The organism is Rhizobium sp. Root1204, assembly GCF_001424965.1.
Taxonomy (GTDB): domain Bacteria; phylum Pseudomonadota; class Alphaproteobacteria; order Rhizobiales; family Rhizobiaceae; genus Pararhizobium.
The window spans coordinates 1-57671 of record NZ_LMCZ01000018.1; the positions used below are offsets into that span (position 1 = coordinate 1).

The following is a 57671-nucleotide window of genomic DNA, read 5'->3' on the forward strand; positions in this document are numbered from 1 at the left end:
CGCCGGTCTACGCCTCCCTCGTCCAGGGCGACAAGGGCGAGCACAAGCTCATCTGGTCACGCTGACCAGCACCACGGCGCTCCGCTCAAAGCGGGGCGCTTATCTCCTCCCCCGGAATTATGCGGAGAGAAATCCGCAGAAATCACCGGCAAATCCGGCCTTCAGCGACCGACACTCTGCATAATCACGTTCTCAGCATAATCGACATTTTGCGGTGCACCGCAAAATGTCGAATTCGGGGCAGGCTGGCAGAAACAGGCACGCGAAACCGAGCGCGACTACATCTCCGTCAAGCTCGACGATCCGAGCTTCCCGGCTCCGATTTACGCGACACTGACCGAAGTTCAGGGCCAGGAAAGTCTGCAGTTGATCTGGTCGCGCAACACGCGCCGCTGACGCTAAACTAAGAGCCCCGCTCGACCCGAGCGGGGCTCTTCTCGTGTCACCTGTTGAGGGCATCCTTCAGCGCCTTCGCAGGCGTGAAGGTCACCTTCTTTGCAGCGGCGACCTTGATGGTAGCGCCGGTCGCCGGATTGCGCGCATCGCGCTCCGGCGTGTCTTTGACCTTGAATTTGCCAAACCCGGGCAAGTTCGTTTCGTTGCCGGCAAGGGCAGCTTCGGTAATCGAGGCGATGACCGTCTCAACAACGGCCTTGCCTTGGGCTCTGGTGAGGCCGTGCTCAGTGGCCACCTTTTCCGCGATTTCGTTCGTAGTCGTCATGTGCTGTGCTCCTCATCGTCATAGATGCCGGAATCCGTGACAGCCAATTGTGTCGCTGTCATTGAGGCACTGCACAAACCGTGGTCGAATTTTCCGACTTTCCACAGGTTGCGCGGGCTCGGTAGCCTCGTTTGCGCTTCTGCAGGGCAAGTTCGAGAAATAGGCTGACGGCCTGGTGCTCGTCTTGGAACAGGTGAATTTTCTGCTGGCCGCGGCACCCGATGCGACCCCAGCTGCGCAAAAGCCATGCCTCACCGAACAATGTCGGCTGGATCGACAATGCATAATAGCGCGCCATGTTCTTGGTGGCATCGATCCGCTCGATTTAGAGATGATAGGGTTGGGCAATCATCGTGGCAGGATCGCCGTTCGTTCATCCTGCGTCCAATGACGGTTTTGAATCTGTGTGCCATGACCGATTCACGATCGTGATGGTTGCCGGGTGCTGAACTCCGACAGAACCGGCAAAACGGGCATCTCCCCTTCGGCCACGCGCCAGATCCATGGCTCGACATCGGGACGCGCGGCAATCATCTCCGCGAGCGCTACCTTGAAACCCCCATCCGCATCGGGCGGCACGATATAGAGCGCTACCGGCGACGGCCGATGATGCGGGAATGTGGCCGCTGCCATCGGCTGCGCCGATGGCAGATTGAAACGTAAACCCTTCACGCTTTTCAGACTGAGCCGCGCTAAACTTTCGACCAGCCGCTGCTCATAGGCGTTTTCAATCGGGAGCCACTGTTCGGTCACGCACATCAATGCGATCTCGTCGATACCCGCAATACCGGACGGCGTCATGCCAAAGGTCGCGATAACGATGAGATGGAACGCTTCGTTTGCCTGCCAGAGTTCCAGCGCCGCCGCATATCGCGATTGCAGTCGCCGCCAAGCGCCATCCTCGAGCATCAGCGGAAAGCCCGGCATATGCTTGATGACGATCTTCTGGCCGCTACGCGCCGATGCGAATTCCTTCACCTCGCCGACCAGCAGCATCAGTTTACGTGACCCGGATGCCGGTGCGCGGATGTCTTCCAGCGCCAAAGCCCGCCTTTGCACGATAACCGCCTTGTCTTCCAGCCTGAAGGTCTCCGGTACGAACAGGCGCTCGACCAATGCCCCACCTTTGACCGTCATGGTCGCGGCTGCGTCCATCAGATGGCTTCGCACCTGAAACCAATGCCGCTTGCCAGCCCAATGCGCCGTCCATTCGGTCAAGCCGCCCTGATGCCAGAGATAATGCAGGAGCGCACGCAGCGACAATTTTCTAATCTCGTTCTTAACCGGACCTTCATATTGGGTTGGCGCCCCGGTCACCTTTTTAGCGCCCCGTTTCGACAGTGAAAAATCCAGTTTGAGCGCCGCCAACCCGTTTGCCGGATCAAGCTGGATAGCGCCACCGATCAACGGTCCGAGGCCTGACAGCTCGTAGGGCGGCTCATAGGACGGGCATTGCGGATCGTGTTCGCCACCTGACAGCGGCATGCGCTTGATGACAAGCTGCTCGCCAATCTTCGCAACGTACATCGAGGCGCCTTTGTCACAGCAGAGGCAAATCGGTCGATCTCGCAGGCGATAGGCCTCGCCCAAGGTGGCGTTGAACTCCGGGTCGTCATCCTCGACGATCACTTGGCCGATCATATAGCGTCTGGTCACCGTTCACGTCTCTCCAATAAACTGCCGATCTGCCGCAACGCCTTTGGGGGCACACGAGACAAGCCCCTGTCTGCTGAGATGGGCCACTGTGGCCCCAAGGAAGATGCCGCCTCAAGGTCGCACGGCCCCTCCAATTTTGCCTGCGCAGCGCTCCGACAAAATCGGTTCCTCCGCACGCCGGCTCTGCCGGTCGCTGGCGCGAACCTTGACCCGTCATTCTCCTTAGAGCCGCGCCGATTTCATCTTTCACAAACGTCAAGGAGAAGAAGATGACGATCGAACAGCATATCGAAGAACTGTACGCGGAACTCCGCAATGCACCTAATCTCGAAGAACGTCGCCAGATTGAGACGGAACTGAGCGCCGCAATCGAAGAACTCGCCGCCCGCCTTGAGCACCAGTCTCCTACCTAGGAGGCACCCTTTGCCACCTTTCAATAACGCCGCCGGTTCGACCGGCGGCGTTATCGTCTGCCCCCCAATGGCTACCGAATAGCTCATCGATCCTGTCCCGACGAGACTGGGGACTAAAGTTGGCAGTAATGGCTATCCTACCTCAACCTCGGATCAGGGCGTCGAATTGATCCGGCATCGAGCCTGCAAAGCACTTAAAATGAGTTTCTTCAGCGACGCAAAAAGTGGTATCGCCGCGTTGAATTGGTAACGCATCGCCGAGATTAAGATGCCGGCGCGCAGATCAATGGCCGTAGCTCTTGCACGATCACCCCGACCCGTGGCGAAACCATCGCGCCCCTCCAATTGTCGGAGAATGTCCCACCGCCATCGGCGGCTGAAAGCCAGATTACCTCGTTTGTCGTCAGTTCAATTTTTACCTCGCTGCCAATCGGACTGCCGGTTACCGTCTGGACATAGTGACGTTTGATAGGGTGACTTCGTCCTGCAAGGTCGATCAAATTGTTTTCCCGGTAATCGAGTTTAATCGTACCGTTATCTGGATGGGAGGAGCAGTCGGTTGACCGCTCACAGCGGATGACAGACGAGAACGCGCATGTCCACTCCAGGCCGCTGCGCCACATGGGATTATCAGCGGCGTTTGCCGTGGTTGTCGCCAGTAGCAAAACGGCGATAAGCGGGTGCTTCGAGATCACGGTCACTCCATCGTGGGCCGGATAAACCGCATCCGAAGCCAGCAGATGAATGAAGTAATTATAATTTACTGAATCCGCAAGGCAGAATTATCGATCAGTCCGCTTTATTCGGCCCTTTGTCCCATCATCAGCACTTGCAAAGGGATCTTCAGGTTCGTGCTGATCCGCGTGATGACCTGGAGCGACGGGTTTGCGGACCCGTCGAGAATCTGCAGGTAATACGGCGATGTGATCTCGCACAGGCTCGCCATTTCCTTCTTGTTTAGGCCGCGCTTTTCCCGCTCGCGCTCCATGGTCATCGCCATGTTTCGCAGGATCATCGTGCCCAGGTCGGTATCGGTCTTCTTACGCTTGCTCGTTGCCATAGGATTAATTATATTTAAATATCCATTGTCTCGTGTGAGGGGTGCCCATGTCGGTCAAAATCAAAAGAATGAACGCGGTCATTGGAGTTCTTCTTTCTGTATCCGCATCCGTGTTTGCTTTTCCCGCAACCGCGAGCGAATGGGGCTGTGAAGTATTGTTGTGCGCAGCATCGTCCAATCCCTCGTGGCGCGGTGTCGCTTACTGCCATCCGCCGATGAAGCGCTTGATTACGGAGATGAAGAAGCCAGACTGTGATTGGCCAACCTGCCCGGCAGCCGGCACAGGCTCCCCCGGTTTTGAACGTTATGCTGCGTGCCCAAAGGGATATCAGGTTGGAAGGCGCCAGGACAGGAACGGTTTTGGCAGAGAGCAGAACCTCTGCATAAGGACAGTGAATATGTGTCAGGGCAGGACGCACGGTCTTTATAACTCTGATCGACAGCAAGGCTGCATACAAACGGTCTCCATATCCCGACCGCTCAAGTCAGAGCCCTATTTCTTTGACATCAAGAATGAAACCTCGAAGGTTTAAATGAATGGGGCATTTTAATCGTCATATACCCTCGGCCACGTTCGAAAACCTACGACTGGGTACAGGTCACCATTCTCGACAGGAAGCAGGTTGAATGGATCACGAAAAATGTCGCTTCGGGTGATCTGGCCTATGTCGAGACTCGGATATCGAATTCGAGCTATCATCGCGATACAAGACAGTTCAGCCTAATTGCCAAAGAGCGCATGAGCGGAAGCGCGTTTATTTGGCGACCGTCCGAAACACGGGTCGGCTAAGCCGGCCCAGTCGCCGTTTTCCCGATGGCGGTGAAGATCGGCTGTCCACTCGGTCGCTTCGGACCCGCGATCGAAGCCAGTGACGGGTGAGAGTGTCGTACGCCCATCACATCGTTGCGCAGGCCAGTCAAGCGAAGGCCGGCGTGGACTGCATGGTGATTTTTATCACCTTCGATGCCGTGCCGGTCGGCAAATCGCGTGAAAACCGATCGCCAGGATGCGCAAACGCTCGCCTGGTGCTGCGAGGCTGGAATTCGTTCCGGTGGGGTAACGGACGAAGCACATGAAGTAAATCGCGATGTCGTTCGGGCTCGGCAGCTAGTAGCACGACGTCAGATCGGCCAAATCCGCCCTAACTGACGGTTCTCTGGGAAGGCCATCTGGAGCAAGGCTCCAGTGGGACGGCTTTCGCCTCAGAATTCGCCTGTCCGCACTGTCAATTGGTCCATATAAAATACAAGCGTGAGTCTATGATTTCGAGGATTGGCGCAGCCGACTGGACTGGGTTTTGACAGGATGTCTCTGGCTGACTGTTGGGTCCGATAAAGCGGGGCGAGTTCGGTCTCGGGCCTGTGCTTATGGCGGCGATCAGCGACCGCCGGGGATGAGAAGCGGAGCGCATGATGGGCCCCGCGTCCAAATGCTCAGGAAATGTCGGGGATCCGATCCGCGATCTTTTCGAGATAGTCATCGATCGCTTCTTCGATATAGGCGTTGAACTTGCGGCGCTCTATCGCGGCAAGGATCTTCAGCGTCTTGTGAACGTCGGCGCGGATATGAATACCGGTGGTCACTTTTTCTGTGTCTCGGAAGCGTTTTCCGGCAATCGGATCGCGGCTTTCACCCTTGGCGACCATCTCCCGAAGTTGGGCACGGTCTACCGGTGGCTTCGACGTCGAGGCTCGATGGTCGCCCTCGGTTTGCAGAAGAGGGGAGGCGGTGTGCTTTTCACGCACGGACGGTTTTTCGCGGTTGGTGGAAATCAGCCCGAGAACCAAGTTCTTGCTGTTTGCTCCGTCGCTCATGATTGAACTCCCTCAGCGGTCGATCTGTAAAGGGCGAGAACCTCGCCAAGAAGCGTTTCCATCTCGGCGATGGCTTTCGTGTCGGGCGTTGCCACTGTCTGGAGCGTGCCGGCGGCGCCGATCGATTGATAGCAAGCGCGCCGGGCGATGGGCTTCGAGGCGAGCGCAACGCCGCTTTCCCGCAAGATTTCGCGAAGCGGTGCATGCGCCTTAGCGCGTCCGGTGACGAGATCGTGTTGGTTGATGACGATCAGAGCGGGAAGTTTGCGCTTTTGATCGTCTTCGACGACGGGGATGTGATTGAGTGCGAGTTGCATTCCGGCGACCACGTCGTCCTGGGTGGTCTGAAGGGGAATGAGGACGACGTCGGCACAATAGAGACCCGCGAAGAGATTTTCATTTGTCGTTCCCTCAATGTCGACAAAGACGATCCTGCCGTCGCGCTGCCGATCCAACGCCATTTTGTAGAGCCGACTTGGATCCAAGCAACTTTCTGCCTCCAGCCTGTCAGGCCAGACCTCCATCTGCTTCGACATCGTCACCCATCGCATTGTGTTGGCACGGCTGTCGGCGTCGATGAGAAATACATCGTTTCCGGCATGGGCGGCGGTTCCCGATAGAGCCCGCACGAGCGTAGTTTTTCCTGTCCCGCCTTTTGGGTTCGCGATGGTGACGATCATGAAAGCTCCGTTCATCTCAAGAAAAACTATAATTAACAGTTAGCAGCTTTTCTTGCAACGCTTCAGTACCCCGTTACTCATTGACCGCTGATGATTGATTATCGACAATTGCTGGCTGTTCATCATCAACGGGGAACGACCCATTGCTGATTGGCAAGGAGCAGTTGATGACGCATTTCTTGATGATTAACAACGGATATCGGACATTATCCATGCTTTGACGGCCACTCTTCACGTAACAATGGGCAATTGCCCGCGTTTCAATTACCCATTGTCGGTCGCCGTCCAAAGACGGCTCGTGCGTCACACCTGCGAGTGCGAGTTGACAGTGCGAAGTGGAAAATATAATTTATTTTCGGTGGCAGGATAGTCAAGTCTGTGGTACAAACTCGACGCCGACCGGCACCGGCGGTGCTGGTGTTCGCGCCGATGGCGCTCTGGGGCGCCTCCGGCACCAGTGGCAAGGAAGAGGAAGCGATGCGAAGCGAGGTGGTCAGGGTCCGCATGAAGCCGGAAGAGCGGCAAACGCTCGCGGCGCTGTGCGGAGAAAAGCGCACTGCAAGCGATGTTATCCGGTTGCTTTTCCGCAATCAGGCCGGTCTACCATTGCCTGTCGGACCCATTGAAGCCGACCATCTGCGGGGCACGAATGAGGAATTGCGTCGGGTCGGCATCAATCTCAACCAGGCTGTGCGGGCCATGAACGAAGGCCGCGTCGGCTATGAACCGCATCTTGATGCAGCGCTGCGGAAGCTTCTCGACGCTGTGTTCCGGCTGAGGGCCGATGTCGATTTGATGCTTCGGATCAGCCGGCGTGACCGGAGAGGAGGCGTCCATCGCTTATGAGTGGGCAAGTCTCCTCGGCGAAGTCGATGGCTACTCCGCGCGGCGGGGGGCATCTCTTCTTGACGATGATGAGGAGCGGCGCCGCGGATGGGGGAGTGGTCCTCACGTGACCAGTGATCGCGCTGGGAAGCGGTATCTGCCAACAGGGATTGCAGCCAGGGCCGCGACGATCTCCGTCCCGTCGGGGGAGCAGACTATCGCCTCCATCCTGCAGCCAGCGCGCTCCTCTCCGCAGGACGTCATCGCGCTCGTCGGTGCTTTAGCTTCACGCACGGGGCCCGAAGAGGACGATGAATTGCGCAGGGGCGGGGGCGGCGGCGGTAGCGCCGCACGTCAGGCCAACACGCAGATCGCCACGCGGCGTTCGTTGAAAGACAAGGCGTGGTCAGCGGTTGCCAGCCGGGGAGCGCTTGCTGCCGGTGCCCAGCCGGTTGTGATCAAAGTCACATCAACGGTTTGCAGCCGAACTTCGGCCGCTGGCCTGCTCACCTATCTTGGAACGCGCGAGGTCGAAAGCGAAAATGGCAGCAACGCAAAGCTTGACACTCCTGTCATTGATCAAAACGGGATCACTATCGCAAGCAGGGAGGCGCGCGCGGCCGTTCTCTCAGACTGGATCGCTGAATTCCGCGAGCCTTATGCCGTTAACGCGGTGGCGAGCATCTCGATTACGTTTGCCGAACCTGCGGGAGACGACGATCTTCATGAGGCGCTGAACGCTGCCTTCGGCTCAAAGCCATTCCTTTATTCTCATCGTCCGGATGGGAAGATTTCTGTCTATGCGGTCACGGACCTGCCGGCGCGGAAACTGGCTGGCGCTTTGAAAGCCCGTGAGAAGGGCGATGGTTCGGTGCGGTTCGCAGGATCTGCCGAAGATGACCTTGCGGCTCGGTTGGCGGACGCCGGCAGACGGGCGGAGGTTCGCGTTCTTGGGGCTACCACTTCGGAAAAGTCGAGCCGCTATTTCCTCGAAAAGTTTCTTCGTGCTGAAAAGCGGGTTATCACGAGCGCCGGCGACGCGGTAAAACGCGGCGCTTCAATCCAGAAAGCAGCCGACGGAATTTGGCAGGAGTGGTCCGGTCATATTCGCACCGTTGAACCACGCAATGCTTTCCATGTCATTTTCTCAGCCCGCGCCGGTACAGATGCGGAGGCGATGAACAGCGCGGTGCGCGATTTTCTGAGCGACCAGGTCGCAGGGCACCGGTGGGTCACGGCGCATCATCCGGAAACCGGTCATGTGCACGTCCATGCGATGATTTCCGCCCGCGATGATGTTGGCAAAGCGCTGCGGTTGACCAAGCCCGAACTTCATCAATGGCGAGAGCGGTTCGCGNCATGTGCACGTCCATGCGATGATTTCCGCCCGCGATGATGTTGGCAAAGCGCTGCGGTTGACCAAGCCCGAACTTCATCAATGGCGAGAGCGGTTCGCGGCAAGGGCGCGTGAGCATGGGATCGCAATGGTGGCGACCCGCCGCGCCGACGTCGCGGCAACGCGGCCGTACAGTCAGGCGCAGGCCGGCGCGTACCAACGTGGTCTTTCCGATCCGCGTTATCTGAAGAACCGCGATCTTAACAATCGCGTCGAGCGAAAGCGGTCCGGTGTCGCCGATCGCTTCTCACTCGCAAACAGCAGTCTTGCACTGGCCCCACTATGGCGGGCGACCGTGGACGCGCTGAAAAAGGTAGGGGCGAAATCCACAGTGATTGATGCTGCCGATCGGTTTGCCGCTGCCGCCGCGGAGAAATCGCCAAAGCTTCCACCACAAAATGAAACTGGCATCGTGCTTGTGCGGCTGGAAATCAAAACTGTCAACGACCCTGCTTCCGTGTCGAAAACTGTCGAGCGCGCCCTGAATATCGATTCTCGGTTCGTTTCTGTGAAAGCCGGAACAGTGTTGCTGTTGGCGCCAACCGCAGCGAGCGTCAGCATGCTCGAGCGGGAGCTGAAGAGACAGGAGGAGATTGGCCCGGGCGCGGTGACCCTTGCGGTTATGAAGAATATCGAGCGACGGTTGTTCGAACAGGGGCTACATGCCGCCGTTTCGGTTGAGGTGGCCGGCGCTGGCAAGAATGGTCATCCGACGCCGTGGCTGCAGAATCGCTTCGACAAATTCGCTCACCCGGCGGCGTCGGAAGCCACGCCTTTGGCGAAATTCGTGACTTTCGTTTCAGGCATCAAACATCGAAAGGAAAATACCATGCCACTATCGCTGGAACAGTTCGATGAGCGCGTCGCACGCGCCAACAAATCCATGGACCGCCTAGAAACCATGGTCGACAGTAGTGGTGAGCGCCAGGCGGTCGAGGAAATGCGGCGCGAAATTTCCACACTCTTTGCCGAGCAGCGTCGTGACATCGAGTTGCAGCAGATACCGTCGGCGATGCAAACTTCCGGGGGAGGGGGAACGTTGGCAGCTGGAAGAGCGAGCGACAGCGATCATCAGAACCGGAAGCCGCCGGCAACTCTCGATCCCGCAATCGCGGTCCAGCAAGACGCTATTGCTACAGGTCGAGCGGCCCGGGCAGCACGCGAGCAGGCGGTGGGTTCGAAAGGTGTGCAGGACGAACAGCGTCATGAGCGCATTCGCCAGACCGAGCAAGAGCGTCACCGCGACAATGGACGCGATGTGGTGGAGCGCTAAGCGAATGCTAAGTGGAGCAAGCCAGGATATTTCTGTCACTTACCCAAGCGACTTTAATCGGTCAAGGCTGTGAGTTCACCTGCATTTTCCACATTTCAGACTTGAGCACGAGTGGTCTCAAGATGATTGCCGCTAGATGCGGCAGCTTTGCGCCGTCCATTCAGCCGTTTAGGGTACCTGCATCGCGCGCTGGAAGCGGTAGGTCTGCTCAAATGATCACGCCCGGAAGGCTGGAATCGACGTGTGTGTTCTGTGGTAGGGCGAGCGATGTCCCTAGCTCGTACTGCGGTGGGATTAAATAGTAGCCATTGTCAATGAGCGCGTCGGCCAGCGCCATGGGGTCAGGGGTTCCTCATCGACGACAGGGGCTTCTGTTCGGTCCCGACCAGTTCGTAACTCCGGATTACTCTCGATGCGCGACCGGAGAGTGCCGCAGGTGATGTTGACTTACACGACTTGTCTCATATCTCTCGAACTTGAGTAACGGGGTCACCAGCGACAAGAGCCGCTGGGGTCTCATTGATTGCCTAACAAGGGCGGGTGCCGATGAAGGGAAACGACCAGTATACGGACGCGCGGGACGCTGGCGACAGGCTCCTTGCTCGGCATACTTCCGAAGACCCGTTCGCCGCCGCTTTCAAGGCGACGCGAATGCCGATGATTATCACGGATCCGCGCCAGCACGACAATCCAATCATCTTTTCTAATGCTGCTTTCTCAGAACTAACGGGATATTCGGCCGACGAACTGATCGGAAAGAACTGCCGCTTGTTGCAAGGTCCCGATACTGATCCCGCTGCCGTTGCGCGAATTCGTGACGCGATTGCGGCGGGCAAGGATATCGCAACCGACATCCTTAACTATCGCAAGGACGGCTGCACGTTCTGGAACGCCCTGTTCGTCAGCCCGGTCCGCAACAGTGACGGCGAGATCATTTACTTCTTTGCCTCCCAGCTAGATTTCACCAATATCAAGAGCAAGGAAGCGGACCTCGCCGCGGCGCGGCATATCGCCGAGGAGGAAGTGCAGAGGCGAACAGCCGATCTCCGGGAGGCTCTTGGGACGAAAACCGTGCTTGTTCACGAAGTCGATCATCGCGTGAAGAACAACCTCTTGACCATCGCCTCCATCGTCAAGCTCCAAGCACGGATGTCCCAAGACGAAACCGTCAGGAAGACCCTGCGCTCGGTCCTCAATCGCGTTGAGGCGCTGAGCACTGTCCAGCGCAAACTGTTCAATGATGACGATGTGGGTCATTTCGACGTCGCAGACTTCGCCAGGGAATTGGTTTTCGACATCGTCGACGCCCTGAAGAGAGACGACATAAAGGTCACGACCGATTTGAACGAGGTCATTGTTCCGGCCGCAAAGGCGTCGCCGATCGCCCTCGTCGTCAATGAGCTTGTAGGAGATGCTGTGCGTCGGGGTCTGAGCGATGGTGGCGGCGAAATCCATGTCGAAGTGCGACGATTGAACGGGCACTTTCTTATTCGTGTTGCCGACACGGTCACCCCGGTGGAGGTCGACTGTGAGGAGCACATTTTTAGCAATCTGATGCTGAACACCTCGCTCAGGCAACTTGGCGCGACGATCGAGCGGACGCTGGCGGGTCATCGCACCGACGTCAGCGTCACGCTGCTTGTCGATGACACGAAGGAGTAAAAATGCGCGTACTAATCGTCGAGGATGAGGCCCTTTTGGCCCTCGAACTCGAAAGCGAGATTGAAACCGCTGGACACCAGGTGGTGGGACAGGCTGCGGCAAGCGAAGTGGCTTTCGAACTCATCGAGGCGAAAGACCCGGAGTTTGCTTTTGTGGATGTTCAGCTTACCGACGGTCCAACAGGGCTAGACGTCGGTCGACGGCTCGCCGAGAAGGGCATCCCCTACATCTTCGTCTCGGGCAATCTCAAACGTATCCCCGAAGACCTCGCCGGAGCCATCGGGGCACTCGAGAAGCCGTACACAATGAACGGCCTTCAGAACACGCTGAAGTATGTAGAATCGGTCGTGGGAGGGGGTACTCCGAACCGAGCGCCGCCGAGCCTCGTGCTTCCGAAGCAGGCTACCGCCAACGCGCACCTCTCTCATCAGACGCGTTGATTCTTGAATCCGCGGCGCTTGTTGTTTGACGTCAATTTATCATGATGCAGTCCGAAACCTGCCGACTATACGCGCAAATTGGAACGAAGCGCTGGTCATAAGGTTTAGGCGTTTTACCTCCGAGGCTGCGGTTTTCCGTTATCGGCCGATGGGAGCGGAAGTGAGGGGACGGAGTTGATCGATACGATGCCTGACTGATCGCTTGCGTCCCAAGGGGTGTTTTTAACGCACAGCGGCCGCCTCATCCGACAACTGGAGTATGTTGGCCTCGATGACACACATGACACCACTTTTGTTGTAGGAGAGCTGGACGTCACCTTTCAGCTCCGCGGCCAGTAGGCGCTCAACAAGCGTTGAACCAAAGCCTTTGCTGTTGGGTGCAACCACCTCTGGGCCTCCCGCCTCTTTCCAAGTCAGACGCAGGAACGGGCTCATCGCGGAATCGTACTGCCACGAAACCGATATCCGCCCGCCTGGAGCCGAAAGCGCCCCGTATTTTGCGGCATTGGTTGCAAGCTCGTGAAGCGCCAGTGAAAGCGATATGACCGCCTTGGGCGGCAGATGCACGGGCGGCCCGTCGATATGGAAGGCGTCGACCGGATAAGGAGAGGTTGCCTGTGTGACTATCGCCCTTAAATCGGCCTTCTGCCAGTCACCGTGGACGAGGAGATCCTGTGCGCGACTAAGCGATCCGATCCGACTGGTGAACGCCTCGACGTCATCGCGGTTGGGTTTGTCTCGGCCTATCGTCTGTCGTGCTATTGCAATCACAATCGCAAGCGAGTTTTTCACCCGATGGTTCATCTCGTTTACGAGAACGGACTGGAGGCGCTCCGCTTCCTTTCGAACCGTGATGTCATGTGCGAGCTTCGAAGCACCGACGACTCTGCCGCTCGCATCGTGGATCGGTGAAACGCTTAGCAGCACCTCTACGGAACGGCGGTCTTTGCGTAGGCGGATGGTTTCGTAGGGTTCGACGACGCGACCGGCCCTGATCTGCCGAAGGATCGTCGGCTCCTCATCGCTGCGGTCGCCCGGAACCAACATCAGCACCGACTTCCCTAAGGCTTCGGCCTCCGAATAGCCGTACAGCCGTTCAGCAGCAGCGTTCCAACTGGTGATCTTCATGTCAAGATCGATGCCGAGGATCGCGTCGTTTGACGAAGCAATCATTGATGCGAGATGCTTCTCGACCCCCTGCACATGCTTCCGCTCTCCGATGTCTATCGAAATGGCAACTGCCTGCGAGATCCTACCTCGTTCATCACGAATCGCAGACACGGAGTTCGAGACCCAGACCACACTACCGTCGTCACGTACATACCGCTTTTCGATCTCGAAGCTTTCGCCGGTTTCCACTAACCGCATGAAAAGACGCTTGTTCTCGGGAACATCGTCGGCGAACGTGATATCTTGCATCCGCGTCCCGATCAAATCTTCCCTGGCCCGGCCGACAATAGCGCAATATTGGTCGTTCACGGTGATGAGCTTGCCCGTCAAATCGCTGAGGGCAATGCCCGCGGCCGACTGCGAGAAAATCGCCCTGAGGCGTTCCTCACTTTCGCGAAGCGCCCTGTCAGCCCGTACGCGTTCGGTGGTCTCGTTCACGATACAGAAGACACCGTGAACGACGCCGTCGGAGTCAGATACCGGAGAATACGAGATGTCGAAGTAGACTGTCTCCGGGTATCCGTGCCGCTCGATGTAAAAGGGCCGGTCTTTCGCGGCAACGGTTTCGCCATTGTCGAGGACGCGTCTCAGAAGCGGCTCCAAATCGTCCCAGAGTTCGGTCCAATGTTCCTGGGCAGGTCTCCCGAATGCATGCGGATGCTTGTTGCCGATAGTCGGCGCATAGACGTCATTATATAAAGCGACGAACTCTCGCCCCCAGAACATCACGATCTGAGCCTGCGACGGGACCATGATATCGATCGCGGCGTGAAGACAGGCGGGCCATTCCGATTTCGGGCCAATCGGTCCCGATGCCCAGTCCACGGAATCGAGGAGCTTGGCAACGGGATAAGCGGCGGATGGAAGCCGTGGATCGGTCAGACTATGTCCCCCAATTCGAGTTTGCGGCGCAGATACGCCTCTCGAGCGAGAACAATATCGCAGTCGGCTCCGACGACAAGAGCGCGCGTCGCAACGAAGAAAAAAAATCGGTAAAATCATCGCCCCAGCAGCCGGTTAACCACCAGCCGCTACTATAGGAACTTCGCCAATTCGATTGCCTGCTCGGACGAGATCGTGCCGCGACGGCTGCGACCGGCAGCAGATCTTGCCGCTCGCGGTCGATGAGTTCATCCGCCGCTTCCTACTCCATGTCTTGCCGCGCGGCTTCCACCGCATCCGGCATTAGGGTCTGCGCACCGGCACTTCCCGAAAGATCAGCATCGCTCGTGCCCGCGAACTCCTGAACACTGCCATGCCGCTCGCTGAAGACTCAGCCGATGAGCCGATCGAGATCCGCCCGCCATGCCCGTGCTGCGGCGCTAGGCGGGCGTCATAGATGACAGCTGTTCGATGTGCCTTCCATTCTCACTGGACAGCGCTATGTCTCGTGCAGATCGGCAGGCGTCTATTAAGACGATGGAAGTCGAAGCTGGCTGAGGGGAACAGGGATGGTGCTTGAAGACCTATATCGACTGCTTAGAAGCAGCCACGTTCAAGCGCAAGGCGTTGTGGATACGATGACTCAGCCGGTGGTCGTCCTGGATAAGAACTTCAACGTCACGACTGCCAACAATGCCTTTGTCACAATGTTCGAAGTGAACCGTGACGATGTCATCGGCCAAAGCCTGTTCGAGCTGGGCAACGGTCAATGGGACGTGCCGGAGCTGAAGCATTTGATTCACGCAGTGATACCGAAAGCGGCTGCCGTCATAGGATTCGAGGTCAAACATGACTTCCCATCAGTCGGTCAGAAAACCTTCACGTCGACGCCCGCCGGCTTATCCACCCCGACGATAACAGCAGTAGCATTCTCGTCATTTTCGACGACGTTACCGAGCGCCAGCTTCATGACGCCGAGCGGGAATTCATCATCGCGGAAACGCGCCATCGGATGAAGAACATGTTCGCCGTCGTACGGGCGATTGCCATGCATACCGACGCGGAGGACCCAGGCGCTGTAATCTTCCGGGGGACGTTTCTGAAAAGGCTTGAGGTTGCCCTTCACGCGCAGGAGCTTGCCGCCAATAAAGAGGGCGCCGAGATTCAATCAATTTTACGGCATTCGATCGGAGGGATGGACGGAGGCCGGATCTATGCCTCGAGGCCCTCGGTTGCGGTGGAGGGAACAAAGGTTCTTGCGGTCGGCATGATACTTCATGAACTCGCGACCAACGCTGTGAAGTACGGTGCACTCTCTGTTCCGGAAGGTGAGATAAACGTCAACTGGGCGCTCGAACCCGATGCCCGAGGACGCCCCGTTCTGCACTGCGCCTGGCGTGAAAAAAAAACGGACCTCCGGTTTCTCTGCCCACGCGCAGGGGTTATGGCACAGAACTCATCGAGGGAACCTCTGCGCAGGCAGGCGGAGCGGTGGAACTCTTTTACGAGCCTGTAGGTTTAACCGCACGCATCAAAATCCCAATGTGAGGTCTTATGGACGACTCTGCGGTACCCGGACTTGAACGTAAGAAGCTGGTTCTCGTTGTCGAGGATGAAATGTTCATCGCGATGGAACTGGTTCGCGCCCCTTCGCGACGCCGAGTTCGATGTTCTCGGCCCCGCCGGATCGGTCGCTGATGCTTTTGATCTTATCAAAACCGAACGTCCCGACGCGGCCGTTCTTGATGTCCGCCTCGGGACCGAGAGGGTACCGGTAGCCGCTGAATTGAAAACGCTCGGCGTGCCCTATGTGATCGCAAGCGCGAGTCATCCATCCGAACTCGCGTCCGAGCCTGTACTTTCCGACGTCGCCAACCTCGGCAAGCCTACGGATCTTGATCGGTTGGTCCGGGTCATGCAGGCGTTTTGCAGATAACCGGGTGGCTGTGAATACCACCCCTTATCCATCAGCATCACACTATCTCAGGTCTGACCCCGAATTTGGAGGCTCGAGATGGAAGACCATCCCGAAAACTTGATCTCAACCGACGAAGTGCAAATCCTGCGTCCTGAGCGCGAAGACAGCCAGGACGGAATGGAGCCATGTCTTTGTTGCGGGCGTCGAAGCTTCCTCGACAAGGATGGCTGTGGCATTTGCGAGGAATGTGTTGCTTCATAACTGTCGTTGATGCGATGTTTGCTTCCATGAAGTTTGATCTCGCATCGGAGAGGTCGCTGAAGGCGCGTTGAATCCTTGTACAACGCCGCAATACAGGGATCATGAACTCTCTCGGCGGCATACCGCTTGGACGACCGGCAAAACCGGAAGAGGTTGCGGATCTACTCGCGTTCCTTGCCTCGGGTTGAGCCGCATCGATTGCTGGAACCGAGCATATGATCGACGGTGGTACGGTTCCGACCGCTTTAGCTAGCCATCGACTGCTCCTGCAGGTCAGGCGGGTGCGTCTCACCCGCCGATCTGCGAGTAGATCACGTCACGCAGGTGCCGCACGTCGTGATGCAAGGCAGCGAGTCCGGTGGTGTCTGGATCGAGGTTGCAAGCAAGGTATCGCTGAGGCAGCCTGCCTTGTGCTGCAAGGCACGATCTGATCTGTCAGCGTCACCAGAACCTGACGCTCGTTGCTGGCGTTGCGCGTCCGGCGCAGGTGCCTGGCGGCTTCCAAGCGTTTCAATAGAGTCGTCAACGTGCTGGATTCAAGAGCAAGCTGGTCGGCGATGGATACTACGGTCTGATTGTCCTGTGCCCAGAGAACGTTCAGGACGAGATATTGCGGTTAGGTCAGTCCGAGCTCGTCAAGCAACGGCTTGTATGCGCGCTGGATGGCGATGCCGGCATTGTAAATCGCATAGCACAGCTGGTCGCGTAGGGGCGAGGACGTTATGGCGTTTGGTCATTCTAGAACATTTCCCTGCTTATCTGAATTGACTTGGGTTCCTGAATCCAAGAGCAAGCGTCTGCGGGCGTTTGTGCCGCACGGCCACTGGCGCACCCTGACATTCCTCGGCGCACGTTGGCCATCGTTTAATCTAGCCAGTCGTACATTCGGGCATACGCCAGGCGGCTCGCTCACAACTCGCAATGTGCACCAGCACCTTCGGCACCGGGGAACTTCACCATGGTCTTGGGCACGTGATCGCTGAGTCAGGCGTAGCCTTCGCCGGCCGACTTCTCTCGTGTACGTGAAGCGAATGCGGTTTTATCCACCAGAGGCGTTAGGGAGGTCTTCATTTTCCCAGAACTTAGCTGCGAGGCTACCCACAAACCGAATTAGGATGCCATGCTTTCAGTTCTTGATGACGCCGTCGGCTTACGAGAAAATCCCCACTGTTCTCAGACTTGTTCACCAAGGTGCTGTTGGACCCACGAATTGATCGATTGGGCGTTCATGCGGCGAGAGAAGCATCGTTTAGGAACTTGCGATACGACATTGACGGTACCGATTTCGTAGAATGATCGGGGAGCGAACCGTGGTCCCGCGGGCTTGACCGCAGGCAAGCAAAATTTCCGCCCCATACGTGAAGAAACGTGCTTCCCTAAAGCGATGTTATGCCTACATTTGCCGAAAACATTTGAATGGTCCCGCAATGTCCGACGATTTCGATTTCCTTGCCCACCAGGGCAACCTTGCAGGCTTGATCCGTGCCTTCCATTGGTCGAAGACCTCGCTCGGGCCTCCCTCTCGCTGGCCGCAAGCGGCGAGGGTGACGACAGCGACAATCCTTCAATCACCTGTCCCGATCGTCACCCTTTGGGGCGAGGACGGGATCATGATCTATAATGACGCCTATGCCGTTTTCGCCGGCGGCCGCCATCCTGCACTACTCGGGTCGAAGGTCCGTGAAGGGTGGCCTGAGGTCGCAGCCTTCAACGACAACGTCATGAAAGTGTGCCTTGCCGGAAGGACATTGGCTTACGAAGACCAGGAATTAACCCTCCATCGGAGCGGAAAGCCCGAGCCAGTGTTCATGAACCTAGACTACTCGCCTGTCATGGACGAAAGCGGTACGCCGTGCGGAGTGATAGCGATCGTTATCGAGACGACGGCCAAGGTCGAAGCAGAACGCTGGCGCCAGGACGGGCAGAACCGTCTTCGTCGAATGTTTGAACAGGCCCCCGGCTTCGTCGCGATGATGCAAGGCCCGGACCATGTTTTCGAGTTGACCAACGCCGCATACCAGCGGCTCGTCGGCCGTCCCGATGTCGTCGGCCGGTCTGTGCGGGAGGCTTTGCCAGACCTGCAAAGCCAGGGCTACTTCGAGATCCTGGACGAGGTTTATTCCACCGGCGTGCCATACGAAGGCAAAGCGCTTCCCGTCGACCTGCAATCAGAAGTCGGTGCCCAGGTTGAGCGCAAATACATTGATTTGATTTATCAGCCCGTTTTGGATCCAGATGGCGCTGTCGTCGGCATTTTTGCGCAAGGTTCTGATGTCACTGACCGCGTAATCGCCGAACAAGCACTGACAAACAGTGAGCGGCAAAGCCGCCAGATCCTCGATGGGGCGGTCGACTACGCCATTATGGCGTTGGATATGAACGGACGTATCCTTCGCTGGAACGAAGGCGCTCGGCACATCTTCGGTTGGACGGAACAGGAAGCGGTCGGGATCCACTGGGAGATGCTGTTCACGCCCGATGACCGGGCAGCAAACCGGCCGCGAGAGGCGATGGAAGCTGCCTTGCAGCTGGGGACTGCCCATCACGATCGCTGGCATGTTCGAAAGTCTGGCGAGCGGTTCTGGGCGAGCGGCGAGATCAGCCCGATCATCCGCGATGAAGACGGTCATCCGATCGGTCTGGTCAAGGTCTTGCGTGACCAGACTAGCCAGCATCTGGCGGAGCAGGCGCTGGAGGAGGCGGACGCGAGGCTGCGCCGGGCGCAAGAAGCTGGAAAAGTCGGGGTATTTTCCCTCGACATCGAGACCAACATCCTGACGCCAACGCCGGAATTCTGCAAGATCTATGGGCTCTCCGAGGCGAAGGCGGTCGATATCTCGACAGTCGAGGCGCTCGTCTTCGATGAGGATAAGGAGATCGGCTCCAACGCCAGGACACGCCGCACCGGTCAGTCGCCGCTCAATGTCGAATACCGGATCCGACGGGCCGATAACGGCCAGAAGCGCGTGATCGCCCGCCGCGGCGAATTCGAGTTCGATCCTGCAGGAAAGCCTATCCGCTTCGTAGGTGTCGTCCAGGATGTGACGGATGAGCGCAAGATTCGGCGAGACCTGAAGAACAGCGAAGCGCGCTTTCGAGCCCTGGCTCAAGCGATACCCAACCACGTCTGGACGGCAACGCCCGACGGCCAACTCGACTGGTTTAACGAGCGGGTCTACGAGTACGCAGGTGCCCGCCCGGGTGAGCTGGACGGCGCGCTGTGGACAAGCATCGTTCACGAGGAAGACGTGGCCAGTGTCGCAGAACGCTGGCAATCAGCGCTGCTCTCTGGTCACGACTACGAAACGGAGGTCCGGCTCAGGCGGTCTGACGGGCGCTATCGCTGGCACATCGTCCGCGCGGTACCCGTTCGAGATGATGGTGGAAGCATCATTCGTTGGGTTGGGACGAACACGGACATCGAAGACCAGCGCGATGCACGCGCCAGACTCGAAGAGCTGAACGAAACGCTCGAGCAAAGGGTAACGGAGCGGACGGCGGACCGCGACCGAATGTGGCGGCTATCGACCGACATTATGCTCGTGGCAGACTTCGGTGCGAGGATTACTGCTGTCAATCCAGCGTGGAAAACCGTATTCGACTGGGAGGAGTCGGACATGGTCGGGCGATCCTTCATGGACCTGATCCACCCGGATGATATTCAGGCGACACTGGCGGAAGTCGGCAAACTCAGCGAGGGCGCGACAACATTCTCTTTCGAGAACCGATACCAGGCCAGGGATGGCGGCTACCGGATGATTTCGTGGACGGCCGTTCCTGACGACGATTATATTCATGCGGTCGGACGCGACGTGACCGAGGAACGTGAAGCCGCCGCGGCCCTTCGCAAGACCGAGCTCGCGCTGCAGCAAGCACAGAAGATGGAAGCCATCGGCAATCTGACGGGTGGTGTGGCCCACGATTTCAACAACCTCCTACAGGTGGTTGCCGGCAATCTCCAGCTGCTGGTCAAGGATGTTGCCGGCAACGATAAGGCAGAGCGAAAAATCTCGAACGCTCTGGCCGGCGTTAATCGCGGATCAAAGCTTGCATCGCAGCTGCTCGCCTTCGGACGCAGGCAGGCCCTTGACCCGCGCGTTGTCAATGTCGGGCGTCTCATCCAGGGGATGGACGAGATGCTGCGACGCACGATTGGAGAGGGCGTCGAGGTCGAAACCGTAGTATCGGGCGGGTTGTGGAATACACTTATCGACCCGATGCAGATTGAAAATGCCGTGCTCAATCTCGCAATCAACGCGCGCGATGCCATGGACGGGTTTGGAAAGCTGACGATCGAGGCTGGTAACGCCTATATCGACGATGCCTATGCCCGTCAGCACCAGGAGGTCGAAGCCGGTCAATACGTCTCTTTATCTGTCACCGACACTGGAACCGGCATGTCACCGGAACTGATCGAGAAAGTCTTCGAGCCGTTCTTTTCCACCAAGCCTGAAGGCAAAGGGACGGGACTTGGTCTTTCCATGGTCTATGGCTTCGTCAAGCAGACGGGAGGGCATGTCAAAATTTACAGCGAGCCCGGGCAGGGTACCACGGTGAAGATGTATCTCCCTCGGTCCGTCCAGCAGGAAGACGTCGAAGTCGCATTGTCCGAAGGCCCCGTGGAGGGCGGCCAAGAGACCATTCTGGTTGCGGAGGATGACGAAGGCGTCCGCACGACTGTAATCGAGATGCTGCAAGAGCTCGGATACCGGGTCCTGAAGGCGAACGATGCCGCGGCCGCCCTCAGCATCATCGAAAGCGGCATTCAAATCGACATGCTGTTCACCGATGTCGTCATGCCGGGGCCTCTCAAAAGCAGCGAGATGGCAAAGAAGGCAAAGGAACGTTTGCCGCACCTCGCTGTGTTGTTCACATCCGGCTACACGGAAAACTCGATCGTCCATGGAGGGCGTCTCGACGCAGGTGTGCAGCTGTTGTCAAAACCCTATACGCGCGAAGCGCTGGCCCGCAAGATCCGCCATGTCCTCAACAATGAGAAGCAGCGCGGGGTAGCTCAGGAGCGCCAGGACCAAGTGTCCACATCTACGCCCAGACCGGTAGCGCAAACTACATCTCGTGTGCTTCTCGTCGAGGACGATCCGTTGATCCGGATGGCGAGTGCCGACATGCTGGCAGATCTCGGCGTCGACGTGTTGGAAGCCGGATCGGCGGAAGAAGCGCTGCCCTTGTTGGAGCAGGGTGGTTTCGACGTTCTGGTGACGGATCTTGGACTGCCGGGAATGTCGGGGGAAAAGTTCTGCCAGGTTGTCAGGCAACGCTGGCCTGAGATTGGCATCGTGTTTGCGACGGGCGCAAGCCACGGCCCGCAACTTGTCGATCAGTCACGGACGGCCTTGCTAATGAAGCCGCACGGTATCAATGATCTTAAACGAGCTCTGGAGGCGGTCCGGTAAGGGGCGTCGGTTTAACGCGATGCCGGACGCGGGTTTTCTACGAGAGGACAACCAAAAGGAGAAAGGTGCGTTCGTCGAAAACTAAGCGTTGACGAACGCTGTATCCTGACGTATAGAGTGCTTATCGATCTTTTGCTTGCCGAGCTTTGGTTACCACGCGACTGGCACCGCGTTCTAAACGAACTTCTCTCTCAAAAATAGTCGTTACAACCGTCCTCGGAGCGCTGCTTCGCGGATCCTCTCTCTATGCTTTGAAAGGGTTCATCATGACCACTGGCACAGTAAAATGGTTCAATTCCACCAAGGGCTTCGGCTTCATCCAACCTGACAACGGCGGCGCTGACGCCTTCGTTCACATCTCTGCCGTCGAGCGCGCCGGAATGCGCGAAATCGTCGAAGGCCAGAAGATTGGCTACGATCTCGAGCGGGACAACAAGTCGGGCAAGATGTCCGCTTGTAATCTCCAGAACGCTTAAATCGATCTCTGCTTCCCTTTGACCACGGATGTACTGGCACTGCCGGGAGCAATTATCAGTTTGAGGCCAGGCAGTTCGCCTGGCCTTTTTCGTTTTGGCCTCATAGCCAACATTGAGGATATTCAATGACAGAGACATACAGCAAATCTCGCCAGCAGGCCGAGACCGCCTTCGGCAGTCTTCAGACGGAGTTCTTCGCCAAGAACAATGCTGCGGAAGAACTCGAATCCGTGGCTCAGGCGCGCGATGCCAAGACAGTCAGGTTGCGCGAAGCGCGGCTCGCTAAGGAGCAAGCCGACCGGCTATATGCAACATCCGCGCTGCTTGCAAAACGATCCAAGGCAAGCTGAACATCCGAAACGCAATAGTCAGGATATTGATTTGAGAAACGCCAGAAACAACGAAATCACCGATGGACGCTCCGCTGCGGGGGATGCCAAGGCATCCCTTCTCATTGCCTACCGCGCAGCAAAGACGGCAAACGAGCCGTCGCAATCCGCTAGGCAGGCCGAGCGCATCTCGCTTGTTGAAGCTCGTGAAGCGCGCCGTGCAGAACGGGAACGACTGAAGCAGGAGGAGCGCTCCCGTATTGAGTCCCTTGCGGCTCAAGAGCAAGCAGTCCTCGAGGCCGCGGCGACAGCCGAGATCGAGGCGCGACAACTGGCCGAAAACGCCCGGATATCACGAGTTGTTGAAGACGAGGCCGCCCGCAAGGCTGAACGAGACAGACGCTACGCCCCACGAAAGGCCCGGCAGGTCTAGCATTTAGGCGTCCACCTTCTAAAGGGTTGGTCTGTGCAACAGATCAGATCGTGACATCGTCATGCCCCAATTCACGCTTTTTCAGGAACCTTTTATGGCACCCGATACAAACGAACTGCAGGCGATCAACACGGCCTGGCAAATTGCGATCCAGGAAATCCTGCGCATGATAATCAGAGACATGTATCACGCCGGCGGCGAGGCTGCATTTAACACGCATATCAAGCGGATCGAAGAAGCGGCGGTGGACAGCATCCACACGGATTTGCGACTTCGCGGCACCGATGAATGGACCGAGGTGTTGGTCAAGGAACGGGCCAGCAACTTCGTGACGACCCTCCTAACGTCCTTTACCTACGACCGCGCTTGATGAGGATGCGCATCTCTGCAGGCATTGAAACTGCTGAGAAGTGAATTCTCATGTGGGCTCGCAAGGCCGACTGGCAGCGAGGCGACGGATGACTGACCAAGGCTGGTCAAACAGCGGCTTCACTGGCGTGGCATTCCGCAATCCGAATCCTTTGGATCCGCGCCATCCGGCATGCTAAGTACCGGACGATAAATGGCTGTGAGTTGCAAATGACTGCTGAAGAATCGCCGATGAGCCCTGAGACTGTGGCCGACCTTCCCCATCTTGGTGAGGCGTTGGACGATGACCGCTTCCGGCAATTCCTTGATCATGTCCCGTTCGGTGTAGCGGTGGCGGAACTCGCGCCGCGGGAGGTGCTGGTATACGCCAATATCGAGTTCGAGCGCCTGATGGCGGCTTCAGCTGAGGAGCTGCAGGGTAAGCCATGGTCCTGGCTCCCTCTGGCGCGCTCTCTGAGTGGAGATCAAGACCTCGCAAGTGCCATTGTGGCCGGCGAGGAGTATCTCGGGGTGTTTGCGACACCCTCCCATACGGAGCCGCAGTCGCACATTGACGCGTGGTCGAATACAATCGTCAATGACGCTGGCGCCCCACTCTTTCGTCTTGTGGCCATCGCGACCACGAATAGTGGCCAGACCGGGACTGATCTGGCCAGCACGCTGGCGGAAAAGGACGTGCTTCTCAAAGAGTTGCAGCATAGGGTCAAAAACAATCTCCAGATGATTACAGCGCTGATCCGTATGGAGGCCCGCAACGCTCAACATCCGGAGGAAGGCGAGCGCTTCAACCGACTCGCGGGTCGAGTGGACGCGCTGGCGACCCTCTACCGTTCCCTTTCCGATACCAACGCGGATGACACGGTCGATCTCGGGATATATGTCAGCCAGATTGCTTCGGCGGTTATGGCCGCGCATGCGGTTCCGGGTATTCGGCTCGATTTGAAAGTCGACACCTGGCCCGTCTCCGTCAACATTGCGATGCCTGTCGGTTTGGTCGTCAACGAGCTAATGACGAACGCCCTTAAACACGCATTCAAGGACCGTGATGGCGGTGAGATCGTCTTGCGCTGCGTGGTGGATGATACAGGCTGCAGGATCTCGGTGGCAGACAATGGCATCGGTCTCAGCAATCCGTCCGACTGGCCGCGTCGCGGTAAGCTCAGTGCGATGATCGTGCAGTCGATCAAGCATAACGCCAAGGCGGACGTTCAGGTAGAAACGGCGTCCGGGATGGGGATGCAAGTCACCATCGTGTTTGAAAAGCGGGAAGCAAATCAAACCTAACTCCGTGAATGCGAACTCGGTGATCAATGAATGCGGTTTTCAGGTGAACTCGTCGCATACGCAACGGGCGTTCTACATTGAAAATCAGGGCAAGTTCTCTGCACCGTCGATCGCGGTCAACGGCAAGTCCAAGCTTGGGTGAGGCAAAATGATCTCGCCGCCGCCTGTGGATGGCTCTCCCGTTGTCCCCGATCCTCTGGCTGGCATGCCTGAGCCAGATGCGCGAACGGCTGCCTGTACCTCGAACGGCCTGAAGACGATCAACAGTCAGGTGTATATTGTGGTGGCCTGACGGTGAACGCCGCCGACGAGGTTACGCTGAAGCCTGGCGTATACGCTTTTCGAGACGGTGCCTTCACCTTGAACACATCCGCCAGGGTGACAGGAAAGGACGTGCAGTTCTATTTCGAAGATGCACAGTCACCATTGCTGTTAAACGGTGCCGCGATCCTGCAAGTATCGGCTCCGACCAAAGGTGAGCATGCCGGTATCCTGATGTTTCAAGGGCGCAAGGCAATGGATGGCAATGTGCAATTCCGTATCAACACATCTGCGGGTAGCTTCTACAATGGCCTGATCTACCTGCCATACGCGGTAATCGACTGGAACGTCAGCGGCAGCCTCAATACGGAATCGAGCTATACGGCGCTGATCGCCAAAGTGTTGAACCTTTATGTATCGGGCACCGCGCTCTTCAAGAAACCGACGCAAGACGGGAATGATTTTATACCCACCGGGCTGTCCGGCGGCCGCGGTATCCGGCTGGTGGAATAGTGCTGACACCGCACCCGGAAACTGGTGCGGTGATAAAGAGGATCGAGCAACGTGTGTCACGCTACAAGGTCGCACGGCTCGATCGCCGACCGGCTAACTTTACGGCGCCACGAAAAAAGCCGGCGTGGCTCGTTTTGTTCAATGCTGTGGCCACTTTTATCAACGAACAATGCTGTGCAGGCCCGTTAAAAACGAGGGGATTACTCCTTCATAAGACCTCCACTCATGTGGCAGACCAGACCTCCAGGCGTGCTTGTTCAAAGCGGCCCATCATGGCGTGGATCGGTTCGACATCGGGCATCAGGCAAGCGGCTGTCGACAGTGCATCGGCGATGGCCGCGGAACGGGCTGATACCGAAATTGCGCGCCATTTTGCCGGCGCAGGCATTCCTGTCTCAGGATCGAGGATATGTCCGTCTCTTCCAGCCTGATCGAAGGTCGTGCCCAGAGGAGCGGATGTGGCGAGCGCGCGCTGGCGCAACGCCAAATGTTCGCCGGTTTCCAGTTGCACCGGCCATTCGCCGCCCTCTGGCCGTCCTCCGAGGGCACGTAACTCACCGGTGTCGATCAGTATGTCGGTCAGGCCCTCGGCCTCCAGAAGCACGGCAACCCGGTCGGCGACGTAGCCCTGACCGATCCCGTTCAGCGTCAGCGCCATGCCGGGCTGCAGAGTGATCGCCGCAGCGTCGAGTTTCACCTTGTCCCAGCCGGTCTTGCGCCGCGCCTCTTCGATGGCCCGCGCATCGGGCCGGCTGCTCCGTGCCGCGGCCTCTGCCCAGAGCATCCAGAGAGGTTGCACGGTCGGATCGAACCGCCCGTTGCTCGCTCGCTGAACGGCGCCGGCGATTGACAGGCATTCCAGCAGTTCGAAGGGCGGGGCGTCGAGATGGCCCTCGCTGTTCAGCCGGGAAAGCGCGCTTTGCGTGCGGTAGAGGCTGAGAATGTTTTCCAGTCTGTCGATCTCGGCCACGACGCGGGTCGTGATGGCTTCGGCCTCGGGATGGTCGAGCCTGATCGAGGCGCGTGCGCCGAGAGCTTGGCCGGTCCAGAGCCGGCTGGCTCCCGTCTTGGCGTGGGCAGCGGCAGGCAGAGCGGCCATAACGGCGGAAATGGCGAGCAGGCGGCGTCTTGTCAGCATCATGGGTCAACCTCCGGCTGGATTTGGCAGGGCGCGCAGACGGCCGAGATAATCATCGTCGTCAGGTGCAATTTCCGTATCGGTTTCCACCGGGGCCAGGACCATGGCATCGGTGATATCAGCAAGCGCCAGCACATGGCCGCCCTCCGTCAGGGTGAAAGCGGCAGCGCGCTCCCGGCTGGAAAAGGGCACGGTCTCGGGCGCGCCCATGCCGCCTCGCCGCGCGGAATCGACAACGTAGAATGCCTTGTCGGCGGCAATCCAGTTGCCGTCACGGGGCTTATCCCACGTTGCTCCGGCAATCCCCATGTCATTGACATAGACGGCGAGGATTGGTGCGACCTGCTCGGGTCCGCGCATATAGGCGATGGCGTCGCGTACCTGGCTGAAGAACAACGGCGCGGGATTGCCTTCAAGGAAGACCTGGGCCTTGGGTCCGGGATGCTCCAGAAGGTTCATCTGGCAGTAATGGCCGAGGGTCTCGGGTGTCAGGTCCTGCGGCGTGGTATTGTTGGCCACGTCCTCCTTGCAGGCGGACAACAGCGCGAGCATTGCTACGAGCAGTACGGGGCGAAGGCGGATTCTCATGGCATCACCTTCCGGAAGGCTGCGACGGCAAATGCGATGGCGGCAAGCGGCCATAAAAGAAGAGAAGCCGCCGATTGCCAGAGGGGGATTGCGCCCGCGGCGCCACCGATGCCGCCGGCAACGGAGACAGCTTCCGCTGCCGAAAGATTGAAGACGCGGAAGGCGTCGGCCGGATTGGCGAGCAGTGCCACAGGCAGGGCCTGCGTTGTGAAAGCCCCGCCTCCGTCCGTGACGATCAGCGCCAGCAAAGCGAGGTCGTAAAGCACAACGGCCACCAGCCAGAGTGCTATGGCCAATCCCGCCGCGCCGGAGGGGCGCCGCGCCAGCGCGGAGAGTGCATAGCCCGCACCGAGGAAGGTTGCACCCAGCAGGATCGAAGACCAGATCAGCCGCCACAGCGAGCCAAGCCCTGTGATTGCGCCTGGATCTGACCAGATGGCCGCCAGTGCTGCCGCGCCATAGCCGAGCGTCACCGCAAGACCGAGGATCGCTAGGTGGGCCAACAGCTTGCCGAGCAGGATCTGCAGGCGCGAAACAGGATAGGTGAGCAGAAGCGACAGCGTGCCACGCTCCACCTCGCCTGCCACCGCGTCGAAACTCATCAGCAACGCCAGCAACGGTACCAGATAAACGGCAAGCGACGTCAAGGACGCAACGGTTACCGAGAGCCGGTCCACGCCGACATCGCCCGTTGGGGCAGAGCCAGCGGCGGCTAGAACCAGCGCGAACAGCACCATCATTCCGGTGGCGATGGAGACCCAGCGATTGCGGAAGGCGATGCGGAATTCGCTCATCGCGATGGCGAGGATGCGGCTCATTGTCCATCCCTCCGGCTGAAATGGCTATAGATGTCTTCAAGGCTGGGCGGGATCACATCGAGATCGGCAACAGCGCTCTCAAGCGCTGCGATACGGGTGAGGAGCGGCAGCTTTTCCGCCTGAGAGCAGGAAAGACGCAAAAGACCGTCATCCCCTTGCACGCCTTCGGGAAAAACCGCCGCTAGGGATGCCGCATGGCCGGGCGCGGGACGAACAGAGAAGGCGACCGGCAGTGCGGCGCGGGTGCGCAAATCCGCGAGCGTACCTTCCGCCACCAGTTCCCCGCCAGAAAGAATGAGGATGCGGTCGGTGCGGGCTTCCACCTCGGTCAGCACATGGGAGGAGAGCAGGATCGCGGTTCCCTCGGCGGAAAGGCCGTCGAGCAGATCGTAGAAGTCGCGTCGCGATACGGGGTCGAGGCCCGAGGTTGGCTCGTCCAGCACCAGCAGACGGGGACGGCCGATCAGCGTCTGGGCCAGGCCCACACGCTGGCGCATGCCCTTGGAATAGGTGCCGATCCGTCGCCGAGCGGCATGGGTCAGACCAACGCGAGAAAGAAGCTCCGTGGCCTGGCTCGGGTTTTCGCCGCGCAGGGCCAGATAGTGGCGCAGTTGCTCTTCCCCGGTAAGGGCCGGATGGAAGGCGACGTTTTCCGGCAGATAGGCGACCTGTGCCCGCGCGGATGCAGATCCAGGGTGAGCGCCGCAGACTGACACCTCGCCGCCATCGAAGGGAATGAGGCCAAGCACGATCTTCATCATCGTCGATTTGCCTGCGCCGTTGTGGCCGAGTAGCGCCGCACGTTTTCCCGGCGCAAGCGTCAGTGATACCTGCTTCAACGCTTCGACGGACTGAAACCGCTTAGTGAGCCGAGAGATTGTCAGCGTCGGTGTCATCATAATTTCCTTCGGCCCAGCGACCGGCGGCCTCGGCTTCGTAGCCAAGAATTTCGGGAGGGACGGATATGGTCAGGGGGCGCATCAGTGGCGCGCTATCGCGCACGCCTCCGGGCAACGTGGCGGGAAAGTCCCGCTGGCTCCAGCGTACGAGTTGCACGGCGGGCGAGCCGATCAAAAGGCTCGCCGCCGGCTGCGACCAGAGAATCTGGTCCATCAGGTCGTTGGGGCGGTAGAAACTGTCAGCGATGCCGTCGCCGTTCAGGTCGAAGGCAGGATGGTCGGACCAGAAATTGCCTCGACCCTCATGGCTCCATTCCATGTTGCGGGTGCCGATATATTTCACCTGCTCGCGATTTGCGATGAAGGCATTGCCGGTCAGCACGTTCTTCTCCGAGCCGGCGGTGAAGTGAATGCCGATACCGCAGGTCTCGAACCGGTTATCCCAGATGAGGTTCTTGTGGGCATTGTAGATGAAGAAACATTTCTTCGTACCGCCGCGCACGAGGTTACCGGTAACGTCGGCATTGTTGGCATAGTTCAGCATCAGCCCGTGTTCGCGGTCGCCAAGGCTCAGATTGTTGAGGATCTTCGCCCGGTTGGAGAACATGATGGCGAAGCCGAGATGGTTTCCAACGGAGACATTGCCGGAAACCTCGGTGTTACGGGTGTACATGAAATGCACGGCAAAGCGCAGGTCGCGCATGATATTACCGCGATAGACACTGTCGGAGCTGGCGTTGGAGAAGATACCGTCGCGGCCGTAACGGATAGAATTGCCCTCCAGCAGCGTGCCGGGGCTATTCCAGACGTAGATGCCGTTGCCGCGTTCGTTCATGCGCGGGCTGTTCGTTCCGACGATCTGGTTTTGCACGACGGTGGCGTTTCGGCCGCCATGCACGTCGATGCCATGCATGTTACCCGTGACGAGTAGCTTTTTGATATGGGCGCGGTCGGCGCCCTGAAGGATTTTCACGCCGGAATCGAGGTCCTGGTTCACCCGGCCCGACCCGATGACGGTAAAGCCCGTCAAGGTCACATCCGGCGCGGAAACCGTCATCACGCTACCTTGGCCCTCTCCGTCCACCACCGCTCCGCGGGGGCCGAGAATGGTGAGCGGACGGTCGACGATGACGGAGCCGCGATAGGCCCCGTCGGTCAGTTTTAGCACATCGCCGGGGGCAGCCCCGGCGATGGCCGCCCCGAGGCTGCCCGTTCCCGGCACAACAGCGCGCTCCGCCGCTGTAAGCGGCGACGCGAGAAGAAGGCCGGTCAGGAGAACGGACAGACGTATCATCGCTCAGGCGCCCTTCGGTTCCACGAACATGCGACCCCGCATTTCCATATGCAGGGCGTGGCAGAACCACTGGCAGTAGTACCAGTAGACGCCGGGGTTGGCCGCGACGAAGGTGACGGAACTCGTCTGCTGCGGCCCGACCTCCATCGCCACGCCGTGATTACCCATGGTGAAGCCATGGGTAAGGTCATCGATCTCGTCGAGATTGGTGACGATCACCGTGACCTCGTCGCCTTCCTTCACCGTGAAACTCGGCTGACTGAAGCTCGGGGCGACCGAGGTCATGTAGACGCGAACCTTGTTGCCGTCGCGGATCACCGCCTCGGTCCATTCGTCGATGTCGACATCGTCGGCTTCGGCCTGCTTGCGCGTTTCGGCCCATAGCGGATCCTTGCGATCCCAGACCGAGCGGATGTTCGGCAGGATCGAGGGGGCGACGGCGATTGCGTCATGTGGCTCGGCGAAGGTCGGGCCGTCATGCACCAGCACCATCTTGTCGCCGGAAATGTCGATCAACTGATCGTTTTCCGGCTTCAGCGGGCCGACGTTCAGGAAGCGGTCCTTCGAGAATTTGCACAGGCAAACGAGCCAATCGTTAGCGGCATCCAGCGTCTCGCCCATCACCGTCTTCAAGTGGCCGGGCTGATACTGAACGTCCAGCTTGTCCTTGATCGGATTGATCTTCTCGCCGGCATAGGCGCGGATGGCCTCGTCGATGTTCCACTTCACCACCTGGCTGTCGAGGAAGAGGGAGGTGTAGGCGTTGCCGCGTCCGTCGAAGGCGGTATGAAGCGGACCGAGGCCCAGTTCCGGCTCCGCCACCACAGCGCTGCGGGGCTCGGCATTGTCGTAGAAGATGGCATCGAACTTTGTCACATCAAGCACGGTGACGGTGGGCGACAGCTTGCCGGCGACGCAGAGGTGCTTCTTGTCGGGCGCCATGTTGCAGCCATGGGGGTTGTTGGCGATCGGGATGTAACGGGTGAAGAGGGATTTGGCCTCCTTGCGCCCGTCCACAATTTTGACGCCGTTGATCTCCTCGTACTGGCCGGCCGCGATTGCCTTCTCGATCTCCGCGAGGTTGAAGACGACGACATGGTCCATTTCGGACTTGGTCATCTCTTCCAGCGTCATGCCCATTTCGGAGTTGTAGCTGGTGGAGAACGCCCACTTGCCCTCGTAGTCGGCATCACAATTGTCGAGATTGCCCGATACCTTCACCTGCCAGGCCACGTCCCACTTGTCCGCATCGACAGCCGTGAAGATATTCACATAGGTTGACACGTCCGTCATGGTCGAGCCGTCATTGATAAGTGGCGCTTCGTCCTCGCCGTTGCAGAACACATAGTTAGACCGCGGCCATTTCTGCGGGCGCATGCCGTGGATCCCCTTGGCATTGGGGATTTCCAGGATAGCGTCGGTCTTCATCACGTCACAGCGCACCCGCGCCACGCGGGTGTTGGCCTTGTCGTTCATGAACAGGTAGCGGCCGTCATATTTGCCGTCGGTGAAGGACATGTGGACGTGGTGAAGGTCACCGTTGTCGTGGATCTGCTTGCCATTGGCTGCAAGCTGCTTTTTGGTCTTTTCCGACATCGAACGCTGGTGAATGCGGATCGATTCATTGGTCTGGCCCCAGCCGGTGGCCGAGCAGCGGTTGAACACCGGTACCCGCATCAGTTCACGCATGGAGGGGATGCCGAGAATACGCATCTCGCCGGTCTGGCCCGAGGACCAGAAACCGTAATAGTCGTCCAGCTTGCCGGGTGCGACCGATCCGTCAGCCCCGGTGGCGGCGCGCGCCGGGGTCGCCAGCCCCACTGTGCCGAGGCCCAATGCGGCAGGACCCATCGTCCCGGCCAAAACGGCACTGCCCGCTGTGGCGCTGAACAGCGCTCGGCGGCTCAATCCTTTGTTTTCCTTCGATTCCATAATCGGACTCCTGTTTGTAAACCTTGGGTTCAATTAAACTTTGGCTATGGGTTGGTGGATTGGGGCGCCGCCGGGGCTCGCGGCCAGTTTTGCCCGCGATTTCATTTTCTTGATCACGACGGGGCAGATGGTTTCGGACTGGTAGAGCACCTGGCAGTGAAGGCAGTTGATGCATTCGTTCGGGTTGATCTCGCCGGTCCGGTGGATTGCCTGGACCGGACACTGGTTGGAGCAGCTCTGGCAGGGATTTCCGCATTCATGGTAGCGTTTGAGCCAGTCGAACATGCGCATGCGCGCGGGGATCGCCAGCGCCGCGCCCAGCGGGCAGAGGTAGCGGCAGTAGAACCGCTCGACGAAGAGCCCAGCGACCAAAAGCGCGACGGCATAGGCTACGAACGGCCAGGCGCGGATGAATTTCAGGATGATCGCGGTCTTGAACGGCTCGATCTCGGCCAGATGCTCGGCCTGCTCGACGCTGACCAGCGATACCCCGAAAAGTCCGAGGAAGATCATGTATTTGATCGGCCAGAGCCGTTCATGCAGGCCCCAGGGCAGCGTCCACTGCGGGATGCGCAGCTTGCGCGCGATCTGGTTGGTCAGTTCCTGCAGCGCGCCAAAGGGGCACAGCCAGCCGCAATAGGCGCCCCGACCCCAGAACAGCAACGCGGCGGCCAGGGAGAACCACAGGATGAAGGTCAGCGGGTCCAGCAGGAAAGCCTGCCAGCTGAAGCCGTTCACGAAACTGCCAAACAGTGCCATCAGGTTGACGACCGAAAGCTGTGCGTTGGCGTACCAGCCGAGGAAGAAAAGCGTCACCACCAGGAAGCTCATGCGGAAGATATAGAAGCCCCGCGCGTTGCGGACCGCATAGGTCTGGAAGAAGAACACCCCGGTCAAAACCACGAGCATGGCGCCCAGCACGGCGATCTTCAGCTTCGAGTCATTCCAGATGCGTTTCCACAGGTCGGCCTGGGCGGTCCCCTCGTCAGGCTCGGCAACGGTGGTGATGGCCTTTGCCGGCGGCGCGACGGCGCGCAGGTACTTCTGTGGCAGCTGGTAACCGAGATCGAAGGTATGGAAGACCTTTTCGATCGGCCCGACCTCGCGCTGCGCCAACAGTTGGATGCGGAAGGGCTTTGCCGGATCGAAGCCGAGGCCGGCGGGAATGCGGAACAGGTCCATCTCGTTGAATTCCGGCGCGCCGGCAAGCGCAATGGCGCCAAGACGGCGATGGTCGCGGTCGCGGAAGCGGACGGAAACGTCGTCCTGAATGAGTACGATGCGGTCAAAAATGCCACCACGTACATAGCCCGAGCCCTTGAAGGAATAGAGCCCCCGCGCCATCACCGCCACGGCATTCTCGCCTTCACCCAGCCATCCCTCAAGGTTGGACACCTCGGCCGGACCGAGCAGCGCCTTGCCGATAGCGGGAACGGAGACCAGTGCTGCCTGCATCTCGATGAAGGTGGTTTCTGGCGGTTCCCCAATCGCGCGCTCGCGGGCACGTTCGTCGGGATGTTCGGCAAAGGCAGCGTTTACCTGCGCCACGTCGAGCGACAACCGGCGTAGCGTGCCATCCCCCTCTGCCTCGACCCAGTCTGCCGGCGAAGCGGCGGCAGGATCGATCTCGAAGCGAGGCCCCGCATTTTCCACGTCCGGAGCCAGTCCGCCAAGGCCGAGCGCACGTGCGACTTTCAGCCCCGAACGAACGATCGAATCGTCGATCACCATCACCGTCACCGTCGCGCCGGAGATGATATCTACCTCATGGCCCGTGCCGCCGGATTTCGCCTCGGCGACGAGGTCGAGGCCGGCATAACCGGCGACCAGGGCCTTGATCTTCGCATCCGGAATGCCAATGAGGACGATGGGCTCGGAATGTTTCACCAGCCGGACGTTGACGATCCTCGCATCCTTGTCCACCGCCACGAGCGTATGGATCGGCTTGCCGGAATAGCCGGTCGTTCCCACAAAATCCGAGGTGATAAAGACCCATGCGACCGTCTGGCCGCCCTTCAGCACCGGGGCCACCGCCACATCATCACGCACCGCACCGAAACCGTCCGCATCCGGCACAAGATCCGAGGCAGTCACCGCAGGCAGATACTCCTGCAAAATCGATGCGGCGCTGGCCGGGGCCGCAAGGCAGAGGCTGACACAAAGCAGAAAGACAAGACGAAAGATTTTCATTCCAAGGTAATCCCGCGGTTCATTAGCGAAGCATTGGAACGTTCGCGCGGGCCGGTCGTTGATCTAGGACAAACAAGTGATGATTGCGCGACCAAAATCTTGACGCCAGATTCGGAGGCTCGCGTTGTGCTTTTTTGCGAAAACCCCGGAGCGGAGAATCGGCAACCGGATTCCCCGATTTGTTTGCGCGCCGTCAAAGTGGCGTGGCGTGCGGGCGGTTAGCGTTGGCTGGTTCCGGTCGCGCCAGTCTGGGACGGGTTCGCAACGGCAGGGACGGAGCACACAAATCATGTCAGATTTACAGAGCAAGCCTTCCATTGACGTCCGCATCATTCCGCCGTGTGAACGTCATCCGCGCATTTTCGCCATGCTCGGCGCGCTTTTGCCGGGAACTTCGATGCTGATCACCAGTGACCATGACCCGTGTCCGTTGCGCTCCCAACTCGATACGAATTTTCCGGGCCAGTTTGGCTGGGACTATCTCGAGCAGGGGCCGGAGATCTGGCGCGTCGAGGTCGACCGGCTTGCGAACGCCGCTAGCTGTGGAAGCTGATGCGGTTCAGGCCACTGAACCGCTGAAGCCAGAGCAGGTTCGGTGAAATGCGATGCACTCTCTATTCGGAGCTGCATGACAAACAAAAGGATAGGCGGCGGGGGTAAAACAAGATGCAGGGTGGAACGCTATCCCGCTGGACCATGTCTTATTTCGCCGCCGCCTGCCTGATGTTCGTCCTAGGCCAGGGCATGATGCTTGCCGGTTATGGCTACCCTGCCGCTGCCGCCAGCGCGCCGGAAACACTTGTGCTCGTCCACGTCATCGCGATCGGCTGGCTGAGCCTGCTGATGGTGGGTGCGCTGCTGCAGTTCGTGCCGGTGCTGGTCGCCCGCTCGCTTGTCGGTGGGCAGCTTGCGGCCCCGGCCCTTGTTCTTCTTCTCGTCGGCCTCCTTTGTCTCGTTGCCGGCTTTGTCGCGCTTTCGGGTGCGTTGGACCTGGCGCTCGGTCTCCTGCCGTTTGGTGCGGCGCTGCTTGTTCTTGGTTTTGGTCTCATCGCCGCTGTTCTCACGGTGACGCTGATCGCTGCACGGCCACTGCCGCTTCCTGCCAGTTTCGTGGCAGTGGGGCTTGTTTCTTTACTGGGCACGATCCTGCTCGGCGCGGTCTTCTCGTTTGCCCTGTCAGGCCTGACAGGGGGTACATGGCCGCTCCGGCTCGTTACCGGCGGCGTGCCGCTGCATGCAATGCTGGGTCTAGGCGGATGGTTGAGTTTGACGGCTGTCGGTGTGAGCTATCGCCTGCTTGCCATGTTCCTGCTTGCGCCAGAGGTGGAGCGGCCAACGAGCCGGGCAGTGTGGTGGGCGGGCAGCCTTGCGATCGCGCTGGTTGCCGGCTGCGTTCCGCTCGTGGTTTTTGCGCTCCCCGGCACGGAGATGCTGGTTTCCGTGGCGATGGCCTTTGCGCTTGTGGCCGTGCTCCTCTATGGCGGCGATGTCGTGAAGCTTTATCGTACGCGCAAGCGCAAGCAGGTGGAGCTCAATATCCATGCGAGTTTTGCCGCCTTCGCGGCGCTCACGCTCTCCGTGCTTTTCTTCAACCTCCCCGAATTGAGGGCATGCGAGGTAAGCGCGGCCCTCGTCTATCTCTTCGTCTTCGGCTGGCTGAGCGGGCTTGGGCTCGCCCAGCTTTACAAGATCATTGCCTTCCTGACGTGGCTGGAGACCTACGGACCGGTTCTCGGTCGGGTGCCGGTGCCGCGTGTGCAGGATCTTGTCGATGAGCGGCAAGCGCGCCTCTGGTTCTGGCTTTACTATGGCTCGGTGGCCGCTGCCGGATTGGCGCTCTTTGCCGGAGCCGGGCTGTTTTTCCGTGCCTGTGTTTTCCTGCAATTGATTGCGACACTCGGGGTGATGCGGGAGTTTGTCCGCGCACGCCGGCTCTCTTCGGTGCCGGCAGCGTTGCGAGTGCCGCCGGGCGTGATACGCCCAAACCTTTTTCTGCCAATGTTCACTTTATGGAGATGACCGATGTCCGATGTTTCAAACCAGATTGCACCGAGGGTGCTCGACGTACGGCCCATCCTGCAAAGCGGCGGCGAGCCGTTCCAGGCGATTATGGAGGCCGTTCAGGGGCTCGGGCCCGGACAGGGGCTTCGGTTGCTCGCCACCTTCCGCCCGCAGCCTCTATTCCAGGTCATGGCCAACCGCGGCTTTGACCACGAAGCCCGCGAGATCGAGGGTGGCGACTGGGACGTGCTGTTCACGCCGCGGAAAGAGACGATTGCCGTTGCGACTTCGCCCGATACGGATCGCCCCGAGATCTGGCCAGATCCGTCCACATACCTGGATCTGTCCGATCTCGATCCGCCCGAGCCTATGGTTCGTATTCTTGCCGCCGCGGACCGGCTGGAGCCGGGTGAGATTCTCTTCGCGCTCCTCTCCCGCGAGCCGCTTTTCCTGTTTCCGGAGTTGACCAAGCGTGGATACCGGTGGGCCGGTAATTTCGACGCGACCGGTGAAGCCTACCGGATCCTCGTTCGTGCCGGCTCGACGAAGGTGTGAGACGATGGATGAAGAGAAAGAAGCACTGAAAGCGACCATCCGCGATGCGCTGCGGATGATCGTCGATCCGGAAATCGGAGGCAGTCTCGTTGATCTCGGCCTGATCTACGACATTGCCGTGGAGGAGGGCGGCATCGCCCGCATCACGATGACCACGACGACGCGGGGATGCCCGGCGAGTTACTTCCTCAAGGAGGCGGTCGAACGCTGCGTGTCGGATGTTCCGGGGATCGAACATACGCACGTGCGGTTGACCTACGAGCCGCCCTGGACCCCGCAGATGATGGTGGAAACCTGAAGCCTTGCCGGGCTGACTTGCGTTTACAGCGGTGTGCGGCGCGTGCGAACGAGGATCGGTCCGTATTCCAGGCTGAAGACGCCGAAGGCCGCGATCCAGAGCAGGCCGGAAACGGCGTAGATGACGGGGGCAACATCGGGAAATACTTCACCGAGAGGGCGCAGAAGTGCACAGAGGATCAGCGCGCCATAGGCCGCAACGGTCATGCGCGAGGCCAGAAGCGGCCGGCCCGTGTGGCCGAGGCTTGCCCGCGTCATGACGGCCAGCATCATGCCAGTGATTGCGCCGACCGATAGCAAGTGCAGTACGGAACGCTCCTCAATCAGACCCAGCGCATGCAACCCGATGGCGAGGAAGCCAAGTGGCACGAAGGCGTAGGCGACATGGAGAATGAGGAGGAGCTTTTCCGGCCGGGTTGCCCACCCTTGCCAACGATGCAGGCGTACGCAATGTATCACCGCGACGGCAAGACCGAGCCCGGCCGTCCCGGGGTGTTCCGGGGCGACGGTCCACGCGGCGAGCGCGCCGACGCCTGTCAGAATGGCGACCGTGTCGAAGCCGTTGTAGGGTACGGGAAAATCCGTGCGGCCGGACTTTGCGAGCCAGTTGCGGGTGAAGCTTGGCAGGATGCGGCCGCCGACGATCATCACCAGCACCACATAGGCCGCGACAGCGAGCCGGATCGCCACATGGTCACCGCTGCCATTGATGGCCGCGACATGGTAGAAACCGTTGGCCAGGGTAAGCGCCAGCAGGCCGGCAATCACCTTCAAGTCCTTCCACTTGCGCCCGGCGACGATTTCGCGCGTGCAAATGGCAAGCAGAGTCGCCAGGAACAGCCCATCGATCGCAGCGGCCGCGCTGACGCCGATGATGTCTGTCGCGAGCAAGGCGACGCGTCCCGCGCACCAGAGCCCGAAGAGGAAAGCGAGCGGCCAGCCGGAAACGGGCAGGCGGCCGGTCCAGTTCGGCACTGCCGTCAGCAGGAAGCCGGCCAGTGCCGCCGGGGCGAAGCCGAAGAGCATCTCGTGGGCATGCCAGTTGTGGGCGCCGTAAGCTCCGGCAAGGTCGAGGTGCCCGGTGATCGCCGCAATCCAGAGCGCCATAGCGGCGACCGCCCAGAGACCGGCGCCGAGGAAGAACGGTCGAAAGCCGTAGGAAAACAGCACCGGGCCAGTGTGCGAAAGGCCGCGCGGGACGGCGCGTCTGACGCGTTCCGGATTTGGAATGGTGGGCATGATCGTCTTCCTTTCACATTTATCATCCTTCCTAGGCCGATCAGCGTGGTCCTTCTTTGCGTGACGGCAAAGAGCGGGGCTGGCCGCCTGTCGGGATGCCGCATTTGCGAGAAAATCCCGTTTGTCGCATCACAGAGAGGTCGGCGCGAATGCTTCTGGAAAAAGGGGCAAGGCGTACACCGCCCCGCCCCTTCAAACGTGAGAAACAATGCCGCACCCGAAGGGTGCGGCTGTGCCGTTGGCGTGCCACCGGACAATGTCGAGCTCGTCTTGACGTGGATAACGCTGGCATGCGTTGTTCGTGGTGCGTGCCGGGAAAGAGGCCTTACGGTGAGGCTTTCTGTTGGAGGAGAGGCATGTTAGAGGCATGGCACGTATTATGCGAGAGGGATCTGCCAGTGAAAATCGACCGGACAGTCGTCCGGTCGCTCCTCCTGTTCGACAGGATAAGCGACGGGGACCTTGACAGACTTCTCACCCATGCCACCGCGCGTCGCGTGACGGCGGGCGATGCCGTGTTCGAGCAGGGGCAGGTGGCGGAGAATTTTTTCTTGCTGGTGCATGGCCGGCTGAAAGTGACGCAAGTGACGCAGGACGGTCAGCAGATCATCGTGCGTATCGTCCATCCCGGAGACCTCTTCGGTTTTGCCAAAGCGCTGCAGCGGCTGGATTATCCGGGAACGGCCAAGGCCGCTGCGGAGAGTGTCATCCTGTGTTGGCCAACCGATCTATGGCCGCAGTTCGTTGAACAAAACCCGCGTCTTGCCGTCAGCGCCATGCAGACAATCGGACAGCGGCTGGAGGAAGCCCACACCCGTATCCGCGAAATGTCGACCCAGGAAGTCGAGCGCCGCGTCGCCCATGCTGTCCTGCGTCTTTCGCAGCAGGCGGGACGGCAGGAAGGTCATGGTATCCGGATCGATTTCCCGATTACAAAGCAGGACATCGCGGAAATGACCGGCACGACGCTCCACACGGTCTCGCGCATATTGACCTCGTGGGAAGAGCGCGGGCTTGTGGAAGGCGGCAGACAGAAACTTCTTGTCATCGATAGCGCGGGGCTGAGATCGCTCGCCGAGGGCGCGCGCGATTGACGCTGCCAAACACCGTTCCTGTTTGATCACGATCAAAGAGCCAGGCCCTATTCGGGCGTATTCCTTGCCCATGGGACCCGATCGGGTTCGGTGAAAAAGGAAAATGAAATGCTAAGAGTTTTCAACGGTCTTGCTGGCGCTGCTGCGATCCTGGTCGCGATGGCCGTTCCGGGATTTGCCGCGGATTTCGAAGTTCATATGCTCAACAAGGGCGACAGCGGCGCCATGGTCTTCGAGCCCGCTTTCATCAAAGTAAGCCCCGGTGATACTGTAACGTTCATCCCGACAGATAAAGGTCACAATGCCGAGACCGTGAAAGATATGATCCCGCAGGGGGCTGCGCCGTTCAAGAGCAAGATAAACGAAACGTTCAAGGCGACTTTCGATCAGGCCGGTAACTACGTCATCAAGTGCACACCTCATTTCGGAATGGGAATGGTCGCTTTGATCGTCGTGGGCGACAATCCGACCAATCTGGAGGCTGTCAAGTCTGGCAAAATGCCAAAAAAGGCCCGCGAACGGCTTGATCTGGCCATTGCAGCCGCAGGCCAATAGCCAACGCCGGCACCAGATTTCCGGTAAGCCGGTACAGAGGCCATAGCCTTGGCTTTGGTGCGCAAATTTTTAAACGCGCTGGCGTAGGTGATCGTGGAACGTAAGAACTGGTTTCTCGCACCTATGCCTTTCAAACACCATTCCGGCTGCCGTCAAGCCGCGGCTCGTAGGCTTTCGAGAACAAACAGACATGTGCGGTGCACTTAGGGTATGTAATTGTGCTCTGTATCCAGCCACGGTGGGTTTTCGGCGTACATTTCCTGGATGAGCTTTTTGACCAGGTCGATGTAGGGGGAGGTGTCGCCAGCCCGCTGGTTGAGGATGACCGGGGAGATGGCGTCCGTCTCCTCGAGCGGCCGGTAATGCACGTCGGACCGCATCTGGCGGGCGGAGGCTGGGATCAGGCACAGGCCTGCATCCGCGGCGACGAGGCCAAGGGCAGTCTGGATTTCACGGACCTCGTGAACCTCGGCGGGCCGGGCATCATGGCCTTGCAACAGGCTCAATACCTGATCGGCATAGCTCGGCCGCGGCTCCTTCGGGTAGACGATGATCTTCCGGTCGGCGAGCGCCACAATGGGGAGGGGGGCATTGCTTTCGGCGAGTGGCGTGCCCTTGGGAATGGCGACGACCAGCCGTTCCTCGCGTAAAACGATACCGGTGACATTGGGATCGCTGTGGCGCAGACGGCCAAAGCCGATGTCGATGCGTCCTTCCTTCAAGGCGGGGATTTGCTGCACCGAGACCATTTCGAGAAGCTGGATATCGAGTTCCGGCGCGTGCTGGCGCAGCTTGCGGACCAGCGACGGCAGGCCGCCATAGAGGGTTGAGGCGACGAAGCCGATAGAGAAGACACTGTTCTGGTTCAGCCCCACCCGGCGGGTTGCCGTGCCCATCTGGTCGACCCGGCCAAGAACCTGCAGGGATTGCTCGTAAAAGAGTCGTCCCGCTTCCGTCAGCCGCACCGGCCGGCTTTTGCGGATGATCAGGGGAACGCCAAGCCCTTCTTCCAGGAGCTGGATTTGCCGGCTGAGCGGCGGCTGCGGGATGTTCAGGATTTCCGCTGCACGGGTGAAATTGCGTTCGCGCGCGACCGCAACGAAGTAACGGAGCTGGCGGAGATCCATTCTTTCTCCCTCTTTAGGTATGTTACGATGCGCTAAGTGCTTTTCTGCTGAGTATTTTTTGATACTATATCTAAAAGGTATCATATCCAATGCAATGGTGTTTGACGGTGGTAGCGCTCTGCGCGCTGCTTTTGATCGTTGACGGCTACGATGTCTTCGTTGCCGGAACGGTACTGCCGACGCTGATTGCGGAGTTGGGTCTGACCAAGCCGCAGGCCGGTGTGCTGCAGGCGTGGGCACTGTTCGGCATGATGTTCGGCGCGCTGATCTTCGGACCGCTCGCCGACAGTATCGGCCGCAAGAAAGGGATCGCGATCAGCTTCCTTGTCTTCAACGCGGCCACCCTCTTGACCGGCTTTGCCAATTCGCCCGACCAGTTCAAGGTCTTCCGCTTCATCGCCGGTCTGGGTTGCGGCGGCTTGATGCCGAATGCGGTGGCGCTGATGAACGAGTACGCCCCGAAGCGCATGCGCGGCACCATGGTGGCGCTGATGTTTTCCGGTTATTCCGTCGGCGGCATGGTGGCTGCCGCTCTCGGCATCGGGCTCATTCCGCACTATGGCTGGAAGCCGATGTTCTTCGCCGCTGCGGTGCCGCTCCTGCTTCTGCCTTTCGTCCTCTGGAAGCTACCGGAATCGCTCGGCTTCCTGATCCGGCAGGGAGAGCAGGAGATACCTGCCCTTTGAAAGATGCAATTATATGGTCGATCGCCGTTTCCGGGAATTCAAATGAAGCTGACGCTGTTCACCGACTACTCGATGCGGGTGCTGCTCTATCTGGCAGCACGTCCGGATCGCCTGTGCTCGATTGCGGAAGTGGCGCAAACCTATCGGATTTCGCAGAACCATCTCATGAAGGTGGTCACCGAACTGGTCCAATCCGGATACGTTGAAAGCATTCGTGGGCGCAACGGTGGTATCCGGCTTGGCAAGCCTCCCAAAGACATCAACATTGGCGCACTCGTCCGCCGTACCGAAGGCGGTTTCGATCTTGTGGACTGCGGAAACTGCATCGTCGCTCCCGCCTGCCGTCTAACGGGTATGCTCAAGGAAGCACTGTCTGCTTTCCTGGCGGTTCTGGATCGGTATTCGCTGGCGGACCTCGTGACACGGCCCGAGGACTTCGCGCTGATTTTCGATAGCTTGGGCCACAGTCCTGAATTGGCTAACCCATGAACGCGGCGAGTTGAGATTGCGAGAGGCAAGCCCCGGCATTTTGTTTGTTTTCCTTGATTGCTTCGCGCTTACATCGGTCGGAAAACAATAGGCGGCATGGCTTCAGGGTTCGCGGGATATTCGTTAAGGTCTTGATGTCACCGGAGTTCCAGGGATTTATGAAGCTCAGGGCAAGGCCCTCGAAATCTGCTGCATTCCAGAACAAGTGCGGCGCCTCGCGACAGATTAATGGCGGCAATCTGCGCGTCAAACTGCAGCACGCGCCCGGCGAGATCTTCGGAAAATATTGGTAAAATGGCTGCCTCCAAGTCATGCGGTAGCGATCGTCGGGGGAGCTAACGAAGACCGTATCGAAATTCAGCTTCGGTCACGGCAGTGTTGAAGATTATACCGGTTCCGGTTCTCCAACCTCGCCCGCGGCAATTTCTTATCGTCCAACATCCTTCTTTGGACGCGATGGTATCGAATTGCATCCGACCGGATATCTTCGATCTTGCCTGCTTTCGGACGTATTCTCTCTTGGGATGCCGTATGAAGTCACAAATCGCGCTGCAAATCACGAAGGATGTCGATCAACTGTGGTGCCAACTCTTTAATCTCAGCAATGTGTGTTTTTGTCAGCCGCTTCAAAACTGCGTCGGCTTTCTCGGTCAGCGCCAATGTTTGCTTTCTCTTGTCTGCGAGATCAGTGGTCCGTGAGACATATCCCGCAGCGACGAGCCTTCCAACAAGTTCGGTGGCCGAATGCGGCGCAATAAGCAGGCGCTCAGCCAGGGCTCCAATCGTCATGGCTTCGAAGCCGCGATGCCCACGGATCGTAAGGAGGGCCTGATGCTGTTGCGCAGGCAAGCCTTCCTGCTGCGCCGCCGATGCGCTGAAATCCATAAAGCGGCGAAGCGTATAGCGCAGGTTGGACAGCGCCTCGTAATCGGCGTCCGTTAGATCGTCCTCCAGTTTTTTCACCTTTCCTCCCCGCGATTTGTGCCTTCGAAGCCCATATACGGCCACACCTGTTGGCAGGTAACCCACAGATAGGCGGCCGTCGTAAAAATTCCGGCACCTTATGCGCGTTTCGTAAAAATCGCCTGCCCCAGCAAACCTGCAGCGTTGCGCGCTCATTATCAACTCTCTGATGCCCGAGACATTCGGCCGGTTGCAGGCAGAGATCGCCTGACTGCAACCGGTTCTCTTCGCCAGTTGATATATGTCGTAATACGATATATATCCGCGCCAACCAATATTGGCAGCAGGACCTACAATGTCATCACAAGAAAATCCGCACCGTACCCATGATTTCATGGGCGGCCTCTCCCGGCGCGAGGCCGGGGATTTTACCACCGACAAGCGCGTTCTCGCGTTAACCGGAATGGCTCTGGTTGTTGGCACCGGCGGCGCCTTTGCTGCCTGGGTTCTGGTCAGTCTCATCTCGCTGGTGACAAACCTTACCTGGTTTGGCCGCCTCAGCGTTGCGCCAGCGTCCTTGGCCGAAGCGCATCGCTCGGTCTGGATGGTTCTCATCCCCGTCGTCGGAGGCCTCGTGATCGGGCTGATGGCCCACTTCGGATCAGAAAAAATCCGCGGTCACGGCATACCGGAGGCGATCGAGGCCATCCTGATCGGGGGCAGCCGCATGTCGCTGAAGGTCGCTATCCTGAAACCGCTCTCATCGGCGGTCTCGATCGGAACCGGGGGGCCGTTTGGTGCGGAAGGGCCGATCATCATGACGGGCGGCGCGATCGGCTCATTGTTTGCGCAATGCTTCAATCTAAGCTCGGCCGAGCGCAAGACGCTGCTGGTCGCTGGTGCTGCCGCTGGTATGACTGCGATCTTCGGCTCACCGATCGCGGCGATCATGCTGGCCGTTGAACTGCTGCTCTTCGAGTGGAAACCGCGTAGTTTCATCCCTGTTGCGGTTGCCGCCTGTGTCTCCGTTTGCTGGCGGCCATTCCTGTTTCAGACGGGGCCTCTCTTTCCCAGGCAGTTTCATATGGACCTGCCCTGGTGGGGCATCTTGCTTTGTGCGGCGATGGGTATCATCGCGGGCATCCAATCTGGCATCCTGACAACGCTGCTCTATAAGGTTGAAGACCTTTTCGAAGCGCTGCCAATCCACTGGATGTGGTGCCCTGCGCTCGGCGGGCTTGTCATTGGCCTCGGCGGTCTGATCGAGCCAAGGGCGCTTGGCGTCGGTTACGATATCATCGACGGTCTGCTGAACAGCAGCATCTTGCCCGCGTCGGTTTTGACGATTTTGCTCGTAAAGGCGGCAATCTGGCTGGTCGCACTCTCGTCGGGAACTTCGGGCGGCGTCCTTGCGCCGCTCCTGACTTTCGGAGGCGCGCTTGGTTGGCTCGTCGGTCTTGTCCTTCCCGGAGATCCCGGTTTCTGGGCGCTGCTTGGTATGGCGGCAATGATGGGTGGCACCATGCGCGCGCCACTGACGGGAACCTTCTTTGCCGTCGAGTTGACCGGCGATGTGTCGGCCCTGCTGCCGCTTCTGGCCGCGACAGTTGCCGCCTATGCCGTGACTGTGCTTCTGCTCCGCCGATCGATCCTGACCGAGAAAATCGCCCGCCGCGGCCAGCACATCACCCGCGAATACGGCATCGATCCGTTCGAATTTGCGCGTGCTCGTGACATCATGATCAAGGAGGTCGACACGCTTCCAACCGATATGACCGTTGATACAGCCACCAGCTTTTTTGTAGCGACGGCAAACGCCCACCGTATCTATCCCGTCGTGGACAGCAACGGCGTTCTTAAGGGATTGGTCTCGCGCGCGGATGCCTTGCGGTGGCAGCAAGAGAAAGAGTTTTCCGGCCAACTCCTTGGAGATCTCGTCTCGGACGCCTCGCTGCCAGTTGCCCATCCCGACGACACGGTTGGTTATGTCGCCGACCTCATGCTCATCACGGACGCTGGTCGCATTCCGATCGTAGATCCACAAAGTGGTCGGCTTAAGGGTCTCATCGCGCGCAAAGACCTGCTCCAGCTTCGCCATACTCTTAGAGCAAGCGAGACAGAACGGCGCCCCTATTTCGGATCGCGCAAGGGCGTGGAGAAAGAGCAGATATGAATTTGAAGCAACAGCCAATGCTTGTGTAGACTAGCCCACCATTCACGTGGTGATGGCAGCACAGGCATTCGGCTTGAGGCAGATGCTTGGACAATATATCCTAAGGATCATGGGAGTTTCATTTCATTCGTATCAGTCGTCAATTTCACAAAGCATCTACAATACTGGTCTGGGTTGCATCTTAAAGGTTATTGGAGGTGACCATGTTGGGTGTTCGCGACCGTGATACCGTCAGAGCAGCGGTGCACCGAACGCTGTATCTTCACTTCAATGGGCGGCCCGAGGAGATATTTGATGTGAAAAGAATCAGGGTACTGATTGCTGACGATACAGTTGCAACAACCGGCGATCTTGCACTGGAGGCGGACATCTCTGCCCTTATTCGCGAAACGATCGAGGATCATATTGCCTTTTTATGGAGAAATGGAGCGTCTCATACGTTTCACCGCGTGAGTGCGCCGGGCGCACCCCCGGCATGGAGCTACGCAAGCGGGGGATCAATTCGACATGGCTGAGCGGCAGGATCGTCGACGTCATTGCCAACTGACCAAAGAACTGGCGACTGTTGGACAGGACGGCTTCTCCATTCGCGCAGACCTTTAAAAGATCGCTAGATTCGGGTTAGTGCCGGGTCGTCGAGTGCCGGATTGTAGAAAAGCGAAAGCGTCAGGCTTCGTGCTATGCGATCCGCAGTTTCAGTAAACCAGGCTCTGGCTTCCGGACTAGGAACGACTTCGTCAAGCGTTGCAGCAAACAGCTCCAACCATTGCGGAAAAAGCTCTGGCGTCATGTTTGCAACGCCAAGGTGAGCCTGAACCGGCTTTCCGCCATAGGCGCCACTGCGGAATGCAACGGCGGACCAGAAGCTCTTCATTTTCTCCATGTGCTCCGGCCACCGCCCCGCCAGCTTCGCATCAAATACTGGTCCGAGCTGCGGATGTGAAAGCACGCGAGCATAAAACGCCTCCACCAACACGCCAATTAAGAACTCATCGATGCCGAGCGATTTCATCTCGGCTTCCGCACGTTCTCGGATTACCGCGCTGTGGGCGCCACGCCCCTGTAGTTTGTCGTCCATTTATCACCCAGCATCTGCCGCATCGGCACACACAATATAGTTGCTGCGAACGCCGTGCCAAGCGTCAAATGGGTGTCAAGGAGTTGTAGCGGCCGGCTTTGATTGCAAGTTTTCTCTCCCTGGCTTGCTAGGCCGTGAACCCATTAATTTCAGCGCAATGAAGCTGCCGAGTTTGATGCCGGGGGCGCCAATCAGTTCACATGTTCTAGGTGGATGAGTGGATATGGCCTGCCCTGGCCGTCGATTGGCGAGCGACCTGTCTGTTTGAACCCCATTCGTTCATAGAAGCGAACAGCTTGATCATTCTGCTCGTTGACAATCGGTTGTCATTTTTGGATGAAGCACGAGGCCGTGCTTCACAAGGGCAGCACCAATACCGTTTCCACGCAGGGCGGGATCAACGAATAGCGCTTCCATGTGTCCTTCGTCGATCAGCATGAAGGCCAGCGGATAGTCATTTTCATCAACCGCCAGCCAGAGTGGAGCGTGCGGAAGGAACTCGCACACCATTTCGTCAATGGCGCCACGTCCAAAAGCTGGCGAACGACCATCTGTGCCTCAAGACTCTCGGGACGAATTTACAGATCCCTGCAACGCGCATCGATCGCGCGGCTCGATTTCTCTACATCTATCGAATCGAGAAGATCGAAAATGCTTTGACTCCCCAGCAAAACCACGTCATCGGTGGAGTATCGGGGAGCCTTTATAATTACGAAGGAATGGAAAATGCAGAAGTTGGGTCCGTCCCTCTGAGATCGCGGAAGATTGTTGTCATCCAAGCCCCTGCACTCGTGCTGGTCTAAAAGGCACACTTCATTCGTCTAGCAGTCGTTCGAGGTAGATGCCGTCCCGAGCGATGGAACCGCTCTCCAGACGATCATAAAAAACTGCGCAAAAAATCAAATTTAAACATAAAAATACCAGCTTGAATCGAAACAGCAGGTGTGTATGCTCGCAATAATAGCGACGTGCATTCATAAATAGATATCCGGATCAGAGCAATAGGGGGAACTATGCTTGACTGGTTTGCAGATACGCTTCGCACATATCCTGAAATTGCGATATTCATGTCCTTGGCGCTGGGGTACTACTTCGGCTCCTTTACCTATAAAGGTTTAGGACTTGGGGCGGTGACGGCCACGTTGATCGCGGCTGTCATTATCGGACAGCTCGGGATTACGATTTCGCCTCCGCTCAAGGCGACGTTCTTTCTGATGTTCCTTTTCGCCGTCGGCTACGGTGTGGGGCCGCAGTTCGTGCGCGGCATCGCAAAGGATGGCATACCTCAAGCGCTGTTCGCTGTGGTGGTGTGCCTCTTTTGTTTGGGCGCACCATATCTTGCCGCAAAATTTGCGGGGTATGACATGGGATCCGCACTGGGGCTCTATGCCGGTTCGCAGACCATCTCCGCATCAATGGGCCTCGGGACTGACGCCATCAACCGTCTTGGCTTGCCACCGGAGGAAGCGAAGCGGCTGCTTGATGCAATGCCGGTCGCTTATGCGGTGACCTACATTTTCGGCACTGTGGGTTCGGCCATTGTGCTGGCACTGATCGGTCCTGCGCTCCTCGGTATTGACCTCGAAGCCGAATGTAAGCGGTATGAGGAGGAAAAGGGCGGTAAAAAGGAAATGGGTGGAGCCGGCACGGCTTGGCATCATTACGAATTGCGGGCCTACAGGGTTCGCAAAGACGGGCTTGTCGTCGGAAAGACGGCGCGTGAGGCCGAGTCCATGTTTCCTGAGCAGCGAGTGTTTGTCGAGCGGATCCGTCGCGGCGGCAAGATCGAGGACGCAACTGCCGACACCGTCATACAGGCCGGAGACATCGTTGCCGTGGCCGGGCGCCGCGATGTGCTGGTGAGCCTGATCGGCCCTGCTGCCGAAGAAGTTGACGATCGCGAGTTGCTCGCAGTGCCTGCGGAAGGGGTCGATATTCTTGTGACGGACAAAAAGGCCGACGGCAAGACGCTGGCGGAATTGGCGCAATGGCCGACGGCCCGTGGGGTTTTCCTCCGCCGTATCGCCCGTGGGGCCACTGCGACAGAAATTCCAATTCTCCCCAACACGCAGATTCATCGCGGTGATGTTTTGACCGTTGTTGGGAGGACGCAGGACACAACCGCCGCCGCTAACGCTCTCGGTGTACTGGACCGTCAGACCGACATTGCCGATGTTGCATTCATTGGCGGAGCGATCACCATCGGCGCGCTGATCGGCGCGCTGGTCTATAAAGTCGGAGACGTGCCCTTCACGCTCTCCACGTCCGGAGGCGCGCTGATCGCCGGCCTTTTCTTTGGCTGGCTGCGCTCCGTTCGTCCGAAATTCGGGCGAATCCCGTCACCGACTGTCTGGTTCATGAATTCGGTCGGGCTCAATATCTTCATCGCGGTGGTCGGAATCTCGTCCGGACCGGGTTTCGTCGCGGGCCTGCAGCAGCTCGGCTTCAGCCTGTTCCTGTGGGGCATATTCGCAACGACAGTGCCTCTGGTGCTGGCTATGTATGTGGGCAAATACGTGTTCCGGTTTCACCCCGCCATTCTGCTGGGGGCCTGCTCGGGCGCCCGGACGACGACTGCGTCGCTTGGGATGATCAACGACCGGGCTAAGAGCCAGATCCCAGGGCTTGGCTACACCGTGACCTATGCCGTCGGAAACACGCTCCTGACGATCTGGGGCATGGTCCTCGTCATGATGATGACCTGAGGTTTGGGCGGGATACTGCCGTGAGCAGCCGATCCCGCCCGCACCGGATACCTGCCACGCAACGATGCGCGGCAGTTTTGCGCAAACGCTTCGCTTAGATCCAGAAATCAGGAACGTCTCGCACCGAAATCTTTAGTAGCAGGGAAACTGCCGATGCGGCCGACCATTCGGACGGCGTCGACGATGACGTTCGATCAAGACAGAACGGGGAGAACTCGATGACCGAGACCGCACATATCGACCAGTTCCTGCTGATACATTCAGCGCGTGCAGACAACTGGCGCGAACTTACCAGCCTAGCTGACGCATGGGCCGCCAATCGTGGTGAACGAGCCGGGTTGGAACTGGCGCTCGCCGCAGCGGGAGCTGCTGAAGAATACCACGCCTATCCCGGAACGCGATTGCTCGACGCCTTGAAGGAACGTATCGCCAGCAATGATCCCACCGGAGCCGCGAAGCTGGCGCGGCGCATCTCGAACGGGCTTCTGACTCATGCCTACAAGGGTCGCTTGGCCGAGTGGGACGTTCACGATGTGATGTCGGACGATGAGGTGGTCGACATCATGCCGCCGGCGACAGGTGAAACAGGCGGCCGTCGGCCCTATTTCGAGGTGCTGTTCGTCAACAGCCAGCCGGCAGCACGATGGCCCGCATTGGCTAACGAAGTTCGCAGACTGCGACGTCCTGAGGACGGTTTTATATATGAACCGATCTTTGTTGGATCATTCGAAGACGCATTCTGCGCGGCGGCGTTGAACCCGGATATCATTTCCGTGGTGCTCGCCGAGGGCTTTCCCTACCGCTCACGCCATGACGCGCCAGTGCTGCGCTCGGTGCTGGACCCACTCGGAGAAACTGAGGGATCGGATGTTTCGGCGCTTCGCCTTGCGCGTTCTTTGAAGAGAATCCGTCCGGAACTCGACATCTACCTACTGTCTGACCGCCAGGTCGAAAAACTTGCTGGAGATCCAGCCGCCGATGCTGTGCGTCGTATCTTCTATGCGGTCGAAGAGCCGCTGGAACTGCACCTCGCCATCATGGAAGGTGTGCAGGCGCGTTTTGAAACGCCGTTCTTCGACAATCTGAAGAAATATGCGCGTCGGCCGATCGGGACGTTTCATGCGCTGCCCATTGCGCGCGGCAAGTCTGTGTTCAAGTCCGACTGGATCCGAGACATGGGCGAATTCTATGGCCTCAACCTCTTCCTTGCGGAAAGCAGCGCGACGACAGGTGGGCTGGACAGTCTTCTGGAGCCGACCGGCACTATCAAGCGGTCGCAGGAGATGGCCGCGCGTGCCTTCGGCGCCGACCACGTCTTCTTCGTGACCAATGGCACGTCGACATCTAACAAAATGGCGGTTCAGGCCCTGCTGGCGCCTGGCGACATCGCCGTCGTCGACCGCAATTGCCACAAGTCGCACCACTACGGCATGGTGTTGACCGGCGCGCAGCCCTATTATGTCGAAGCCTTTCCGATGACGGAATATTCGATGTATGGCGCGGTGCCGCTCGCGACGATCAAGCGCGCGCTGCTGGCGCTGAGAGCGGAAGGGCGTCTCGATCGGCTGAGGCTGCTTGACCTTACCAACTGCACCTTCGACGGGCATATGTACAATGTCCGGCGGGTGATGGAGGAGTGCCTTTCGATCAAGCCTGACCTCATCTTCCTGTGGGACGAGGCATGGTCCGGGTTCGCTCGGTTCTCGCCGTTCCTGCGCCCGCGCACGGCTATGGGCGCGGCCGGGGATCTGGAAGAATGGTTGCGCGATCCTGCGTCCATCAAGGCCTATGATGAACAGCAGACGGAACTCGGTGACAATCCTTCGGATGAAACGCTCATGGCTGTGCGCCTGATCCCCGATCCGCGAGCCGTTCGACTCCGGGTCTACCAAACCAACTCCACGCACAAATCGATGTCGGCGATCCGGCAGGGCTCGATGCTGCTGGTCAAGGACGTGGATTTTCATACTGTGGAAGCTCAGTTCCACGAGGCTGTCTTCACCCACGCCTCTACCAGCCCGAACCAGCAGCTTATCGCCAGTCTCGATGTGGCGCGGCGGCAGATGGAACTTGATGGCTATGGTCTCGTCATGAACGCGATCGAGATCGCGCTCAAGATCCGCCAGGCGATCAACGAACATCCGCTGATCTCGAAATACTTTCGAGTACTGGGAGCGGACGAGATGATACCCGAGGCCTATCGGCAGTCGGGCTTCAAGGACTATCTGGCGCCAGGTTCGACCTGGGCAACGGCGATCAAGTCGATGCGGGAGGACGAATTTTACCTCGATCCTACTCGCATGACGCTGGTCTGCGGAACTGCCGGTTTCGACGGGACACAGTTCAAGGGGTTGCTCGCGACTGAGTACGATATCCAGTTGAACAAGACCTCGCGGAACAGCGTGTTGCTGCAGTCGAACATTAACAACACGCGCAGCGATATCGCGCATCTCATTCGCGTCATGGTCGAGATATGCCATGGCATCGACAAGCGTCTCGCCGATGGCGGGGAGGGTGAACGTAAGGCGTTTGCCGCACGGGTAAAATCGCTGATGACCGACGTGCCCGACCTGCCGAACTTCAGCCACTTCCACGAGGTCTATCGCAGCGATGCGGGACGAATGACCCCGGAAGGTGATATCCGCACTGCCTTCTTCAACGCGTATGACGCGTCGGTGTGTGAATACGTGCCGCTTCTCGGAGCCGAGTGCGACCGGCGCTTGACGGAGGGGCCGGAAATGGTCTCGGCCAACTTCGTCATTCCCTATCCGCCCGGCTTCCCGATCATGGTGCCGGGGCAGGTGCTGACGCAGGAGACAATCGATTTCATGCGCAAGCTCGATGTGAAGGAAATCCACGGTTACGAGAAGGCAAGAGGGCTGAAGCTGGTCAAACCGGACGCTGTCTCAGCCAAGATGAAGCGGTAATGGGCAACGATCAGGCTCTGCAATATGACGCGGCGCCTGATCGTTCCACCAGTGTATTTTCAGGCTTGCCGGTTTCGACACGAACGTTCCGGCAGGTGATGAGGGTGGGCATGCCTCGATACGAGGCAAGGGGGAGTTCGTCTAATCATGCTTTGGGTCGAGCAATTTCTGGTCAAATATCCCGAACTGGCTGTATTCCTTGCAATCAGCATCGGATATCTGATCGGGACGGTTAAATTCCGGGGCTTTGGCTTGGGACCTGTTACTGGCTCACTGTTTGCGGGCATCCTCATTGGCCAGTTCGCCCATGTGCCTGTGGCCGGCATGGCGAAATCCTTTCTGTTCCTGCTGTTCCTCTTCGGGATTGGTTACTCGGTCGGGCCGCAGTTTCTGCAGGCCTTGAAGCGGGACGGGATGAAACCCGTACTTCTCGCCATCGTCGTCTGCGTGACCGGGCTTTTGACAGCCATCGCAGTTGCAAAGATCCTGGGACTCGATCCCGGCTTTGCGGCTGGCCTTCTCTCCGGTTCCCTGACCGAAAGCCCGGCCATGGGTACGGCGACGGAAGCGATCAATGCCCTGCCATTGCCAGAAGCCGACCGCGCGAGGTTCGTCGCCCATGTCGCGGTGGCGGATGCTGTTTGTTATGTCTTCGGTGCAGTCGGTGTTATTCTATTCTGCAGTGTCGTCGGTCCCAAGCTGCTCGGCATCGACCTGGTCGCCGAGGCGCTGAAACTGGAAAAGGAATACGGGATTACCCGAACGCGAGCCGGCGTCTCCTCGGCTTGGCACAGGTTCGAAATGCGCGCCTATCGGATCGCAGAAAACGCGCCCATCGCAGGCATGTCTATCCAGCATGCGGAGGCAACATTCCCCCAACACAGGCTTTTCGTTCAGCGTCTTCGACGCGACGGCGCGATCGTTGAAGCGGCTCCGGCATTGGGGATCAATTCGGGAGATATTGTTGCTGTGTCGGGGACGCGAGAAGCGCTGGTAACGGTCCTTGGACCGCGCAGCGAGGAGGTAGAGGACCGCGAACTTCTCGATATCCCGGTGTCGGTTGCCGACATTCTCCTGACAAACCGCGAGATCAAGGGGCGGAGCATCGAGGATGTGGCCACGGAGAACTGGACACGCAGCCTCTATCTGCGCGCCCTGACACGTGGGGGGCAGGATATCCCGATCGCACCGGGTATTACTGTTGAGCGTGGTGACATCCTGCGGGTAGTCGGGCCGGAGCCGGTCGTCTCGGTTGCGGGCAAGCGGATCGGTGTTGTTGTGGCACCTGCGACAACGACGGATTTCTTTGTTCTCGGACTTGCGATTTTTCTCGGCGGGCTTGTCGGCGTTCTCGTCACAGTTCCGATCGGCGACATGCGGATTTCCCTGAGCACCAGTGTCGGCACGCTGCTGGCAGGATTGATGGTCGGGCATCTGCGCACGCGCTTTCCTCTGTTTGGTCGAATACCGGATGCCGCTGTCTCGCTGATGACGGCGCTCGGGCTTTCCGCCTTCGTCGCGATGACCGGTCTGCATGCGGGGCCTGTCTTTTTTTCAGCCATTGCTGACGCGGGCGTTGGTCTTCTCTTCGGCGGGATGATCGTGACCATCACGCCCATGATCGTCGGACTTTATTTCGGCCGCTACGTTCTGGGTATGAACCCGATTCTACTACTTGGTGGTCTTGCCGGCGCCCAGACGATGACGGCTGCAATGGCAGCCGTTCAAGAGCGATCAGGCAGCATGGTCGCGGTGCTCGGATATACGCCGGCCGTTCCAATCGGCCACATTCTGTTGACGACCTGGGGAACAGTGATCGTCGGCATCATTGCCGGATCGTAGCGATGTGCGGTCGCAGACGGCAGCGCAAGCGACCCACGACGACCAGATTCAGCCCTAAACCTCTTGTACTGCAGTGCAACCAAAGGAGGCATTTGAATGATGAAGAGCATGGACTGACTGTCAAATTCACGCATCAGCGACAAGGAACCAATCTGATGTCAAGCAAACCTAAAACGATATCTGAATCCAAAAAACACATTCGAATCCAGACACGCCGACCCTTGGCCTGGAAGCACGGTATGGCAGGGGGCATTTTGGCGACGGTGGCCTTGCTGGCAGTCGCCAACACGTCATCTCAGGCCCAGGATATTGAGACCAAGTATAGCCGAGACGCAATGCAGCAGGCGCTGGAGACGCGGGAACGCTACGACGTTCACGGCCTGCGCTTCGGCATCTCCGCCTCGACCTTGAGATCGGGCACGGAAGCGATCCTTGATGACATTGCCACAGCGCTCAAGAATTTCCCGGAATGGGGCTTGAGAATTGTCGGCCACACGGATTCGAGCGGCAATGCGGAAACCAATCAACAGCTCTCCATAGCCCGTGCGGAAGCCATCAAGGCAGCTCTTGTCGAGCGTGGGATCGCTGCCGATAGGTTGCAGGCAGGAGGTGTCGGGCAGACGATGCCTGTCGCCAGCGACGACAGTGGTGCTGGGAGAGCTCTCAATCGTCGGGTCGAACTCGTAAGGACGACGGACTCGACTGAAGCCAAAAAGTTGCTGAAGGCCATGACGGACTACCTGGCAGGGCAAAAGGCCATGTCGTTCTCCTATGACTCCAATCTCCAGGTTGTCACCAACAGCGATCAAAAGCTCGGGCTCGCAAGCTCCGGGACTGTGATTCTCAATCGACCGGATAAGGTACACACGTCCCGCTCCGGCGGCTTTATCGACAGCGAGGCCCTGTTCGACGGCAAGACGCTGACACTGCTTGGAAAGAACGTCAACAAGTACACACAGGTCGAAATCCCCGGCACGGTGGACCATCTGATAGACGAGCTGAAGGACAAGTACGGGCTGCCGTTGCCGGCGGCTGATCTGCTGATGACCACGGCCTATGACGAGCTGATGAAGGGCGTCTATGACTCCAAGGATCTCGGAAGTGGCGTCATCAATGGGACCGAGTGTGACTCTCTCGCATTCCGCAAGGATGATGTAGACTTTCAAATCTGGATCGCTCACGGCGCAGAGCCGTACCCCTGTAGGTTGGATATAACATCCAGCCAGGTCCGAGGTGGGCCCGCATACAGCGTTCAGATCAGCAATTGGAAATCCGGAGACAGTGCCAAATCGGATGATTTCGGCTTCAAGAATACAAGCAATGCCGAAAAGATTGATGTGAACGATCTCAAACACAGCCTTGGCGATTTGCCAGAAAACTTCATGGTAGGAGATAAGAAATGACCCTCTTCAAGCGCGCAGGAATTGTTTGTCTCGTCTGGGCGGCATTGCTGGGCGTGGGGGATCTGTCGAAGGATAGTCCAACCCTCTCGATCCTCACGCTTGCTCCGGATGCTGTCGCAAGAGTTGGCCGTCCGTTGACGCCGGTCAGCGTGGCAGGTGTCGCCCGGCGAACCACCCGGCGTTGCGCCACCGGCGCCTATAACTGCTAGGCTTGCCGTTAGCAGCCTCAGTCTTCGTCCCGGAGGCCTTCAGGTTCGGCGGGCGTTGTCTGGCCGAACCAAAGGACGGCGGAAACCTTGAAGAGGAAGGCCGTCGTCCAGCCGAACAGCAGTATGCCGTTCACGCCCTCTAGGGCGCTGACCAGCCGCCACTTCCCACCGAGCGTCACATCCCCATAGCCGATCGTTGCGAAGGTGACCGCAGAGAAATAGAGGGCCTCTTCAAAGTCCGGCAATTCACCGGTCAGCTTATAGGCGAGTGCCCAGATGATGATCTCTATCAGATGGGCGATGACGAAGCCGACGACAAAAACGTAGCACCATCCGAGGCGCGCAAGGGGGCTGAGGTTCTCCGCATGGCTGAGGGGGCGGATGCCGATGTAATAGAGCCACAGAACGGCGACGCCATGCACGGCGATGGTGGCAAGCAGCAGGGCTGTTCCCGTCACGATGACCAGCAGCACAAGGATTCTCCGTGAACTCTGAGTTTCTTTGTTCTCGTTTGTCTATTTGGAAAACCGGTTCCCGCTTTTCTCTGAAAACCTAATTTCCTGTTGGTTGACTGGTCGTCGCAATCGGTATCGTGTCCGATGTCCGAGGCGGTAGCAGGTAGAGGGTCATGGCGAGGATCAGGTAGACCATCAGCAGCAGCACGCCGACGAACCAGGTCGAATGTCCGCCGGAGGTCACGAGAACGACGGTCATGGCTGCAAGGAACATCATGACGACCGCGCCGGGCCAGAATTGCAGGTCCATTGGCGTCGGGCCGATCACATAGCTTAGAAGCACCAGAACGGGCGCCACGAAGAGCGCGATCTGCGCGGCGCTGCCGAGCGCGATCCCTACACTGAGATCGAGCCGGTTCTTGCTGGCGCCCGAGAAGGCCGAGGCCATCTCGGCAGCGCCCCCGACCAGCGCCACGATGATGAAGCCGATGAAGGCCGGCGTCATGCCGAAGGAGGTTGCGGCCTGTTGCACTGAGCCGACGAAGATTTCACCGACTAGCGCCACCAGCAGCGTCGTGACGGCAAGCGTCGCAAGCGCAACACTCATCGGCGGGCTGGATCCGTGTTCGCCGGCTTCGGGGCTGCTGAAGAGTTCGCGATGGGTCTTTTGCGAAAACAGCAGGCCAAGGGCATAAACCGCGATCAGTAGAATGGAGAGACCGATACTCAGTTGCCGGGTGAACCCCGACATGACGACGGAATCAGCGGCCGATACCGCGGACGGGATCAGGATCGCGACCGTCGCGACGAAGAGCAGGCTCGACTGGAAGCGAGCATTGATGCGGTTGAATTCCTGGGTCCGGTACTTCAATCCTCCGACCAAAAAGGAAGCTCCTAGCAGAAACAGTGTATTAGTGACGATCGCGCCTGCTATGGAAGCCTTGACCAAATCATGCTGGCCGGCCTGTAGCGCGGTAAGAGCGATGACCAGTTCCGTCAGGTTGCCGAGTGTCGCATTGAGCAGGCCGCCGCTCGCGTCACCCATTTTTGCCGCAACACCTTCCGTTGCGTGGCTGAGGAGCACAGCGAGTGGAAAAATCGCCAGGATCGACAGGATGAACAGCATCGTGTGTGAGGTTGGCGCCAGATGTTCTGCTGCAAGCACGATTGGTACGAAAATGAGCAACCAGAGTGCCCGGTTGTGGCGGATTTCTTGCAGCAAGCTGCCCATATTCAAATCCAGTCCGGTTTGATGCGAGGGGGACAATTGCGATTGGGCTTAGAAACGTCGGCGGCAGCACATTCTGGGTGCCGCCGACGCATGTTCAATGGCCGTTGAAGACCAGGGTCTGGACCGGAAGCAGCATGGCCTGCATGCGCAGGATCATCGCGTGCACGAGGCCGACGGTATCAACGACATGCAGGTACACCCATTTCAACGTGCCGATGTTCGGATCGGCAAGGGCATCATGGTTGTTGGTGTAGGCATTGGCGATGCAACTGCTCCCGGGCGGCACGCCGTCGAGGCCGCCGGGAAAGAGTGGCTGCAGGAAGACGGTGAGCGTTCCGGGCTGGGCCATCTGCTGAACATCGATCAACTGGTCGGTCGGTCGCAATTGCCCCGCCGCTATCACGTCCTGAACCTCAGTCACGACGAGAGGGATGATGGTGAAGGGCTTGCCGATGCAGGTTGCCTCGGCGATCATGCCGGGCTTCATCACCTGAGCCTCGATCTGACCGAAGCCGGCGATCAGATTGCCACGCCCTGCCTGCTCGGGCACCAGAATACCCGCCGGACGGATCATGGTATTGACGACATCGCC

The 57671-nt window shown here is 58.8% G+C and carries 52 protein-coding genes and 6 pseudogenes (1 of these 58 running past the window's edge); 34 read left to right on the forward strand and 24 right to left on the reverse strand.

All coding sequences use genetic code 11. From position 1 onward, the window contains the following. Positions 1–225: 225 nt before the first annotated feature. Positions 226–396 (forward strand): annotated as a pseudogene (locus ASC96_RS31835) (DUF736 family protein); the annotation flags it as partial. A gap of 46 nt (positions 397–442) precedes the next feature. Here ASC96_RS31835 and ASC96_RS16730 read toward each other — a convergent pair. The 3 genes from ASC96_RS16730 to ASC96_RS16740 all read right to left on the reverse strand — a co-directional run bounded on the left by ASC96_RS16730 (position 443) and on the right by ASC96_RS16740 (position 2362). Beyond that, positions 443–721 carry an HU family DNA-binding protein gene (locus tag ASC96_RS16730; protein ID WP_060504285.1) on the reverse strand — a complete coding sequence of 93 codons (279 nt, stop codon included), beginning with the start codon at positions 719–721 and terminating at the stop codon, positions 443–445. Positions 722–779: 58 nt separating this feature from the next. Beyond that, positions 780–1019: a WGR domain-containing protein gene (locus ASC96_RS16735; RefSeq protein WP_060504286.1), complete on the reverse strand. Its 240-nt coding sequence runs from the start codon at positions 1017–1019 to the stop codon at positions 780–782. A 122-nt stretch (positions 1020–1141) separates the two neighbouring features. Beyond that, positions 1142–2362 carry a DUF1173 domain-containing protein gene (locus tag ASC96_RS16740; RefSeq protein ID WP_060504287.1) on the reverse strand — a complete coding sequence of 407 codons (1221 nt, stop codon included), beginning with the start codon at positions 2360–2362 and terminating at the stop codon, positions 1142–1144. 284 nt (positions 2363–2646) lie between these two features. Between ASC96_RS16740 and ASC96_RS33385 the strand changes: the two genes are divergently transcribed. Continuing rightward, positions 2647–2790 (forward strand): hypothetical protein, encoded by a 144-nt coding sequence (locus ASC96_RS33385; RefSeq protein ID WP_200956633.1) that lies wholly within the window; start codon positions 2647–2649, stop codon positions 2788–2790. A gap of 263 nt (positions 2791–3053) precedes the next feature. On the opposite strand, the gene ASC96_RS32715 is transcribed toward ASC96_RS33385, so the two are convergent. Both ASC96_RS32715 and ASC96_RS16745 read right to left on the reverse strand, forming a co-directional pair. Beyond that, positions 3054–3485 (reverse strand): hypothetical protein, encoded by a 432-nt coding sequence (locus ASC96_RS32715; RefSeq protein ID WP_156397578.1) that lies wholly within the window; start codon positions 3483–3485, stop codon positions 3054–3056. A 104-nt stretch (positions 3486–3589) separates the two neighbouring features. Next, positions 3590–3850 (reverse strand): helix-turn-helix transcriptional regulator, encoded by a 261-nt coding sequence (locus tag ASC96_RS16745; protein WP_060504288.1) that lies wholly within the window; start codon positions 3848–3850, stop codon positions 3590–3592. Positions 3851–3897: 47 nt separating this feature from the next. Here ASC96_RS16745 and ASC96_RS31840 point away from each other — a divergent pair, with 47 nt between their 5' ends. Further along, positions 3898–4383, forward strand: coding sequence for a hypothetical protein (locus ASC96_RS31840; RefSeq protein ID WP_244482111.1), 486 nt, complete (start codon positions 3898–3900; stop codon positions 4381–4383). A 901-nt stretch (positions 4384–5284) separates the two neighbouring features. Here the strand turns inward: ASC96_RS31840 and ASC96_RS16750 are convergent. Continuing rightward, the gene (locus ASC96_RS16750; RefSeq protein WP_060504289.1) at positions 5285–5665 is read right to left on the reverse strand and encodes a hypothetical protein; all 381 of its coding nucleotides are present in this window, start codon (positions 5663–5665) and stop codon (positions 5285–5287) included. Further along, positions 5662–6345, reverse strand: a complete 684-nt coding sequence (locus ASC96_RS16755; protein WP_162246367.1) for a ParA family protein — start codon at positions 6343–6345, stop codon at positions 5662–5664. Before ASC96_RS16755 ends, ASC96_RS16750 begins: the two co-directional genes overlap by 4 nt. Positions 6346–6723: 378 nt before the next feature. On the opposite strand from ASC96_RS16755, the gene ASC96_RS16760 reads away from it, so the two are divergent. From ASC96_RS16760 to ASC96_RS16780, 4 genes are all read left to right on the forward strand, one after another. Continuing rightward, positions 6724–7191, forward strand: coding sequence for a hypothetical protein (locus tag ASC96_RS16760; RefSeq protein ID WP_156397581.1), 468 nt, complete (start codon positions 6724–6726; stop codon positions 7189–7191). 106 nt (positions 7192–7297) lie between these two features. After that, a partial coding sequence (locus ASC96_RS16765) for a relaxase/mobilization nuclease domain-containing protein (RefSeq protein ID WP_210171869.1) occupies positions 7298–8527 on the forward strand: 1230 nt, incomplete at its 3' end. Positions 8528–10385: 1858 nt separating this feature from the next. Beyond that, on the forward strand, positions 10386–11501 hold the full coding sequence (locus ASC96_RS16775) for a histidine kinase dimerization/phosphoacceptor domain -containing protein (RefSeq protein ID WP_060504294.1): 1116 nt from the start codon (positions 10386–10388) through the stop codon (positions 11499–11501). 2 nt (positions 11502–11503) lie between these two features. Continuing rightward, the gene (locus tag ASC96_RS16780) at positions 11504–11941 is read left to right on the forward strand and encodes a response regulator (protein WP_060504295.1); all 438 of its coding nucleotides are present in this window, start codon (positions 11504–11506) and stop codon (positions 11939–11941) included. 222 nt (positions 11942–12163) lie between these two features. On the opposite strand, the gene ASC96_RS16785 is transcribed toward ASC96_RS16780, so the two are convergent. Beyond that, entirely contained in the window at positions 12164–13864 is a 1701-nt protein-coding gene (locus ASC96_RS16785) for a PAS domain S-box protein (protein WP_348270804.1), read from the reverse strand. A 349-nt stretch (positions 13865–14213) separates the two neighbouring features. On the opposite strand from ASC96_RS16785, the pseudogene ASC96_RS32720 reads away from it, so the two are divergent. The 5 genes and pseudogenes from ASC96_RS32720 to ASC96_RS31850 all read left to right on the forward strand — a co-directional run. Then, positions 14214–14297: pseudogene (locus ASC96_RS32720) on the forward strand (transposase); the annotation flags it as partial. A 265-nt stretch (positions 14298–14562) separates the two neighbouring features. Further along, complete coding sequence (locus ASC96_RS34380; RefSeq protein ID WP_348270805.1) at positions 14563–15009, forward strand: PAS domain-containing protein; 447 nt, start codon at positions 14563–14565, stop codon at positions 15007–15009. After that, complete coding sequence (locus ASC96_RS34385) at positions 15006–15509, forward strand: sensor histidine kinase (RefSeq protein ID WP_348270806.1); 504 nt, start codon at positions 15006–15008, stop codon at positions 15507–15509. Before ASC96_RS34380 ends, ASC96_RS34385 begins: the two co-directional genes overlap by 4 nt. Before the next feature lie 63 nt (positions 15510–15572). Then, entirely contained in the window at positions 15573–15929 is a 357-nt protein-coding gene (locus ASC96_RS16795; protein WP_348270807.1) for a hypothetical protein, read from the forward strand. A 341-nt stretch (positions 15930–16270) separates the two neighbouring features. Beyond that, positions 16271–16360 (forward strand): annotated as a pseudogene (locus ASC96_RS31850) (short-chain dehydrogenase); the annotation flags it as partial. A 100-nt stretch (positions 16361–16460) separates the two neighbouring features. Here the strand turns inward: ASC96_RS31850 and ASC96_RS31855 are convergent. Further along, positions 16461–16909, reverse strand: a pseudogene (locus ASC96_RS31855) (MarR family transcriptional regulator). A gap of 690 nt (positions 16910–17599) precedes the next feature. On the opposite strand from ASC96_RS31855, the gene ASC96_RS16800 reads away from it, so the two are divergent. From ASC96_RS16800 to ASC96_RS16830, 7 genes are all read left to right on the forward strand, one after another. Then, positions 17600–21586, forward strand: coding sequence for a PAS domain S-box protein (locus tag ASC96_RS16800; RefSeq protein ID WP_060504296.1), 3987 nt, complete (start codon positions 17600–17602; stop codon positions 21584–21586). Positions 21587–21852: 266 nt separating this feature from the next. Further along, on the forward strand, positions 21853–22062 hold the full coding sequence (locus ASC96_RS16805; protein WP_056540424.1) for a cold-shock protein: 210 nt from the start codon (positions 21853–21855) through the stop codon (positions 22060–22062). A 125-nt stretch (positions 22063–22187) separates the two neighbouring features. Next, positions 22188–22412: a hypothetical protein gene (locus ASC96_RS16810; protein WP_060504297.1), complete on the forward strand. Its 225-nt coding sequence runs from the start codon at positions 22188–22190 to the stop codon at positions 22410–22412. Positions 22413–22443: 31 nt separating this feature from the next. Further along, positions 22444–22824: a DUF6481 family protein gene (locus ASC96_RS16815; RefSeq protein ID WP_060504298.1), complete on the forward strand. Its 381-nt coding sequence runs from the start codon at positions 22444–22446 to the stop codon at positions 22822–22824. A gap of 94 nt (positions 22825–22918) precedes the next feature. Further along, complete coding sequence (locus ASC96_RS16820; RefSeq protein ID WP_060504299.1) at positions 22919–23194, forward strand: hypothetical protein; 276 nt, start codon at positions 22919–22921, stop codon at positions 23192–23194. Positions 23195–23403: 209 nt separating this feature from the next. After that, positions 23404–24477: a histidine kinase dimerization/phosphoacceptor domain -containing protein gene (locus ASC96_RS16825; RefSeq protein ID WP_060504300.1), complete on the forward strand. Its 1074-nt coding sequence runs from the start codon at positions 23404–23406 to the stop codon at positions 24475–24477. A 393-nt stretch (positions 24478–24870) separates the two neighbouring features. After that, positions 24871–25251, forward strand: coding sequence for a hypothetical protein (locus ASC96_RS16830; protein WP_156397584.1), 381 nt, complete (start codon positions 24871–24873; stop codon positions 25249–25251). A gap of 223 nt (positions 25252–25474) precedes the next feature. Here the strand turns inward: ASC96_RS16830 and ASC96_RS16835 are convergent, their stop codons facing one another. Genes ASC96_RS16835 through ASC96_RS16865 form a run of 7 tightly spaced genes read right to left on the reverse strand, consistent with a single transcriptional unit; the run spans position 25475 to position 34110 of the window. Next, a complete protein-coding gene (locus tag ASC96_RS16835; protein WP_060504302.1) occupies positions 25475–26392 on the reverse strand; it encodes an FAD:protein FMN transferase in 918 nt (305 codons plus the stop codon). A gap of 3 nt (positions 26393–26395) precedes the next feature. After that, positions 26396–26977: a nitrous oxide reductase accessory protein NosL gene (locus tag ASC96_RS16840; protein ID WP_060504303.1), complete on the reverse strand. Its 582-nt coding sequence runs from the start codon at positions 26975–26977 to the stop codon at positions 26396–26398. Further along, positions 26974–27795, reverse strand: coding sequence for an ABC transporter permease subunit (locus ASC96_RS16845; protein ID WP_060504304.1), 822 nt, complete (start codon positions 27793–27795; stop codon positions 26974–26976). Before ASC96_RS16845 ends, ASC96_RS16840 begins: the two co-directional genes overlap by 4 nt. Then, positions 27792–28691, reverse strand: coding sequence for an ABC transporter ATP-binding protein (locus tag ASC96_RS16850; RefSeq protein WP_060504305.1), 900 nt, complete (start codon positions 28689–28691; stop codon positions 27792–27794). The genes ASC96_RS16845 and ASC96_RS16850 overlap by 4 nt, the downstream gene beginning before the upstream one ends. Continuing rightward, a complete protein-coding gene (locus tag ASC96_RS16855) occupies positions 28657–29988 on the reverse strand; it encodes a nitrous oxide reductase family maturation protein NosD (RefSeq protein WP_060504306.1) in 1332 nt (443 codons plus the stop codon). The genes ASC96_RS16850 and ASC96_RS16855 overlap by 35 nt, the downstream gene beginning before the upstream one ends. Positions 29989–29991: 3 nt before the next feature. Then, a complete protein-coding gene (gene nosZ / locus ASC96_RS16860) occupies positions 29992–31920 on the reverse strand; it encodes a TAT-dependent nitrous-oxide reductase (protein WP_060504307.1) in 1929 nt (642 codons plus the stop codon). Positions 31921–31953: 33 nt separating this feature from the next. Then, the gene (locus tag ASC96_RS16865; protein ID WP_060504308.1) at positions 31954–34110 is read right to left on the reverse strand and encodes a NosR/NirI family protein; all 2157 of its coding nucleotides are present in this window, start codon (positions 34108–34110) and stop codon (positions 31954–31956) included. Between the two features lie 289 nt (positions 34111–34399). Between ASC96_RS16865 and ASC96_RS16870 the strand changes: the two genes are divergently transcribed. The 4 genes from ASC96_RS16870 (at position 34400) to ASC96_RS16885 (ending at position 36964) form a co-directional block, all read left to right on the forward strand. Next, complete coding sequence (locus ASC96_RS16870; RefSeq protein WP_060504309.1) at positions 34400–34663, forward strand: DUF2249 domain-containing protein; 264 nt, start codon at positions 34400–34402, stop codon at positions 34661–34663. A 113-nt stretch (positions 34664–34776) separates the two neighbouring features. Then, complete coding sequence (locus ASC96_RS16875) at positions 34777–36129, forward strand: hypothetical protein (protein WP_060504310.1); 1353 nt, start codon at positions 34777–34779, stop codon at positions 36127–36129. Positions 36130–36132: 3 nt separating this feature from the next. Next, entirely contained in the window at positions 36133–36666 is a 534-nt protein-coding gene (locus ASC96_RS16880) for a DUF2249 domain-containing protein (protein WP_060504311.1), read from the forward strand. Between the two features lie 4 nt (positions 36667–36670). Further along, positions 36671–36964: a metal-sulfur cluster assembly factor gene (locus tag ASC96_RS16885; protein ID WP_060504312.1), complete on the forward strand. Its 294-nt coding sequence runs from the start codon at positions 36671–36673 to the stop codon at positions 36962–36964. A 23-nt stretch (positions 36965–36987) separates the two neighbouring features. Here the strand turns inward: ASC96_RS16885 and ASC96_RS16890 are convergent, their stop codons facing one another. Further along, positions 36988–38202, reverse strand: a complete 1215-nt coding sequence (locus ASC96_RS16890) for an NnrS family protein (RefSeq protein WP_060504313.1) — start codon at positions 38200–38202, stop codon at positions 36988–36990. Between the two features lie 398 nt (positions 38203–38600). On the opposite strand from ASC96_RS16890, the gene ASC96_RS16895 reads away from it, so the two are divergent. Then, positions 38601–39296: a Crp/Fnr family transcriptional regulator gene (locus ASC96_RS16895; protein WP_060504314.1), complete on the forward strand. Its 696-nt coding sequence runs from the start codon at positions 38601–38603 to the stop codon at positions 39294–39296. Positions 39297–39455: 159 nt separating this feature from the next. Next, entirely contained in the window at positions 39456–39851 is a 396-nt protein-coding gene (locus tag ASC96_RS16900) for a pseudoazurin (RefSeq protein ID WP_244482123.1), read from the forward strand. Positions 39852–40054: 203 nt separating this feature from the next. Here the strand turns inward: ASC96_RS16900 and ASC96_RS16905 are convergent, their stop codons facing one another. Continuing rightward, positions 40055–40978 (reverse strand): LysR family transcriptional regulator, encoded by a 924-nt coding sequence (locus tag ASC96_RS16905; RefSeq protein ID WP_060504316.1) that lies wholly within the window; start codon positions 40976–40978, stop codon positions 40055–40057. 89 nt (positions 40979–41067) lie between these two features. Between ASC96_RS16905 and ASC96_RS16910 the strand changes: the two are divergent. Further along, positions 41068–41649: pseudogene (locus ASC96_RS16910) on the forward strand (MFS transporter); the annotation flags it as partial. 57 nt (positions 41650–41706) lie between these two features. After that, positions 41707–42153, forward strand: coding sequence for an Rrf2 family transcriptional regulator (locus ASC96_RS16915; protein WP_060504317.1), 447 nt, complete (start codon positions 41707–41709; stop codon positions 42151–42153). A gap of 537 nt (positions 42154–42690) precedes the next feature. Here ASC96_RS16915 and ASC96_RS16925 read toward each other — a convergent pair. Beyond that, on the reverse strand, positions 42691–43038 hold the full coding sequence (locus ASC96_RS16925; protein WP_156397607.1) for a helix-turn-helix domain-containing protein: 348 nt from the start codon (positions 43036–43038) through the stop codon (positions 42691–42693). Positions 43039–43411: 373 nt separating this feature from the next. On the opposite strand from ASC96_RS16925, the gene ASC96_RS16930 reads away from it, so the two are divergent. Both ASC96_RS16930 and ASC96_RS32725 read left to right on the forward strand, forming a co-directional pair. Next, positions 43412–45229 (forward strand): chloride channel protein, encoded by a 1818-nt coding sequence (locus tag ASC96_RS16930; RefSeq protein WP_060504320.1) that lies wholly within the window; start codon positions 43412–43414, stop codon positions 45227–45229. A gap of 203 nt (positions 45230–45432) precedes the next feature. Then, positions 45433–45744, forward strand: coding sequence for a hypothetical protein (locus ASC96_RS32725; RefSeq protein WP_156397587.1), 312 nt, complete (start codon positions 45433–45435; stop codon positions 45742–45744). A 95-nt stretch (positions 45745–45839) separates the two neighbouring features. On the opposite strand, the gene ASC96_RS16940 is transcribed toward ASC96_RS32725, so the two are convergent. Further along, complete coding sequence (locus ASC96_RS16940; RefSeq protein WP_060504322.1) at positions 45840–46307, reverse strand: truncated hemoglobin; 468 nt, start codon at positions 46305–46307, stop codon at positions 45840–45842. A gap of 191 nt (positions 46308–46498) precedes the next feature. Continuing rightward, positions 46499–46835, reverse strand: a pseudogene (locus ASC96_RS31860) (acetyltransferase); the annotation flags it as partial. 485 nt (positions 46836–47320) lie between these two features. Between ASC96_RS31860 and aspT (ASC96_RS16950) the strand changes: the two are divergent. The 5 genes from aspT (ASC96_RS16950) (at position 47321) to ASC96_RS16970 (ending at position 55393) form a co-directional block, all read left to right on the forward strand. Then, positions 47321–49012: an aspartate-alanine antiporter gene (gene aspT, locus ASC96_RS16950; RefSeq protein WP_060504323.1), complete on the forward strand. Its 1692-nt coding sequence runs from the start codon at positions 47321–47323 to the stop codon at positions 49010–49012. Positions 49013–49230: 218 nt separating this feature from the next. Further along, the gene (locus ASC96_RS16955) at positions 49231–51939 is read left to right on the forward strand and encodes a decarboxylase (protein WP_060504324.1); all 2709 of its coding nucleotides are present in this window, start codon (positions 49231–49233) and stop codon (positions 51937–51939) included. Between the two features lie 147 nt (positions 51940–52086). After that, on the forward strand, positions 52087–53781 hold the full coding sequence (gene aspT, locus ASC96_RS16960) for an aspartate-alanine antiporter (protein ID WP_060504325.1): 1695 nt from the start codon (positions 52087–52089) through the stop codon (positions 53779–53781). A gap of 239 nt (positions 53782–54020) precedes the next feature. Next, positions 54021–55184 (forward strand): DUF2092 domain-containing protein, encoded by a 1164-nt coding sequence (locus tag ASC96_RS16965; RefSeq protein ID WP_060504326.1) that lies wholly within the window; start codon positions 54021–54023, stop codon positions 55182–55184. After that, complete coding sequence (locus ASC96_RS16970) at positions 55181–55393, forward strand: hypothetical protein (protein ID WP_060504327.1); 213 nt, start codon at positions 55181–55183, stop codon at positions 55391–55393. The genes ASC96_RS16965 and ASC96_RS16970 overlap by 4 nt, the downstream gene beginning before the upstream one ends. 17 nt (positions 55394–55410) lie before the next feature. Here ASC96_RS16970 and ASC96_RS16975 read toward each other — a convergent pair whose 3' ends face one another. The 3 genes from ASC96_RS16975 to ASC96_RS16985 all read right to left on the reverse strand — a co-directional run. Then, a complete protein-coding gene (locus ASC96_RS16975; protein WP_060504328.1) occupies positions 55411–55866 on the reverse strand; it encodes a potassium channel family protein in 456 nt (151 codons plus the stop codon). Positions 55867–55945: 79 nt separating this feature from the next. Beyond that, complete coding sequence (cax, locus tag ASC96_RS16980; protein WP_060504329.1) at positions 55946–57079, reverse strand: calcium/proton exchanger; 1134 nt, start codon at positions 57077–57079, stop codon at positions 55946–55948. Between the two features lie 94 nt (positions 57080–57173). Next, on the reverse strand, positions 57174–57671 hold the end of the coding sequence (locus ASC96_RS16985; RefSeq protein WP_060504330.1) for a biotin/lipoyl-binding protein. It continues 729 nt past the right edge of the window; the window shows 498 of its 1227 coding nt (coding positions 730–1227); its start codon lies beyond the right edge, outside the window; the stop codon is at positions 57174–57176.

Coding starts and splice junctions, on each gene's coding strand:
- ASC96_RS16930 (WP_060504320.1), top strand. CDS start 43,412: ATGTCATCACAAGAAAATCCGCACCGTACCCATGATTTCATGGGCGGC.
- ASC96_RS16820 (WP_060504299.1), top strand. CDS start 22,919: ATGGCACCCGATACAAACGAACTGCAGGCGATCAACACGGCCTGGCAA.
- ASC96_RS16865 (WP_060504308.1), bottom strand. CDS start 34,110: ATGAAAATCTTTCGTCTTGTCTTTCTGCTTTGTGTCAGCCTCTGCCTT.
- ASC96_RS16810 (WP_060504297.1), top strand. CDS start 22,188: ATGACAGAGACATACAGCAAATCTCGCCAGCAGGCCGAGACCGCCTTC.
- ASC96_RS16775 (WP_060504294.1), top strand. CDS start 10,386: ATGAAGGGAAACGACCAGTATACGGACGCGCGGGACGCTGGCGACAGG.
- ASC96_RS16755 (WP_162246367.1), bottom strand. CDS start 6,345: ATGATCGTCACCATCGCGAACCCAAAAGGCGGGACAGGAAAAACTACG.
- cax (WP_060504329.1), bottom strand. CDS start 57,079: ATGGGCAGCTTGCTGCAAGAAATCCGCCACAACCGGGCACTCTGGTTG.
- ASC96_RS16745 (WP_060504288.1), bottom strand. CDS start 3,850: ATGGCAACGAGCAAGCGTAAGAAGACCGATACCGACCTGGGCACGATG.
- ASC96_RS34385 (WP_348270806.1), top strand. CDS start 15,006: ATGAAGAACATGTTCGCCGTCGTACGGGCGATTGCCATGCATACCGAC.
- ASC96_RS16875 (WP_060504310.1), top strand. CDS start 34,777: ATGCAGGGTGGAACGCTATCCCGCTGGACCATGTCTTATTTCGCCGCC.
- ASC96_RS16805 (WP_056540424.1), top strand. CDS start 21,853: ATGACCACTGGCACAGTAAAATGGTTCAATTCCACCAAGGGCTTCGGC.
- ASC96_RS16970 (WP_060504327.1), top strand. CDS start 55,181: ATGACCCTCTTCAAGCGCGCAGGAATTGTTTGTCTCGTCTGGGCGGCA.
- ASC96_RS16740 (WP_060504287.1), bottom strand. CDS start 2,362: ATGATCGGCCAAGTGATCGTCGAGGATGACGACCCGGAGTTCAACGCC.
- ASC96_RS16925 (WP_156397607.1), bottom strand. CDS start 43,038: ATGGATTTCAGCGCATCGGCGGCGCAGCAGGAAGGCTTGCCTGCGCAA.
- ASC96_RS16940 (WP_060504322.1), bottom strand. CDS start 46,307: ATGGACGACAAACTACAGGGGCGTGGCGCCCACAGCGCGGTAATCCGA.
- ASC96_RS16880 (WP_060504311.1), top strand. CDS start 36,133: ATGTCCGATGTTTCAAACCAGATTGCACCGAGGGTGCTCGACGTACGG.
- ASC96_RS16850 (WP_060504305.1), bottom strand. CDS start 28,691: ATGACACCGACGCTGACAATCTCTCGGCTCACTAAGCGGTTTCAGTCC.
- ASC96_RS16855 (WP_060504306.1), bottom strand. CDS start 29,988: ATGATACGTCTGTCCGTTCTCCTGACCGGCCTTCTTCTCGCGTCGCCG.
- ASC96_RS16840 (WP_060504303.1), bottom strand. CDS start 26,977: ATGAGAATCCGCCTTCGCCCCGTACTGCTCGTAGCAATGCTCGCGCTG.
- ASC96_RS16955 (WP_060504324.1), top strand. CDS start 49,231: ATGACCGAGACCGCACATATCGACCAGTTCCTGCTGATACATTCAGCG.
- ASC96_RS16890 (WP_060504313.1), bottom strand. CDS start 38,202: ATGCCCACCATTCCAAATCCGGAACGCGTCAGACGCGCCGTCCCGCGC.
- ASC96_RS16905 (WP_060504316.1), bottom strand. CDS start 40,978: ATGGATCTCCGCCAGCTCCGTTACTTCGTTGCGGTCGCGCGCGAACGC.
- aspT (WP_060504325.1), top strand. CDS start 52,087: ATGCTTTGGGTCGAGCAATTTCTGGTCAAATATCCCGAACTGGCTGTA.
- ASC96_RS33385 (WP_200956633.1), top strand. CDS start 2,647: ATGACGATCGAACAGCATATCGAAGAACTGTACGCGGAACTCCGCAAT.
- ASC96_RS16800 (WP_060504296.1), top strand. CDS start 17,600: ATGTCCGACGATTTCGATTTCCTTGCCCACCAGGGCAACCTTGCAGGC.
- nosZ (WP_060504307.1), bottom strand. CDS start 31,920: ATGGAATCGAAGGAAAACAAAGGATTGAGCCGCCGAGCGCTGTTCAGC.
- ASC96_RS32725 (WP_156397587.1), top strand. CDS start 45,433: ATGTTGGGTGTTCGCGACCGTGATACCGTCAGAGCAGCGGTGCACCGA.
- ASC96_RS16885 (WP_060504312.1), top strand. CDS start 36,671: ATGGATGAAGAGAAAGAAGCACTGAAAGCGACCATCCGCGATGCGCTG.
- ASC96_RS34380 (WP_348270805.1), top strand. CDS start 14,563: ATGGTGCTTGAAGACCTATATCGACTGCTTAGAAGCAGCCACGTTCAA.
- ASC96_RS16825 (WP_060504300.1), top strand. CDS start 23,404: ATGACTGCTGAAGAATCGCCGATGAGCCCTGAGACTGTGGCCGACCTT.
- ASC96_RS16785 (WP_348270804.1), bottom strand. CDS start 13,864: ATGGTCCCGTCGCAGGCTCAGATCGTGATGTTCTGGGGGCGAGAGTTC.
- ASC96_RS16845 (WP_060504304.1), bottom strand. CDS start 27,795: ATGAGCCGCATCCTCGCCATCGCGATGAGCGAATTCCGCATCGCCTTC.
- ASC96_RS16750 (WP_060504289.1), bottom strand. CDS start 5,665: ATGAGCGACGGAGCAAACAGCAAGAACTTGGTTCTCGGGCTGATTTCC.
- aspT (WP_060504323.1), top strand. CDS start 47,321: ATGCTTGACTGGTTTGCAGATACGCTTCGCACATATCCTGAAATTGCG.
- ASC96_RS16965 (WP_060504326.1), top strand. CDS start 54,021: ATGGCAGGGGGCATTTTGGCGACGGTGGCCTTGCTGGCAGTCGCCAAC.
- ASC96_RS16870 (WP_060504309.1), top strand. CDS start 34,400: ATGTCAGATTTACAGAGCAAGCCTTCCATTGACGTCCGCATCATTCCG.
- ASC96_RS16780 (WP_060504295.1), top strand. CDS start 11,504: ATGCGCGTACTAATCGTCGAGGATGAGGCCCTTTTGGCCCTCGAACTC.
- ASC96_RS16835 (WP_060504302.1), bottom strand. CDS start 26,392: ATGATGCTGACAAGACGCCGCCTGCTCGCCATTTCCGCCGTTATGGCC.
- ASC96_RS16915 (WP_060504317.1), top strand. CDS start 41,707: ATGAAGCTGACGCTGTTCACCGACTACTCGATGCGGGTGCTGCTCTAT.
- ASC96_RS31840 (WP_244482111.1), top strand. CDS start 3,898: ATGTCGGTCAAAATCAAAAGAATGAACGCGGTCATTGGAGTTCTTCTT.
- ASC96_RS16730 (WP_060504285.1), bottom strand. CDS start 721: ATGACGACTACGAACGAAATCGCGGAAAAGGTGGCCACTGAGCACGGC.
- ASC96_RS16900 (WP_244482123.1), top strand. CDS start 39,456: ATGGCCGTTCCGGGATTTGCCGCGGATTTCGAAGTTCATATGCTCAAC.
- ASC96_RS16735 (WP_060504286.1), bottom strand. CDS start 1,019: ATGGCGCGCTATTATGCATTGTCGATCCAGCCGACATTGTTCGGTGAG.